Genomic DNA, 57,671 nt, shown 5'->3' with positions numbered 1-57,671 from the left:
TTCAAATGTCTTCTCCAATATCTAAATATTAGCACGACTTTAAACAAATAACAAGAGTTTTTTGAAATTTTCAATTAATTTAATCATTGGACTGTTTTTCTTTGATATTTGCAGTATACCCGCACTGTTCATTGGCACAGAGAAGCTTGCTCCCCTTCTCTACCATATAGCTGCCGCATTTCGGACAACGCTCTGCAGATGGCTTCTGCCAGGACATGAAGTCGCATTCCGGATTGTTTTCGCAGCCGTAATAACGTCTTCCCTTCTTGGTCTTCTTGATGACAATGTCTTTTCCGCACTGCGGGCAGGCCACGCCGGTCTTTTCCAGATACGGCTTGGTATTTTTGCAGTCCGGAAAGCCCGGACAGGCTAAGAATTTTCCATGCGGGCCATACTTTACTACCATGTTCCGTCCGCAGACATCGCAGATCACATCGGACACTTCATCGGCGATCTTGACGGACTCCAGTGTTTTTTCTGCTGTGGTAACTGCCTGGTCCAGATCCGGGTAGAAGTTTTCCACGATGGTCTTCCATTTTACGGTTCCATCTGCCACTTTATCGAGAAGCAGCTCCATATTTGCGGTAAAGCTCAGATCCACAATACTTGGGAAGCATTTCTTCATGATGCCGTTTACAGCCTCGCCAAGCTCTGTCACGTAAAGGTTCTTGTTTTCCTTTGTCACGTAGCGTCTTGCCAGGATCGTGGTAATGGTCGGCGCGTAGGTACTCGGGCGGCCGATGCCCTGCTCCTCCATGGCCTTAACCAGGGAAGCCTCTGTATAATGGGCAGGAGGCTGGGTGAAATGCTGGCTCGGCTTTAACTCTGCCAGGTTCAGGATATCTCCGGTCTCCAGCTTGCCAAGGAGTGCATTGCCTGCTTCTTTGTCATCCTCCTGCACATAAACAGACATAAAACCATCAAACGACAATTTGGATGCCGCCAGGGTAAAGAGATAATCGCCTGCTGCCACCTTCACGGATGTGGTGGTGTAAACAGCCGGCTGCATACGGCTTGCGGTGAAACGCTTCCAGATCAGCTGGTACAGACGGAACTGGTCGCGCTGCAAAGACTCCTTCACAATGGTCGGTGTCAGGGTGATATCGGTCGGACGGATGGCCTCGTGCGCATCCTGGATCTTACCAGTGGTTTTCTTTGCCTGATCCTGTTTTAACACATAGTCACCGCCAAAGGTGTGCTCTACATAAGTGCGTGCTGCTGCATCTGCCTCCTCCGCGATTCGGGTAGAATCGGTACGCAGGTAGGTGATCAAGCCAATGGTGCCGTGTCCCTTCACATCTACGCCTTCATAAAGCTGCTGTGCGATCCGCATCGTTTTCTGGGTAGAGAAATTTAACACCTTGGATGCTTCCTGCTGCAGGGTACTGGTGGTAAACGGGATCGGTGGCTTTTTGCTGCGCTCGCCGTATTTCACGTCCTCCACAACATACTCTTTTCCTTCCAGGGCTTTTAAGATCTGGTCCAGCTCTCCTTTTTTGTGAATGGCAATCTTCTCATCCCGTGTGCCATAAAATTTGGCATTTAAAGTTTTTTTGCTGCCCTTCTGGGAAAATTCTGCCTCCAGGTTCCAGTATTCCTCCGGGATAAAGGCTTCAATCTCCTCTTCCCGGTCGCAGATCATGCGCAGAGCCACGGACTGTACGCGTCCGGCGCTCAAGCCACGTTTGACCTTTGCCCATAAAAGCGGGCTGATGCGGTAACCTACCATACGGTCCAGCATACGTCTGGTCTGCTGGGCGTCGACCAGGTTCATATCGATCGATCGCGGAGCCTTCAAAGATGCTTTTACCGCGTTCTTGGTGATCTCGTTAAAGCTGATCCGGTAAACCTTTTTGTCCTTTGCCTCATCCAGCTTTAAAGCCTTCATAAGATGCCAGGAAATGGCTTCTCCCTCGCGGTCCGGGTCCGTTGCAAGATAAATCTTATCTGCTTTCTTCACTTCTTTGCGAAGCTTTGCCAGAATATCGCCTTTTCCGCGAATCGTAATATATTTCGGTTCGTAATCATGTTCAGCGTCAAATCCGAGGCTGCTCTTTGGTAAATCTCTCACATGTCCGTTGGAAGCATCCACCTCGTAGGTGGAACCAAGGAATTTTTTGATGGTCTTCACCTTTGCAGGAGACTCCACAATCACTAAATTATTTGCCATAGCTACTCCTAATACCGGATCTTAGAAAACCGGCATGCGGCTTTCAGATCTTTTTTCCATAATAATGATTCGCCGCGCGAAACACGTATCCCTGCAATTCCAGCTCCAGCAAGATCCCCATACACTCGCTGATGCTCATGCCACACTTCCATGAAATTTCTTCCAGATGTTTCGCCTTGAAATCTAGGCAAGCATACACCATTTTTTCAGGCTTTGCAAGTGCATTTACATTTTTTTCATGAATAATTAACCTTTTTCGGCACTTTACACCGAGGTATTCCAGGATATCATTTGGTGAAATTGCCATATGCGCCCCCTGCTGGATCAGGCGGTTACAGCCTCCGCTTAAATGATCGGTGATACGACCCGGAATGGCAAAGATCTCTTTTCCCTGATCCAGCCCAAATTCTGCAGTGATCAAAGAACCACTCTTTTCTTTTGCTTCGACCACCAGAATGGCATCCGCAAGCCCGCTGATGATCCGGTTGCGCATCGGAAAATGCATCCGGTCCGGCCTGGTATCCAAAGGAAACTCAGAAATAATCCCGCCGTGTTCGATCATCTGTCCGTATAGCTTATAATGTGCAGACGGATAACAGATATTCACACCACAGCCCATCACTCCATAGGTGTCTGCTCCCGCCTTTAAAGCCCCCCGGTGTGCCGCCCCGTCGATTCCAAGGGCCAGACCACTGATGATCTGCGTTCCTTCTTCTGACAGCATCTGGGCAAACATCGCTGCCAGACTCTGTCCATACTCTGAGCAGCCCCTGGCTCCGACAATCGCCACCACCGGCTTCTCCGGTGCCGGAAGCTTGCCCCGGACATACAGTCCCATGGGATAGTCGTAAATCTGCAAAAGCTGGCACGGATACTCTTTGTCCAGTGGTGTGACAAAGCGGATTTCTCTTTCTGCCAGCTTTCCATACTGCTCCATGATGCTTTCTCTCTGCTCTACGGCTTTTAAAAATGCCAGAATCTGTTTTTCCCGTAGAATTCCCGACTCCCGCAAATCTGTTTCTTCTATATTATATAGGCAGGAAAAGCTGCCAAAATATTCTCCCAGCTTTCGGATAGAAACCGCACCCACGTCCGGAATCTGGGTCAGGTAAAACAGCGCCTGCCGTTCCTGTTCCAGTTTTTCTGTTTCTGCCAAATTTTCGCTCCAAAAGGGCTGCTGGCAAATTCTTTCATCTTTTCCAGAATGTTCTCCCAAGATTTCTTCTGGTCTTTCTGCTCCTCCTTCGCTTTCTCTCCTTTTCTCCATCGTTCTCATGCCTCTCCTTCTTTCCCCCAGTAACGCTCCTGCAGATCCCGGTAACCTGCCGCCTCTCTAAGATGTGCCCGCTCGATCTGCTCTTTTCCATCCAGGTCCGCCAAAGTCCGAGCCACCTTCAATATCTTATGACACCCTCTGGCACTTAATCCCAGTCTCGAAAAGATCTGCTGCAGAAAAGCCTCGTCCTCTTCCTTCAAATTACAAAATTTACGGATCTGCCGGATTCCCATCTCACTGTTGGTATAAATGCCGCTCCCGGCATAGCGCTCTGACTGGATCTTTCTGGCAGCTTCAATACGTATGCGGATTTCCTCCGATGATTCATTTACCTGCTCCGTGCGGATATCCCGGTAGGTAACCGGAGCCGCCTCGACACAGATATCGATGCGGTCTAACAATGGCCTGGAGATCTTTCCCAGATACCGCCGCACCTGATGTTCTGTACAGCTGCATTTGGAACGATCTGGATAATAACCGCAAGGACACGGATTTAATGCCGCCGCCAGCATGAAATGCGCCGGAAACGAAAAGCTGCCATTGACGCGGGATACCGTAACCTGATGTTCTTCCAATGGCTGACGCAATATTTCCAGGGTTCGCTTCTCAAACTCTGCCAGTTCATCCAAAAACAGTACACCACGGGAAGCCAGCGATATTTCGCCTGGTTTTGGCCATAACCCTCCACCAGTCAGGGCCTGGGCGCTGATCGTATGGTGCGGTGCCCGATACGGTCTTGTCCCGATCAGAGCATGATCTTTTGGCAGCATCCCACAAATGCTGTAAACCTTAGAAACCTCCAGCTGTTCTTCCCTGGAAAGTGCCGGCATAATGGTCGGGATCCGTCTGGCCATCATACTTTTTCCGCTTCCGGGCGGACCGATATAAAGAAGATTATGTCCTCCTGCCACCGCCACCTCTGTTGCACGCCGCATCAGGCGTTGTCCATTTACCTCGCTAAAATCTACCGAATAGTTTGTATCTGCCGCACAGAAACCCTGGTCTTTTTCGACCCGGAGTTTCCACGTTCCATTTAATAATTCGATAATTTCCTGAAGACTCCGGATACGGACAATGTCCAGACAGTCTGCTGCGACCCCCTCTGCAACATTTTCTTCTGCCAGGAAACAGCGTTTGATCCCGCTTTCTGCCATGGCAAGTACCATGGAAAGCACGCCGCGCACCGGCTTGATGCTTCCATCCAGACCAAGTTCTCCCAAAAAGCCTGTTTCTTTCAAAGAAGAAGGTTCTAAAATTCCATAAGCTGCCAGCACTGCCACCGCCACCGGAAGGTCACACGCCGTTCCCTCCTTGCGCACGTTAGCCGGAGACAGATTCACCGTAATCTTCTTCGACGAAAGGCGGAACCCTGCATTGCGCAGGGCTGTCCGCACGCGCTCCTCCGCTTCCTTCACCTCAGAAGCCAGTGACCCCACCATATAAAAACCAGGCAGGCCGTCACTGACGTCTGCCTCTACCTGGACCACATAGCCGTCAATGCCACGCAATCCTCCGCTGTATACTTTGCTGAACAAAAATAGTCTCCTTTCGTTTTTTGACTCGAATATACCGGGAGATACCACAAAGCGCCACTATTTTCTATCGCAAAATTCGACTTTCATCTTGCAAAGCCTTTTTGCTTCAGAGGTGTAATTTCCTGTAAAATTACCAGACACCTCCCAGCGGAGCGCTTTTTGTTTCATAGGACACCATTTTCTCTGAAATCAGCGGACGCGCCACTGGCGCCTCCTCGATATGCCAGGCAACAAAAAAGACCTGCGCGGCAATGCGCATGCACTACCTGCAGATCTTTTTCTCTGGCACATCATGGAGAGGTCAAAACCACGTCCGCTGATTGCTCTTTTCGATATGAAATTATAACGGAAGGATTCCCAGTACGACTGCAAACAGCATGCAGAGAATGGAGAAGATCCATACATAGCCAAAGGATGCTTTGATATGATCCTTGATATCTACATCTGCCAAGCCAATACCAAGCAGAGTTGCCGGTACCATCGGGCTGATGAAGGTTGCACAGTTACGGCATACAACCATGGCAACTGCGATCGGGAATGCCTCGACTCCGAAGGAAGCGCCAATTGCGATCATAACCGGAAGCATTCCGTAGAAGTAAGAGTCGGTATCGAAGCAAAGTGCTAACGGTACAGACAGGATACCGATTACAAGCGGCAGATGCTGTCCCAGGGATGCAGGGAGGATCATGGAGATAATTCCAGCCATATTGGATACAACCGAAGTTTTCATCATCTCAACACCAGGTTTTGCGATCACTGCTGCGCCATCTGCGTTGAAACCGTAAACCAGAATACCCATTAAAACTGCTGCACCCATCAGGGTAGAGCACATCATCAGGCCGGGCCTGCATGACGGTTGATCATCTTCTTCTGAAGTTTGATCGGGGTGTAGTTAACAAGCAGAGCTGCTGCCACACCAAGCATGAACGGGAAGTAGCTCGGGAACTGATCCCATACTAACATTGCGATAACAGCGATGGTTAAGCAGATGTTGAATGCAAACAGCTTCGGTCTTGCATACTCGTTTTCGTCTGCAGCGTGCTGAGCCTCTTCTGCTGCCTCTTCAGCGCTGGACTCCTGTGCCAGCTTACCATTTAAGCCTGCGCCTCTCTTCTTCTCCTGGATACCTGCAAATACTGCATGTGCCAGGCAGAGAATGATACCAAAGATCTGGATCGGGATCAGTCTGCCCCAGAGCTGTCCAGCCTCCATACCAAGTACGGATGCTGCTCTCATGGTCGGACCTGCCCACGGCATCAGGTTTAATACGCCCATTGCCAGGACTGCTACACGAAGCAGGGTGCTCGGTCTCATGTGCATTTTCTTGTAAACCGGAAGCATTGCCGGAACGACGATCAGGAAAGTGGAAGCGCCGCCGCCGTCTAAGTGACCAATCAATGCGATCAGTGCAGTCATTACAGTTACACCGATAACGTTATCTCCTACATGCTTCATCAGCTTGTTGATGATCACATCAAACATGCCTGCATCGGTCATGATACCGAAGAACAGGACTGAGAATACAAACAGTGCTGCGGTTGGGCCGGTACTCTTGAAACCGCCCTTGATCAGTTCACCGATCTGCTCAATGGAATAGTATCCGCCGATTACCAGGATCAGACCCAGAATAGACGGAAAAATGATGAATGCCATACTCGGCATGGTTTTGCTCTTAAATAAGGTTACAACTAGAGCAACGATACACGCAAAGCCTAAAATACCTACTACTAATTCTGACATATATTCTTTCCCCTATGTAATGTGTATGTGTCATTGTTACTGGGCACGCACGCGTGAACAGTACATGTGTCATTTTAGTTGCCGGACTGACTGGGGATTCCCGGCCTCAGCCAGTCCAAATTATATTTATATCATCAATCAATCCTGGAACTCATACTCTTTGATCTCACGTACTACATCAAGTACAGTGCCGTCACGGCTCTCGATGATACCAACTACACGGTCACCAAACTGTACCGGATCCGGCTCGCCTACGATCGCATATGCCTTATCACGCAGTTCCTCAATGGTGCAGAACGGAAGCTTGACATCCTTCATGCACTCGATCAGGTCCTGTCTGCGCGGGTTGATGGCAATACCGTAATCCGTGATGACAACATCTACGGTCTCACCCGGAGTTGTTACGGTAGTAACGTTGGTGCAGATTGCCGGGATTCTACCCTGCAGGAGCGGTGCGATGACAATGGTGCACTTTGCGCCTGCTGCAGTATCCGGATGTCCGCCCTGGGCACCGGTGATCATACCGTCGGAACCTACGACTACGTTACAGTTGAAGTTTACATCGACCTCCAGGGAAGCCAGGATAACAAAGTCAAGTTTGTTGACGTAAGCGCCCTTATTGAACGGATCTGCATACTCGGATGCAGAGATCTCGATGTGGTTCGGGTTGGTCTTGATGGACTCAATTGCGCCCATATCGAAATCCTGAGTATCTACGATCTTGTCGATCAGGCCCTTTGCAAGCAGGTTGCACATCGGGGTGGTGATACCGCCAAGGCCAAGGCCCATCTTAATGCCACGCTCTTCCATGATCTTTCCAAGGGAGATCGTGGATGCGATGGATGCGCCGCCAACACCGGTCTGGTAAGAGAAGCCATCCTTGAAGTACGGAGTGTTGATCACGAACTGGGTGCAGTAATCTGCCATCATGATCTTACGGACATCGGTGGTCGGTTTTGCTGCACCGGTTGCGATCTTAGCCGGGTTACCGATTTCGTCTACCACGCAGACAAAGTCTACCTGGGTCATGGAGATGCTTGCCGGAATGTTCGGGAACGGAACGAGGCAGTCGGTGATTGCTACCACACGGTCTGCATACTGTGCGTCTACCATTGCGTAAGATAAAACGCCGCAGTCACTCTTTCCGCCATTTGCTCTCATGTTGCCGTATTCGTCACAGGTCGGAGCACCGATGAATGCGATGTCGATATGAACTTCGCCGGACTCAATAGCTCTGACACGTCCACCATGGGAACGCATGATTGCGATATCTCTTAATTTACCGGTGGAGATAGCCTCACCAATCTTACCGCGCACACCAGAAGACTGGATGCCAACAATGGTGCCATCTTCAATGTAAGGAACGATTGCATCGTTTGCCTTACCTAAAGAACTTGCGCAGATGGTGATTCCCTTAATGCCCATGTTGTGGATCTCTTCCATTACCATGTTTACCACATAGTCACCCTCACGGAAGTGATGGTGGAAGGAAATGGTCATGCCGTCTTTGATCTCACATTTTACCAGTGCATCGTGAATGTTCTCTACGATCTTGCTTCTCTTCGGGTCCATCATGGTGTGTGCCTTCGGAGCTGCTTTCTTATACTCGTAATTGTCGTAAGCGTAAGCACCCTTGAATGCTTCCTTACCGGTTGCTTTTAATACCTCTTCCGGGATTTCTCGTCCTACTGCATTGATCATCTTATAAATCCCCCTCATATACACCTGATGCTTTTGCCAGGGCAATTGTTCTCTTTGCGCCGTCGTAGAATGCGATATCGATCATCTTACCGTCTACGGTAAATACGCCGATACCCTGTGCCTTCTTCTCATCAATTTCTTTGACAACCTTCTCTGCGAAGATGATTTCCTTCTGGGTTGGAGTGAAGACTCTATGTACCACATCGATCTGACGCGGGTTTACCAGAGATTTTCCGTCAAAGCCCATCATCTTGATCATTCTTACTTCTTCCTCAAACACATCCATCGCATCGAGGTTAGTGAATACGGTATCCCAGCACTGTACACCAGCTGCTCTTGCAGCGATGATCATCTGCTGTCTTGCACCCTGCAGCTCTACACCGGTTCCGGTGATCACGGTCTGCAGATCTTTGGTGTAGTCACCACCTGAAAGTGCGATACCGATCAGACGGTCAGAAGACTTACAAACCTCAAGTGCATTTAAGACGCCTTTGCAGGACTCCAAAGCTGCCATTAACAGGTAGAACCTTCCGGTCTTCCGAACTCTCTCTCGGCTGCCAGTACATGCTCCTCTACGGTGTGAACATCCTGCGCGGTCTCAGTCTTTGCGATACGGATGGTATCAGCGCCGCCTGCTACGCAGACACGGATATCTTCCTTCCAGTGCGGGGTGTCCAGTCCATTGATGCGGACAACACGCTCAACTCCGCGGTAGTCGATCTCCTGCAGTGCATGATACAGAGAGTATCTTGCAGCATCTTTCTGGTTCTCTGCTACTGCATCCTCCAGATCCAGCATAATAGAATCCGGTTTGTAGATGTATGGATCCTTAATGAGACCCGGCTTCTGGCAGTTTAAGAACATCATGGAACGTCTCAGTCTTTTCTTATTCGGATGGCTCATTATTTAATTACACCTCCCCATGGAAGATTTTCAGTGATATCGTTGGAACGGTATACTGCACACTCAACACGTGCCTTTAAGGTGCAGTCCAAAGCACCCTTGTCCACAACGGTTATCTTTGCGTTTGTTACGTCCAGACGGTTTAAGGTCTCAAGGACGGTTGCTTTGATCTGCTTTCCAAACTGATGGATCACACTGCTCTCGATGGAAAGCTCAACAGTACCATTTCCCGGCTCTACGGTAACCTGGGCATCGCTGGATTCCAGGGTACCTGCCATGGCAGCTTTCTTTACTTCCATTTTTTTCCTCCTTTTGTCCGAAGACAATCAATACTTGATTCGCCGTATGTTTTTGCTATCACACACCGGTTTTTTGTTCTCCCACAGTGTATCACTTGAAGTACAATCTTTCAAATACTTAAATTATTATAGTGGATATAATTTTCGCTCTATGGCTTTTTTGTTTTTGATAATTTTTAACCTATAGCGCACTAATAAAAAAGTTATATCAATTCAAACAAGGTCACGCAATTGAATCAAAGCCCTTTTTATGCTATGATAGATAGAAATATTACCACTCCTGTCGCTCACGATCTTATGTGCAGACAGGCACAGAAACGGAGTCTTTCCTATGAATATCAAGCACGCCCAGTATATGCTGACGGTCATGCAGGAAGGCAGCATCACCGCAGCAGCCAAAAAACTTTATATTTCACAGCCATCTTTAAGCCAGATGATCAAGCTTGTGGAGACCAACCTTGGAACCGCGATCTTTAACCGTTCCACTGATTCCATTACCCTGACCTATGCCGGTGAGAAATATATCGAAGCAGCTAAGCAGATCCTTACTATCAACAACAACCTGCAAAAAGAGATCGATGAAATCAATCACGAAGATCATGGTTCCTTAAAGCTTGGAATTCCGGTGCAGCGTGCCATGCAGGTACTTCCTTATGTATTGCCCCGCTTCATGAAACGGTACCCTTATGTGGACATCGATCTGCACGAACACGGCTCTTCCATCACAGAATCCATGCTTCTGGAAGGCGCTATTGATCTTGCCTGCATTACTACTTATCCCAAACATGAAGAATTGAATTATATCCTGATCGAGGATGAAGACCTGGTTCTTCTGACCAGCCGTAATACCAACCTAGCTAAGCGAATTCCCTCCGGAACTCCGATTGAGATCAGCGAAGCAAAAAATGAGAATTTTATCTCCAGCAAGGAAGGACATAATGTCAGCACAGTCCAAAAGCAACTTTTCGCCACCTACGACATACAGCCCAAAATCCTCTTAAAAACTACAAGCATTGAAGTCGGTAAACGTACCGCCATCGCCTGTGACGCTGTGATGATCTGTCCGATCAACTACATCAAAATGTCCCCGGAGCTGTATCCGTACTGTGCCGTTTACCCGATCAAGGGCATTGAGAACCAGCGGAGCTTTTACCTTTGCCACCGGAAAGACTTATATCTCACAAAATATATGCGCGATTTCATCCATATTCTGACCGAAGTAGAAAAACCATTCCTGCATGGAACTGTGTTTTCTGATACCAAGTGAATTTTGTAAATCAAAAAAAGAATTCTTCCCACTATATCCTGCCATTGGGAAGAATTCTTTTTATTTTAATCCAGGAAGGACCGGATGGTCTTCGGTGTACGGTAGTTCCAGGTGGAAATCTTGATTCCGCTCCGGCGGCTTGCCGCATGAACGATCTGGCCGTTTCCGATATACATGGCTACATGATTGACGGTTCCTTTGCTGTTGGTATAGAAGATCAGGTCTCCCGGGCGCATCTCGCTGGACTTAACGGAGCGGCCTGTCTTTGCCTGCTCCCTGGAGGTCCGCGGAAGGCCCACGCCTGCCACATGGCTCAGCACATACTTCACAAATCCAGAACAGTCTGCACCGGTATGCGGGTCATTGCCGCCCCAGACGTACCGTCCGCCCACAAACTGCAGTGCATAGTTGACTACCTGGCTGCGCAGGGATGCAGACTGGTTTGCTTTTTCCTCAAGCGGTGAGAATTTGATCGCTTCGTTTAAGGCATAACGCACCTCGACGTTATTATCGCGTGTGGAAATATACGCATTATCGGCTGACTCGCCGCTATCACCGTCGCCGGTGTCCAGCTCGATTTCGACCCAGCCGTCCAGCTGGGAAACTACATTGTAGCGCTCTTCCTTGGAAATCTGGGTCCAGATCTTCGCATCGGTGTTCGGCTCTGCCCGGACATTTAAGCGGTCAGTGGTTACGATCGCCATTAAGGAAGCTGCCCCGACTGCCAGGTCCTTTGCCTCCTGCCCTACTGCTACATACTGCGGATCTGCCGTGATATAGCCAGTAATGGAGCCGGACTTGATCTTGTACCAGCCATCCAGCGTCTCCAGGATTTCACCTGCTGCCTGCCCCGGGAATTTACCGATAATGTTTGCAGAGGAATCGGTACTCGGTTCCTTGCGGATGTTTAAGTAGTTATTGACCTTAGAAATGACCAGATTGTCGTACTGGTTCAGTGCCATTGTCTTTAAGTCCAGCTTGCGGGCTTCATTTAAGGCATATTCCACGGTGACATAATCTGCGGAAATATAGCCTTCCTCAATTTTCACCCAGCCATCCTGCTCGTCTTCAACCGGATAGCGTTCATCCACAAGTGCCTGTCCTACTACATTAGCCGGATCTAACACTGGCTCCTGGCGGATATTCAGCTTATCGGTCTGGATGATGGCCATTTTCGTAACGTAATCCAGTGCCTTCGTGCGGGCTTCCTCCCCGCTGATCACATACTGGTTATGAATATAACCCTCAATGCCGCCGGATGTGATATGGTCCCAGTCACCTTCCGTACCTAAGATCTCGCAGGCACTGTTCTGCTCCAGTTTTCCAATGATATTGCCATCGGAGCCCGGCGTTTCACGGACATTTAAATAGCCAGAAACCTGCACCAGCCCAAGATTCTGGTAGGAATCCACAACTGCCTGCTTCTGGGCCAGCTCTTCACTGGCCGCCTGTGCTTCTGCGTCAATGGACAGCGCCTCTTCCCCACCGGCATCCGCCTGCCTTGCATTAGATGCAGTGGCATCCGCTGCCGCATCACCGGAATTTCCGGCCGGAACCGGAAAGCCCCCTTTCTTTGCGAAGATTACGATACACAAAGCCAGAAGGAGCAGGAGAACCCCGATGCCTGCATAATGCAGGTACTTCGCTCTCTTTCTGCGCATTCTGGCTCTTTTTAAGATCTGGTTATAGTCTTTCTTTTCTTCAGACATGGTATTTCTCCTCATTTAAACTGTATTTCAGTATAACATACCTTGCCTGATATTTTAAGTGATAGATGTGAAAAAAGTATTAATTTTCTATCACAGTTGTTACCATATCTGTTACAGCTTTAGGAATCAGCCTCGTTCTGTGCTGCTTTCGCCTTCGCAAATGTGATGATCATGTCAGCTGTAGCGTCTGGTCCAAGTACGGAACTGTTGATGCACATATCGTAGCTTCTGGAATCGCCCCATTTTTTACTGGAATAGTAATTGTAATAGCTGGAACGCTTTTTATCGGTCTTCACCATGATGTCCTTTGCCTTTGCATCGTCCACGTTGTACAGCTCCTTGATGCTCTTTAATTTGTCCTCATCGTTTCCGGTGATAAAAACAGATACGGTGTTCGGATCGTCTGCCAATGCATAATCGGCACACCGGCCTACAATAACACAGGATTCTTCCTTCGCCAGCTTCTTGATCGTTTCAAACTGCGCCAGAAAGATTTTGTGATTGATCGGCATATCCATATACGATGAAGTCGTATACCCGAGAGAGTATGTATCCATGACCAGGGAATATAAAAAGCTGCTGGTCGGTTTTTCGTCATGTGTCTCGAACAGTTCCTCACATAAACCGCTTTCTTTTGCCGCTCTGGTTAGAAGTTCTTTATCGTAGCACTTTACACCAAGCTTCTCGGCAATTTTCTGACCGATCATTTTACCGCCGCTTCCACACTGTCTTCCGATTGTAATAACAAGATTTCCCTTCATACGATCTTCTCCTTTCAGCATCCACATGATGTAATTCTTTTTATTAATTAGATTATAGCACAAAAAGCGTAAATAGTATAGGAACATTTTGAGGCTTTTTGTCTATTTTCAGAATATTTTTTAATCATTTTCCAGCTTCCGCAAAAGCTTTTCAAAGTATTCCGGAAGCGGTGCCTGAAATTCCATGTATTCTCCTGTGGACGGATGAATGATTCCAAGCACTCCTGCATGCAGTGTCTGGCCCTGAAGTCCGGAAAATGGTACCTTCGCCGGTCCATACACCTGATCGCCAAGAAGCGGATGCCCGATACTCGCCATGTGTACCCGGATCTGATGCGTCCGTCCCGTCTCCAGCTGGCATTCCACAAACGTAAAACGCCGGAAACGCTTCAGCACATGGTAGTGCGTGACTGCCTCTTTTCCGTTTTTCTGGTTAATGCTCATCTTCTTGCGGTCCACTGGGTGACGTCCGATCGGGGCATTGACCGTACCCTCGTCCTCTTTGATCACACCATGAACGATCGCATAATATTTGCGGGTAATGGAGTGTACCTTCAGCTGTTCGGCGATCGCATTGTGCGCTTTGTCATTTTTGCAGACGATCAGGACGCCGGTGGTGTCCATATCGATGCGGTGAACAATTCCCGGACGCATCACGCCGTTGATCCCGGAAAGCTCATCTTTGCAGTGATACATCAACCCATTTACCAAAGTTCCGGTATAGTGGCCGGCTGCCGGGTGCACTACCATCCCTTTTGGCTTATTGACCAGAATAATGTCTTTATCCTCGTACAGGATATCCAGATCCATAGGCTCTGCCTCGATCTCTGGCTCTACTGCGTCCGGAAGCTCCAGGAAAATCTGGTCATTTTCAGAAAGCTTATAGTTACTCTTGACTGTTTTTCCATTCACCGTAACGCCGCCATCTTTTAAAAGCTTCTGGAGATAGGAACGAGTCAGGTCTGCAAGCTGTTCACTTAAATATTTATCGATCCGCTGTCCTGCACCGGACTGCACTGTCAGTTCGTAGGTCACCGGCGTTCCCCTTTCTTCCACTCAAAGATTGCCAGATCCTCCTCTTTATAATAGAAGCAAAGGAAAACCAGCAAAGCTGCGGTTGCTGTGGTCACATAGATATCTGCCACATTAAAGATCGGGAAATCGATCAGCTTAAAATACAAAAAGTCCACGACATACCCCTGGCTTGTGCGGTCTACCATGTTTCCCAGTGCCCCTGCTGTGATCAGGATCGTACAGATCCTAAGAGCAGTATAGCGCAGATTACTCCAGCCCGGCATGCGCCACATCACATAAATAGCGGCAGCCAGCACAACTGCCCCGATCAGGAAGAAGAAGCCCTGCTTTCCCTGCAGCATGCCGAACGCAGCGCCGCGGTTTTCCGAATACAAAAGCTCGAAGACTCCGTCCAGGATCACGAAAGGAGTCTTGCCTTTTAAGTGAGCCACCGCCAGAAGCTTGGTATACTGGTCTAAAAGCACCAGTGCCAGGCTTAGTGCTGCCCAGGAAAGCAAGTTAAATCCCTTTGTCTTCATAAAGCTCCTCCCATCAGAAGATCCAGACTCTGTTCCATCTGCTCATCGGTTACCGTGCGGTCAATGAACGCTTCACCGATCCGGTGGAGCAGGATAAACTTGATTTTTCCGGAATCCATCTTTTTATCGTTCTTTGTTGCAGCGATCACCGCCTCTTTTGCAAGTCCGAAATCCTTGATAGAAACCGGAAGCCCGAATTCTTCAAATACATTCCGGATCTGTACTGCCTCATCCATGGTGATCTCTCCACGCCCGGCAGAAAGATACGCTGCAGCTATACTGCCAAGAGCTACACATTGTCCATGAAGCAGTTTAAAATCCATCAGCTTTTCGATGGCATGTCCCAGCGTATGCCCAAAGTTTAAGATTCCGCGGATTCCCTGCTCGGTCGGATCCTGCTCAACCACATCGCGCTTGATCCGGCAGCTGATGAGGATCATCTGCTCGCAGATCGACAGGTCTCTTGCAAGAATTTCTTCCCGGTGCTCCTGCAGCCATTCGTAGTAACCGGCATCCATGATCAGACCGTGCTTGATGACCTCGCCCATACCGCAGGCAAACTGCTCCTCTGTCAGCGTCAAAAGACTGGCTGCCGCCGTGTATACAAGCTGCGGCATATGGAAGGCCCCTACCATATTTTTGTAGGCATCAAAATCTACCCCTGTTTTTCCGCCAATGCTGGAATCCACCTGGGAGAGCAGCGTGGTCGGCACCTGGATAAAGCGGATTCCTCTTAAATAAGTGGCAGCCGTAAAGCCGCAGAGGTCTCCTACCACACCACCGCCGAGTGCCACCAGCATATCATTCCGGTCATAATGATTCTGGATCAGGAACTCATACAGCTTGCGCACGGTATCCAGGTTCTTGTTCTTTTCCCCGGCCTCAAACACAAAGAGATGCACCTCCTTGCAGACCGGCTCCAGCTGGCGGATCACCGTCTCACTGTAAAGCTCTGCCACAGTGCTGTCTGTCACCACACAGAGTCTTCTCTCCTGCACGGAAAGAGCTGCAACCTCCTTCCCCAGCTTGTCATAATTTTCCTCCATTACAATATCATAAATGGGCTTTCCATCCCGGTGTACTGTCATACGATCGCTCATGGTGTCTGTACTCCTCTTCACATTGTTGAATCTGTAATATAGAATTTATATAAAGAAATACAGACAATTCTTCCTCAGTCCGTCGGAAAATTGTCTGTACCCCTGTTCCTTCTTCTCAAAAGGTATGTAACCTGCTCTTGTCTGCTTATTATAAACGGATATTCAGTCCTGATATATCCAGCGCGCCGTTTCCGATTATTTCCTGGAAATCGCCGGAAAGCTCTACGGATTCCGGTGTAGCAATAAAGATATAGCTGGAAATCTTCTGGAGGTTTCCGTTCATAGAGTAAGTTGCACCGGACGTAAAATCGATGATACGCTGTGCAACCTCTGTGTGGATTCCTTCCATATTCAGAACTACTGCCTTGCCGGCCAGCAGATAATCACAAATTTCTCTTGCGTCCTCAATGGAGGTAGGCTTTACCATGGATACTTCCATGCCGCGCTTCATTGGAACTACTTTAGAAGAACGAGAGAAAAATCTAGGTTTTTCATCGCCCCCGTCATCGTAACCTTCTGAATCATCACGTGCCGGGAAACGTCCCCTTTTGGCAGGCTTTTCTGCCTCATAATCGTCATCCGGACCAAAGTATTCTTCGTCCTCTTCCGGACTAAAGCGCATGGTATCCATCAGTTTGCTCAAAATGCTCATAACCTATTCTCTCTCCAATCTTATCTGGCACCAAATATTCCGGTGCCGACTCTTATCATGGTTGCCCCTTCCTCCACGGCTACCTGATAATCTCCGGTCATACCCATAGAAAGGACACTCATGCTAACATTATCAATGTTTTTCTTTTTGATGTCAACAGATAATTGATATAATTTTTGAAAAACCGGACGATTTTTTTCAGGATCATCCACGAAAGGAGCAATCGTCATGAGACCTTTGATCCTAAGATGGGAAAATGCCGCAATTTGCTCTACCATTTCCGGCACCTTCTCCGGCATCATCCCGAACTTGCTTTCCTCTTTTGCCACGTTCACCTCCAGCAGGATATCTGCCGTGATCCCAAGCTTTTGTGCATCCTGGTCGATCTGCTCTGCCAGGCGGAGGGAATCCACCGAATGGATCAGCACTGCATGTGGAAGCACCTGCCTCACCTTATTGCGCTGCAGGTGGCCGATCATATGAAAACGCGCATCCTCCGGCATCTTTGGGCATTTTTCAAGGATTTCCTGAACCTTGTTCTCGCCAAAGTCGCGGGCACCCGCCTCGTATGCCTCCTCCAGCATAAACAGCGGCTTTGTTTTGCTGACTGCGATCAGGGTAACATCTTTTTGGGAACGGCCTGCTTTTTCGCAGGCTTTCCGGATATTTTCCCTTACCTCTTCTAAATTTTCCTGTATGATATTCATAGCTTGCGCCTCCTGTTCTTAAGAATCCAGATAACTGCTTTCGTCGCCTTCCAGCTGTGGATCGGGGTTACTGGTAGATCAGCTGTCCTTCATAGACCGTATTGGCATCCAGCACAATGTGGTCATACACAGACAGTCCATAATTCGTACCCTTTTTGATCGAATAGTATTCATCGTTTGATTTTATGATCTCAATCTGCTTAAAGACAGCATAGCCTTTATTGATATTATATACACCCTGTAAGGATGCAGTCTGTCCGATCTGGTAGCGGTCCTGGGAATCCGGCTTCACCACATAGTCTCCCGCCTTCAAAGGCGCATCGTCTCCTGTTTCAATATAGTAGTATTCCTCATTCGCGTAATAGATCGTAACCGGGACGAATTCCGCCGAAGTGCCGTTTTCCGAATAAACCTCTTTCATAAACCCGGTGTCACTGCTGTCCCCACCCTGAGCCATATACTCTAATGGGATCAGGTAGAAGTTCTTTTCCGTTACCGCCGTAACCGGGATCTTCAGGCCGTCCGCCTTCTCACTGTCTACCTCGAAGGTGATATAACGGTCCGAAGCGAACTGTACCATATACTGGTTAAAGTCCAGCTTTCCATAGGTGGCCCCGTCTGCCCCGGTAATTTCTGAAAAGTTACCGGTCGCATCCAGGTCGTTGGCCGAAAATGTAACATGAAGCTGTGTCTGGTCCTTGTATTCCTCCTTTTCCTCATCCCCAAGCGGAAATACAATGCTCCAGTTATCGGAGGTGATCAGCTTATAGACCGGAGCAGACTGCTCGATCAGCTGTCCGGCCTTTGTGATTGCCTTGGAATAGCCCGAACGGTCAAAGGTGCCTTCCGTCACCTGGTCTGCCGTCAGGCCCTCAAAGCCGTCGACCGCGTAGGACACAACCCCGGATACCGGGGCGGTTACCTGAACAAAGGAAGCTCCTGCCTGCTGCATGATGCTGTCCAGGTTTCCGAGCGCATTAAAATTCGCATACTCCAGCACAGCCGCCTCCAGCGAATACTGCAGGTCATAGGTGTTCTCAAATTTCTGGTCCCGGTAGCTCATGGAAAAGGAAGAAAGCTGGCGTTTTACATCGCTTAAGTTTGCGTCCGTCAGCCCGACATTTGCATCGGGATTTTCCTGCATCAGCTCTGCCATATTGCCGGTCTCGTCGATCGAATAAATGCGGGTGCCGATTGCTGCGCGTTTTCCCTCACGGATATAATAGTTGATATAACCGGCCCGGTCTGTATTTTCCACCCGCTCATCCCGCAGGATGATTCCTGTATACTGGCGGTCATTTACGATATTTCCTTCTACAACCTCGTAAAACTGCACCTTATCCTTCTTCAAATAAGTATAAACACTGAACGCCAGATAAAGGAAGATGACCGCAAAAACGATCATGCCTACATTGATATGATATAATCTTGGGAATCTTATAATCTTCTTTGATTTTTTCTTTTTTGCCAATGCCTTTATTCCTCCTGGCAGTGTTTGTTATCATGTCACACAAACAGCCGGGGAGAACCTGCCGCCCCGGCTGTAAAGATGTTTTTGATTATGTATTACAGGGAAACCACTACGTCCTTCTGTGCATTCTCCGGCATTTCTGCTGCATCCATGGAAATGCTTAATACAAAGTTCACATTGTATTTTTCGCTAATGCCCTCTAATGTGGTGATTGTTTCGCTGATGTCTTCTCCCTCTAAACCTGCAAGCTTCAAAAAGCTGTCTAAAAACATTGTCTCAATGTCGTGATCCTGGGAAATGATACCGCAGATAAAGCCGATGAAGCCCTGGCTGCTTGCAACCGGGTATTCGTTTACGTTGATGAGACGGATCCGGTTATTGAGCTCATACATGTGTTTGGAACTCTTGTCGAGATAGACGATGGAACCGGTAGCTGCCTTAATACCGTTGTTTGCCATATCCAACAGATGTTTTGTTTTTCCTTTGCCTTTTCTGCCTGCAATGATCTGAACCATAGTCGTGTCCTCCTTGGGTTTATTGAATCTGTATAAAAATTCTTTTATTATTAAAGTAATTATAGTACAAATATATGGAATGTGCAATCACTAATTGACAATTTTACCAACAATATTTGTCATATTCTCGTAGAGGACATCCCGGCTTTGCGCTTTCAGTACTACGGATACATATTCGTTGCTGTTTTCATCCTCACACCCCAGGATCAGGCAGGATCCTGCCGCCCTGGTAGTGCCGGTCTTTCCGCCCAGAACCGTAATCCCGTCCGGGGCCTTGCTCTTGCCGTTTAAATACTGGTTGCTGTTTTTCCATTCCTGGGTTTTTGTCTGGCCGGCTGCATCGGTATACTCTGCCCGATAGGATACCGTTCCAACGATTTTCCGGAACTCCTCGTATTTCATGGCCTCCTGAAAGATCAGGTAAAGATCGTAGGCTGTCGTATAATGGTTTTCATCACTCAGGCCATGCGGATTTACAAAATGCGTGTCAGTTGCCCCGAGGGCATGCGCAGTCTCATTCATTTTTTCCGCAAAGGCCTCCGTGCTTCCTGCCATGTGGACTGCAATGGCTGCTCCCGCATCGTTTCCAGAGGGAAGCATAAGGCCATATAAAAGCTGCTCCATCGTGAGGGTGTCACCGGGATTTATATGGGCCAGAGAAGCACCCGTCTCCGTGATGACTGCCTCCGGTCCTACCGTGACTGTATCGTTTAAATCGCCATCCCTGATCGCAATGAGGCTGTCATGATCTTAGTGATACTGGCCGGATAGAGACGTTCAAACGGGTTTTTCTGGAAGACCACGTCTTTTGTATCCACGCCAAAAACAGCCGCTGCTTCCGCCGTAACAGAAGCATCCGCCTCGTTTTCGGTTCCCGTTACCACACACAGGTTCTTTGCGAAAGAATCTGCCTGTGCGTGCTCTGAAAGATCTGCTGTCATGCTTTCCAGACGGGAGCCATCGTATGTGATCTGTGTCTGTCCGCCGCAGCCCGTAAGGATCAGGCCGGTAAGCAGACAGACTGCTGCTAAGCTTTTTATCCTTCTCAAACCATGCACCTCTAGCGATATACCTCGCGCCACTCCAGGTCGCCACGGTCTAATGCCTTGATCAGAAGCTCTGCCGTTGCCAGATTGGTCGCGAACGGAATATTATAGATATCACAGAGGCGGACTACATCGTTTACATCCGGCTCATGCTTTTTCGGATGCAGGGGATCACGCAGATAGATCACCATATCCATATCGTTGTGTTCGATCTGGGATGCCAGCTGCTGCTGTCCCCCAAGATGGCCAGCCAGGTATTTGTGTACATTTAAATTCGTCACCTCTTCAATGAGCGTCCGGTAGTGCCGGTTGCATACAGCTCATGTTTATTCAAAATCCCTCTGTATGCAATGCAGAAATTCTGCATCAGCTTCTTTTTGGAATCATGTGCGATTAAACCGATGTTCATAACAGAACCCTCCTTTATTAGTTACTTACTTTTCTCTGAAGTCCTACATTCATCACTACGCCGACTCCCAGATAAACACTCAGCAGCGAGCTTACGCCGTAGCTGATGAAGGGAAGCGGCAGGCCTGTATTCGGCAGGATTCCTGTAGCAACAGCTATATTAGCAAAACTCTGGAATGCCAGAAGGGATGCCAGCCCCACACAGAGCAGGCTTCCCATCAGATCCTTTGCCCGCGCTGCCATGATCAGACACTCATAGACAGTCAGAGCGATCAGAAAGATCACGGCCATGCAGCCAATAAAGCCAAGCTCCTCCCCGATAACAGCGAAGATAAAATCCGTCTGCTCCTCGGACAGGAAATTTCCGTTCTTCACGGATGCCAGAGTATTGTTATTGAGTCCTTTTCCCTGCAGCATGCCAGAGCCGATTGCCATAATGGAGTTATTCTGCTGGAGGTTGGCTTCTGCATAGTTCGCAGGATCGATGAATGCCATGATACGGCGCACCTGATAATCCTGCAGAAACGGTACCATGTTATACTGGAGCAGATAAATAAACAATGCCCCGCACGGAACCACAACTGCAAGCGCCCCTAGGATCCAGCGGTAGCTTAACCCGGCTGCAAACAGCATACAGAGAAAGATTACCATGGTGACCAGACTGGTGGACAGGTTCGGCTGTAAAAAGATAAGGCCAAAGGCTGCCAGAAATAAAAGTCCTGCAAAAAACAGGATTCTAAACTGGTTCACCCGCTCCTGGTACTTGGATAAATACCAGGCAAAAAATACAATGAGGCCGATCTTTACAAACTCGGATGGCTGGATCTGTCCGATCACCGGAAGCACCAGCCAGCGCCGTGCCACACCTCTGCTTACGCCAAATACCAGCACAGCCAGAAGGAAGGCCAGGCTGGCACCATAGATAAACGGTGCAAAGGAAACCACTTTGTGGTAATCTACAAGAGACAGGATAATAACTGCTGTCAGTCCGGCCAGGATTCCCACGATCTGCTTTACGACCATGGAGATATCCTGGTTTGAGGCGCTCCGTATGATCAGGACGCCGGTAATATTTAATAGCAACACATAAAGGAATAAACGGTAATTGTAATTTCTGAAGTTATAATCTAGAAGCATTCTTCATTCCTCATCATGAAACGGTTTTACTGCTACTGTTCACACATTGTGTAAACAGTAACGCTTTATTCTTTGCGGTAATAGCATTCCGGATTGGAAATGCCGCTGTGATCCAGGCTGTCTGCAGGCTTTCCGCATCCGGCCGGACCAGCTTTACTTCCACAGATCCTGCATCGATCTGGACATATCTGGATAAGATACTGGCCAGGTCATCGCGGATCATTCCGATGGTCCCAGGCTTATGCCAGACTGGTCCGAAACAAGAAGCAGCTTTAACCTGCTCCTTGCGATCTTCCCGGAATTGCTCCTTGTGGATCTTCCCGGTATTCTCATCCGATCACCTCCTATGCCCTCTTTAAAAAGCCGGAAATACGGACCAGAATTCCCTTGTGCGGGTCCAGATCCATAAACGGAACAGATTCCCCGGAAATCCTCCTGCAGATATTCAAGTATGCTTCTCCCGCCAGAGAGCTGGTGTCCACCAGCGGTTCTCCCTGGTTTGCGGATACAACAATATCTTCATCGTCCGGGACTACACCGATCACGGGAACAGCCAGGATATCTGCCACATCGTCCACGGACATCATGTCACCCCGGCGTACCATATCCATGCGGATACGGTTCACGATCAGATGAATGTCCTCCATGCGGGCCGCCTCTAACAGACCAATGATGCGGTCGGCATCCCGGATGGCAGATACCTCCGGTGTGGTGACCACAAGTGCCCGGTCAGCACCCGCAATGGCGTTCTGAAAGCCCTGCTCAATCCCCGCAGGACAGTCTAGCAGGATATAGTCAAACTCTCCTCGCAGCTCATCCACCAGCTTTACCATCTGGCCGGGATTCACAGAGGACTTGTCCCGGGTCTGGGCTGATGGGAGCAGGTAAAGGTTTGGGTATCTTTTGTCTCTTATCAGGGCCTGCTTCATACGGCAATTGCCTTCCACCACGTCAACCAGATTATAAATGATCCGGTTTTCCAGTCCCATCACAACATCTAAGTTCCGCAGGCCGATGTCTGTATCGATCAGCACAACGCTGTAACCTAACAGTGCCAGACCTGTTCCGATGTTTGCGGTGGTAGTGGTTTTGCCGACCCCGCCTTTTCCAGAAGTAATTACCATGACCTCGCTCATAGAAACGCCTCCTGAAAAATTTTACAAATTCTATTTTAACCTATATTCTTAAATATTTCCAGTATTAATTGAAATTTAACATATTTAAGAAGGATTTTTTTATTACTTTCGTACAAATACTACAATTTTCTACAGTAGCAAGCATGGGACCCTTGCCAAGCTTCCGCCCTTTATCCCCATAATGGCAGGAAACATCCGCAATACGGATCTGAAGCGGGGCCATTTCCATGGCAGCTACCACTGCTTCCTGGTTTCCGGCTGCCCCGGCATGCACCGACCCGCGCAGCTCCCCAAGCACAATGATATTGCCCTTTGCCGTTACCCGGGCCCCATGGCGCACATCCCCGATGATGACGATGCTGGCTTCCGACTCTATGGACTCCCCGCGGTGCAGATCCCCACGGTAAAACTGGCCGGTCCGTTCGGAAAGCTCCATCAGCTTCTGGTTGAGTGCCTTCTCGCACCGCTCCACGCGGTCTAAATCCTGGTCCAGAAGGCAGAGCACTTCGATCCCGGAATTTTCCGTAATGGTATTGACGATCTGCATTTCCTGTGCCGCTGTCAGTTCACGGCCCTGCAGAAGCAGGGCCATCTGGGCATTTCCCCAGAACCTGGCTGAATCCTTAAATTTTGCAGCAAGCTCCCCGATCAGGTCTTCAAAGCTGCACTCCGGATCCAGGATCACCGTCATGCCAGCCTTGCTGCTTTTGATCACAATCCTGTTTTTCATAGCTTTCATCCGCTCCCTTTTTTATCAGTCTCCGACCCGTACATTGGAAACTTCCAGTGCTCCATTGCCGAGAATGGAATCCAGATCGGTATATCCGTAGTAAAAGCGGTAAATATTTTTTGCAACTGCTGCTGCGTTGGAGGAAGAATATCCGTACGGGATATTGACGGTCACGCAGATCTCCGGGTTGGTATACGGTCCGTAGGAAATAAAGAATGCATGGTTACCACGGCTTTTTGACTCCTGTGCGGTACCGGTTTTTCCGGCGATCTCTACCTCAAGGTCCCTGAAAATAGCCTTTACCGAACCATCGGTGACCACGGCACGCATGCCCTGGTGCACTGCATCCCAGGTAGAATCTGCAATGTCTACATGTCCGGTTACCTTCGGCGTATAATCCTCGATCAGATTTCCTTCCGAATCCGTCATCTTATCCAGAAGACTTAAATCGAACACGGTTCCGCTGTTTGCGATCGCCGCAACGTAGCGGGAAAGCTGCACATTGGAGTAGGAATTGGTTCCCTGTCCCATGGCAGAACGCTCCGGGTCCTCTGTGGTAAGCTCTGGTGTTGTCTCCGGGATCTCAATCCCAGATGGGCGGTTCAAGCCAAACATACTTGCGTAGCGGCGGATCGTTTCGACTCCCATGTCGGTAGAATAAACCAGCGTGTCACGGTTCGTGGACAGGCGGTGCGCTACCTCTGCAAAGAAATAGTTACAGGAGTTCTGGATTCCTCCCACTACATTTAATGGTCCGTGGTGTCCCGGATAGATCCAGCATTTGATGGACGGGTCTACCTCCTTGTACTCACCGGTACAGTCGATCGTCTCATAAAGACCGATCACCTTCTCCTCCAGGCCGGCAATCGCCGTGATCGGCTTAAAGGTGGAGCCCGGTGCTTTTTTCGCCTGTGTGGCATTGTTATAAAGCGGCAGGGAAAGATCCTCCTGAAGCTGTCTCATGTATGCCGGATCCGCGCTGCCCGACAGGCGGTTGTTATCATAGCTCGGGTACGTAACCAGCGCCCGCACCTCGCCCGTATTGACGTCCGTGATCACGGCACCTCCCGTGCAGGGATCGAGGGCCAGCTGGGCTGGTGTCAGCTCAATATTCTGGATCTTGCGGCGGATAAACTGGAATGCATATTCCTCACCATTTGCCGTCAGAAGCTGGACCTCGTTAGCATCGTAGGGAAGGACTCCCTGTGCATAGAGAGCAAGGCAAAGCTGGCGGCCGGTGATCACCTGGTCGTTGATCAGGTAACGGTAAATACGCTTGGTAAATTTCGCATCGTCCTTTAGCTGGTCTAAGACATAATCCACCAGAACCTGGTAAATATCATCTGCGCTGGAGTATTTGCTGGTCACATCCAGCTTTGTCGTGTCGATCCAGTTTTCGGAGATTCCGGCGTAAATATAATCGCGCAGGCTGATCTCATCGTTTTTCCAGGCCTGGTAGCTCTCACCGTTCTGGTCGATTCGGTCCTTCTGTACAATGCCAACAGTCGCATCGGACAACCAGTTGTAAATATAAGCCATGTACGCCATCATATCCTGCGGCAGGTCCTTCATGACCGTGGCATGGTCACTCATCAGCTCATAACGCAGGCGCTCTAAGATCTGCTCCCTGGAGGAGGTGTAGACAGACTGGATCTGGCGTTCAATATCCGTGGCATCCTCCGATGCCATATGGCTTAAGGAAAGTACATTGTTGTTGACCAGCTGGTAATAGGCATCCTTTACCGGAATGCTGATCTTAGAAGAATCCGTGATCGTGGAGGTATCTACGTCCTGGTTTACCAGCGCCTTGGCTACGATACCTGCCAGCTGCTGCTCGATCAGATGGTAAATACCGATCTGCAGGTCCCGGTCAATGGTTAAGTAAATGTCGTTTCCGGTGGATGCCTGTGTTTCCGATACCACCTGCATGACATTTCCCACATTGTTCACCACCAGATTCTTATACCCCTTGTGACCCTGAAGCTCCAGCTCCATGGATGCCTCAATACCGGTACGCCCGACAATGTCACTGAGCTCATACTCCGGATTTGTCTTTTTTAATTCCTCGAGCTGGTCCTCCTGCACTTTTCCGGTATAACCGATGATCGGTGCAAAATACTCGGCATCGTTATAGCGCCGGATGGTAGTCTCTGCCACCTCCACGCCCTTTAGCTCTGCCGTATGCTCCATCAGGTCTGCCACAGTCTCATCGTCCACGCGGTCGCAGATGGTTGTTGCCTCATATTTTTTATATGCAACAAGAGACATCGTATACCGGATATTAACAAGCTGTACCAGCTCTGCATCGGAAAGGATCAGTGGATTGCCCTTTTCATCCTTCATTTTGTCCAGACCATAGGAGGATTTTTTCTTTTCAATCAGCTCCCTGGCTGTGACGGCTGTCGGGTATTTTCCCTTTTCATCGTCCAGCTCATCCACAGACTTGCGTCCGTAAAAGTCGCGCAGGAAACGTTTTCTCGCTGCCTCCGAGGACGAGGTGTAGATCATCTCGCCGTCGTCGTTTAGCGCGATCTCCAGCTTTCCCTGTGCCTCATACCCGTGCTTATTTAAAATGCGGACCAGCCGCAGCAACATGTCGTTCATGCCGGCACTTCTCGGGTAATCGCCGGTATCCTGCACAGTCACTGCGTAAGCCAGCTCATTGTAAGCCAGAAGATTTCCGTTTCTGTCATAAATATTGCCGCGGGTACCCGGTGTTGTCACCGTCTTCTCGATCATCTGGACATAATCCTCAAGATAAGCTTCCCCGTTTACGATCTGAAGTTCAAACAGTTTCGCAGCAAGTACAAGAAACATTCCGGTAAACACCAGCGCCAGTGCAAAGATGCGGGAGCTTAAGACCCGCTTAAAAAAGTCGTATATTTTATGGAAGTAATCGTTCAGCACGCGTTTTATCACTCCTATTACGTCATGGTATTACGTTTTAGCGTTCCCGGTCCCGCCGGTTATCCAGCTCATCCAGCCTGCGGTTTGCCGACAGGAAGAAGCGATAGATCAAAAGTGTCGTCACCACGGTAAAGATCAGCTCCGGGATGATGATCTCCTTTGCATAATAAAGGAAGTCCAGACGGTTGCGGATCAGAAAGCGGAAAACGTAAATATACAGGTTATAGACCAGCTCATTGACCAGGCTCATCAACAGCGGCAGGTTGATGTAATCCTCATAATAATACTGGGTACAGATTCCATTGAAATAGCCGATATTGATAAACAGCAGGGTATAAAAGCCAAATGGCCCGCTATAAAAAAGATCCAGCAGGATACCAGCAAACAGGCCGTACAAAAGCCCCGCCCCTTTTCCATAAATAAAGCCAAAGGAAAAGGTCAGGATTAAAAGCAGGTTTGGCGTTGCGGTAAGAAACGGGATCAGCGGAAATACACAGTTCTGGACCGTAAAGGCCAGCATCATCAGTACGACATTCAGTAAGATCCTTTTCATGCGCCTGTCTGTGCCCCCTCTGTTTCTTCTGTACTTTCCTGCTGTGCTTCGTCCTTCAGGGAAGTTATGACCAGGACCTCCTGAAGGCTGTCAAACTGGGCTGCCGGGATCAGATACCCGGATTTCGTCAGCCGGGTCTCATCTGTGGTGATATCCGCAGCATAACCGATCAGGATTCCCGGAAGGAATTTGGAACTGATGTTCGAAGTCACGATCCGGTCTCCGTCTTTGAAATCTGCGTTCTGGGCAACATTGCTGATCCGCAGGCGTCCTTCCCCAAACAGGGTCAGGTCACCGGAGACGATGCAGGTATCGCCGGACTGCTGCGCCATGCCGCTGACACGGCTCACATCGTCTATGATGGAACGGACTGTGGCATAATGCGCTCCCACATCGGTAACAATGCCGACCAGACCGCCCCCGGCAATGACGTTGGCATCTACCTGCACGCCATCTGCGGAGCCCTTGTTGATCCGGAATACCTGGAACCAGTCACCGGAATCTTTTGCAATGACTCTGGCGCCGATCTTCTCATACTGCATATAGTCCTGGTCCAGCTGGTACAGCTCACGCAGTCTCTGCAGTTCAAACTGCTCTGACTGCAGGCGGCTGTTCTCCTCCACCAGGCATCGATGCGGTCCTGCAGGGCCTGCTTTTCTGCCATAGCGCTGTGTAGAGTACTGTAATTGCTAATTCCGTTATACAAAGAGGTTCCCACCCGGTTTACCCCGGACTGGATCGGGCTTAACACATACCCGACTCCGCTTCTGAGCGGGTTCAAGAACCCGTCCTTAAAGGAAGTAATGCCGATCAGCAGAATGCAGAAAACCGACAATCCGATCAGAATGTATTTGCTGCGTTTTGATTCCATTTGTTATAATCCCCGTTCTTTTATGCTGGCATAAGTGCCGTCACCTATGATGATATGATCTAACACCGCGATCCCGATCACCTTTCCGGCTTCCTCCACCCGTCTGGTAAGCAGGATATCCTCCCTGCTTGGTTCCGGGTCGCCGCTCGGGTGATTGTGCACCAGGATCAGGCTGACTGCCTGAAACCGGAGTGCCTGGATAAAGATTTCCCTCGGTGTGGCAAGAGACGCATTCACCGTCCCTTTCGACAGTGCTACGTCTCCGATCATGTTCTGTTTGGTATTAAAAAGCATCATGTGGAACTCTTCCTGTTCCTTATGACGCAAATCTTCCTGATAGTATTCTGCCACCTGCGCCGGCTCGTTATAACGGACCGGGCTTTTCATGGCTTTGCGTTTCCAGATGCGTCTGGAAAGTTCTCCGATGCACTGCAGTTGGATGGCCTTTACCTGCCCGATGCCCTTGATGCCCATCAGCTCCGGAAGGGACAAATGCAAAAGTCCCAGAATTCCTTCTCCGGGACCTCCAAGCTCCAGGATCCGGGTTGCCAGCTCCAGTACGCTCTCCTGCGCACTACCGGTCCGGAGGATCACAGCAAGAAGCTGTGCATCGCTTAAATGCTCCGGGCCGGATTTTACGCAGCGTTCATATGGCCGCTCCTCACAGGGCAGTTCTTTCATCTTAGTGTGTATCATATTGTTCACCCTCCATTCTCTCTCCAAGTACGAAGCAGAAGGTGATACCGCCGCATTTTAGTTTACCACAAATCAATTTTCGTGTATACAAAAAATGGAAAACTTTAGAAATGGTTAAGATTTTCGGCTATAAAAATCCAAGTATTCCTTCGGTATTACAGGGTTACGATCCCTGCCTCAACCAGTTTCTGCAGGGACATCAAAATACCAAGTTTTGCATGGTACCAGGTCAGTCCGCCCTGGAAATACACGGCATACGGCGGCTTGATCGGGCCATCTGCGCTCAGTTCGATCGAAGAGCCCTGGACGAAAGCGCCTGCTGCCATGATGACCGGCGCATCGTAGCCCGGCATATCCCACGGTTCCGGGGAGACGAAGCTGTCTACCGGTGCCGCCGCCTGAATGCCCTGGCAGAATGCGATCATGCCCTCTGCCGTGCCAAAGGTAACTGCCTGGATGATGTCGTGGCGGGATTCGGTGCTGTTCGGAACGACTGCAAAGCCAAGCTTCTCATAAACATTTGCTGCAAAGATCGCACCCTTTAATGCGCCAGCAACGACTGTCGGGGATAAAAACAATCCCTGGAAGAAGGACTGGTTTAAGCCCAGGCTTGCGCCGACCTCTTTGCCAAGTCCCGGTGCGCTTAAACGGTAGGAAGCCTGCTCAATGCAGGATTTCTTTCCGACGATATAGCCGCCGATCGGTGCCAGGCCGCCGCCCGGGTTCTTGATCAGGGAGCCGACGATCATGTCCGCGCCTACATCCGTCGGCTCGATCCGCTCTACGAACTCACCGTAGCAGTTGTCTACCATGCAGATCACATCCGGCTTCACGCTCTTGCAGAATGCGATCAGCTCACCGATCTGGCTCACGGAAAAGGTCGGGCGTGTCGCATAGCCCTTGGAACGCTGGATCGTGATCAGTTTTGTTTTCTCATTGATGGCCTTGCGGATATTTTCATAATCGAAAGTTCCGTCCTCTAACAGGTCCACCTGACGGTATACCACACCATATTCCTTTAAAGAGCCGGCAGATTCGCGGATGCCGATCACTTCCTCTAAGGTATCATACGGTTTTCCAACCGGGGAAAGGAGCTCATCTCCCGGGCGCAGGTTACTGGATAATGCCACGTGCAGCGCATGGGTACCAGAGATCAGCTGCGGACGTACCAGGGCATCCTCGCCGTGGAACGCTTTCGCGTATACCTCTTCCAGGGTATCACGGCCCAGATCGTTGTAACCGTACCCGGTCGTTGCAGCGAAATGGATATCGCTGACTCTGGACTCCTGCATCGCCTTTAACACCTTCATCTGGTTGTATTCTGCAGTCTGGTCAATACCTGCAAAGCGTTCCTTTAAACTTTTTTCAATCTCTTCTCCAAATTCCAGAACCTTCTGGCTGATGCCCAGTTCCTTGTACATTTCATTCAGTTCCATGTTCGTTTCTTCCTCCAAAGTAATCGTTGCAGATCCAGTTTAAGATTTTTTTCTGATCTGCCCCAAACTGTTCAATTTCAATAAAGCGGACTTCTTTTTCCCGCTTAAACCAAGTCAGCTGGCGTTTTGCAAAATGCCTGGTATCACGCTTGATGATGTAGACCGCCTCTTCCAGGCTGATCTTCCCATCCAGGTAATCCAGCATTTCTTTATAACCAAGCCCCTGCATGGCTACCATGTCCCGGGTGCAGCCCATGGCTTTTAAGCGGTTCACCTCATCCGGCAGTCCCTGCTCCATCATGATATCCACACGCTGGTCAATCCGCTCATAAAGCGTCTTGCGGTCACGGTTTAACACATAATAATACAGATCATACGGGGATTGCTTTTCGCGCTCCCGCTTGTTATGCTCGGAAATCTTTTCACCGGTAAGGCGGTAATACTCGATCGCGCGGATCACCCGCTTTGCATTGTTTGCATGGATCGCCTCTGCAGACTCCGGGTCAATTTCTGCTAACATCTGGTGCAGGAAAGCTTCGCCCTTTTCCTCTGCCAGCTGCTCCAGTTCTGCCCGGAGCCCGCTATGGTCTTCATTTTCCGTAAAATCAATATCGTAAGCCAGTGCCTGGATGTAAAACCCGGTACCGCCCGTCACGATCGGAACGTGTCCGCGGCTGTAGATCCTTTCATGGCTTCCTTCGCCATCGACTGAAACCGGGTCACATTGAATTCTTCCCACGGCTCCAGCACATCGATCAGGTGATGCGGGACACCATCCATCTCTTTCTTTGTGATCTTGGCTGACCCAATATCCATGTGCCGGTACACCTGCATGGAATCTGCGCTGATGATCTCTCCGTTCAGCGCCTTTGCAAGCTCGATCGACAGCGCGGTTTTTCCCACCGCGGTCGGACCGGTAAGCACGATCAGTGGCTGTTTCATAGCTTCTCCCCTCATCATACAATTCGTTTAAACTTCTTCTCCAGCTCATATTTGCTCATGGAAATGATGGTTGGTCTTCCATGCGGGCAGGCATACGGGTTTTCCAGACCCAAAAGCTGGTCGATCAGTGCATCCGCTTCCGCGGCACTTAAGACATCATGGCCTTTTACCGCAGCCTTACAGGACATGGAAGCAACTTTTTCATAGATCAGGTCTGCCCCGCGTGCCTGCGTATCCTCGGAAAGCGTATCCAGCATTTCCATCAAAAGATCTTTCTTTGCGATGGAAAACAGGTTATCCGGCACTCCGCGCACCGCATATTCCTTTCCGCCAAACGGTTCGATCTCAAAACCGATATCGGTAAAGATCTGCATATTTTTCTCCAGCATCAGTGCCTCGCGGCTTCCCAGAGTTAAAATGATCGGCGGATGGATCTGCTGGCAGGTGTATTCCCTGGTTTTTAAGGAATTCATGGTTTTCTCATACAACACTTTCTCATGCGCCGCATGCTGGTCGATGATGTAAAGCTGGTCATTGAACTCCACCAGCCAGTATGTGGCAAAAAGCTGGCCGATCAGCTTGTGGCGGCTGCGGGACTGAGGTTCTAACAGTTTTTCCTCGAAGAGGTCCATCTGCACGGCGGTTGCGGTCTTTCCATGGCAGTCCCAGACGCATTCGGGACTGCTTCCGATTGCTCCGTGTTTCGCTGCACATTTGTTTCCTGCTGCGCTGCAGATGCTTCCGCAGTCAGGTCCGGCATATGCTTGTTGCTTCTATATTCGTTGTTGCTTCTGTGTACTTTGCTTCTTCCGCTTTCCCTGCTTCTTCGATTTTTTCCAGTTCATCCGCAGGTGTTGTCCCCGGTGCCCGCATGAGAAGCTCCGTCAAAGCCTGGTTGACCTGGAAATGCTGTTCGGATGCCGCTGCTGACTGGCTAAACACGGTTGTCGCTGGCTGCCCGGCTGTTGCTGCACCCATCTGGTCGGATGCTTTCGCTGCCTGTTGCCCGGATTCGTCCAGACATTTTCCAGCCCTGTCTATGGTCTGGCGCAATGTTCCTGTCCCGATGCTTTGTCCAGTTCTCGCCCCTGTCTGCTGTCCTTCCGTCTCCCGCTTAAGCGCTTCCACTCGCTGCTGCGTGGAAAGCAGTTCTTCCCGTTCTTTACGGATCTGGGAGGTATTCTTTAAGGCCGGACGCTCTCCCGGGCGGTTTTTTAACCGGTATTCCTCCGGCGTCTCCCGCAGCACAAAATTTCCGTCATTTCCCTGCGCAGCGGATTTTGTGTCAAAAAGTCCCGCCCGTTCCTGCATCATGCGCTTCTGCTCGAAAGGCTCCGGGATCGGGATCTTCTTTTCCAGAACCGGTTTTCGCTCCCGTTCTTCCTCCAACGCCACCTTTGGGATCAGCTCCTTGTGGCGCAGTGCCTCTGCCACGGTATCCCGTACCATACGGAATACCTGCTCGCCGTTCTGGAAACGCAGTTCCATCTTAGTCGGGTGGACATTGACATCCAGAAATTCCGGTTCGATTTTAAAATGCAGCATGGTGAACGGATATTTGTGCTGCATCATAAACGGCTTATAAGCCTCCTCGATGGCCTTATTGATGATATTGCTTTTGATGTATCTTCCATTAATATAGTAGTTTTCAAAATTCCGGTTGCTTCGGGCGATCGTCGGCTTCCCAATAAAGCCTTCTACGCTGAACGCTTCCCCAGCCACGGAAACCGGGAGCAGATTTGCTGTGATCTCCCTGCCATACACCGTGTAGATGATGTCCTTTAAATTATGGTTTCCGGATGTGTGCAGCTTATTCTGGTTGTTCTGAATAAACCGGATTGAAATCTCCGGATGAGACAGGGCGATTTTTTCGACCAGGTCCGCCACATGAGCACCCTCAGTCATCGGCGTTTTCAAAAATTTCCGGCGGACCGGTGTGTTGTAAAAGAGATTGCGCACGATAAACGTGGTTCCGTCCGGCGCTCCGATCTCTTCCATGCCGCGCTCCACACCGCCCTCGATCTGATAACGATTTCCGGTTAAGGAACGACCGGTCTTGGTGATCAGCTCCACCTGCCCGACCGCCGCGATACTGGAAAGCGCCTCCCCGCGAAAGCCCAGGGAAGACACCGTAAACAGATCCTCCACGGACTGGATCTTGCTGGTGGAATGGCGCAGAAAAGCAAGCGGGATCTCGTCCTTTTCGATTCCGCAGCCATTGTCCGTCACCCGGATAAACGAGATTCCGCCCTCGCGGATCTCTACAGTGACCGCAGTTGCCTTTGCGTCGATGGCATTCTCCAAAAGTTCCTTCACCACCGATGCCGGCCGCTCGATCACCTCACCGGCCGCGATCTTGTTGATCGTATTCTGATCCAGTACATGAATGTTTGGCATGTTTTATTTTTCCTCCCCGCTCCAGCGGTTCTTTAACTTTGTCTGCATCCGGTACAGGGTATTTAAGGCGTCGATTGGCGTCATATTTCCCAGCTCCAGATTCTTTAATTCTTCGATGATATCATCCTCGCGGACCGTATCAAATAAAGTTAACTGGCTCATTTCCACATCGTCCGGCTTCGGGACCGGCTTGTGACCTGCCGGTGCGCTTCCCTCCGCGATCTCGCGGGTTCTGGCTGCCAGGTCAGAATCCACCAGCTGCTCCACCAGCTCTTTTGCACGGTTGATGACGGAATCCGGCACTCCGGCCAGCTTTGCCACCTGAATGCCGTAACTCTTGTCGGCTCCGCCCTTTACGATCTTTCTAAGGAACACGATGTCATCGCCCTGCTCTTTTACGGCGATGCAGTAATTCGTGACACCGCTCATCAGGCCCTCCAGCTCTGTCAGCTCATGGTAATGGGTCGCAAACAGAGTCTTCGCACCAAGCAGACGGGTATTGCTGATATGTTCTACCACCGCCCAGGCGATGCTCAGTCCGTCAAAGGTGCTGGTGCCGCGGCCGATCTCATCTAAGATCAGCAGGCTGTTTCTGGTGGCATTTCTGAGGATATTGGCTACCTCTGTCATCTCCACCATAAAGGTACTCTGACCGCTTGCGAGGTCATCGGATGCGCCCACACGGGTAAAGATCCGGTCGCAGATACCGATGTTTGCCTGGTCTGCCGGGACAAAGCTTCCGATCTGTGCCATCAAAACAATCAGCGCGGTCTGGCGCATATAGGTGGACTTTCCGGCCATGTTCGGTCCGGTAATAATGGAAATGCGGTTTTTGGAATTATCCAGCGTCGTATCGTTTGCCACGAACATGTCATCCCGCATCATCTTCTCGACAACCGGATGGCGGCCGCCCTTGATCTGGATATTTCCCTTCTCATTGATCTGCGGCTTCACATAGTTGTTTCTGGTCGCTACCGTAGACAGGGATACAAATACATCCACAGCTGCGATCGCGCGGGCGGTCTTCTGGATGCGCACCACCTCAGCCGCGATCGCATCGCGCACTTCACAGAATAAGTCGTATTCCAGGGAGAAAAGCTTGTCCTCTGCCCCCATGATCACATCTTCCAGGTTTTTCAGTTCGTCAGTCGTGTAGCGTTCGGCGTTTGTCAGCGTCTGTTTGCGGATGAAATATTCCGGAACCAGATCCTTAAAGGAATTGGTTACCTCAAAATAATAGCCAAACACCTTGTTGTATTTGACTTTTAAATTCTTGATCCCGGTGCTGTCGCGCTCTCTCGCCTCCAGCTCTGCCAGCCAGGTCTTGCCCTCGGTCTTGGCATGGCGCAGGCGGTCTGCCTCTTCGTTGTAGCCGTCTTTGATCATGCCGCCCTCACGCACGGTGATCGGCGGTTCTTCCACGATCGCACGGCTGATCAGGTCATTTAAGTCCTCCAGCGGATCCAGTTCCTCCGTCAGTTCTTTTAACGCGTCCGAGGTAAACTCGCCAAGCAGCTGCTTGATGTGCGGCACCATGGCAATGGAATTGCGGAATGCCAGAAGATCTCTCGGGTTTGCGGTCTTGTAGCTGATGCGGCCGATCAGGCGCTCCAGGTCATAGACCGGGTTTAAATACTCCCCGAGTTCTTCCCGGCTGATATAGTTTAAATTCAGTTCTTCAATGGCGTTCTGGCGCTTTAAGATTTCTTCTTTGCGAATCAGCGGCTGCTCGATCCAGGTACGCAAGAGTCTGGCACCCATGGCCGTTCTGGTCTTGTCAAGCACCCACAGAAGGCTTCCGCGCTTCTGCTTCTCGCGCATGGTTTCCAAAAGCTCCAAATTTCTTCTGGTAGAAGAATCCAGCACCATATAGTTTCCGGTCGCATAAGGCACAATGGTCGTCAGATGATCCAGTGTGCTCTTCTGGGTCTCGTAAAGATACTGCAGCACGGCCCCTGCCGCGATCACGCCGCAGTCATAATCTCCCAGTCCTAAGCCCTCCAGGCTTCCTACCTTGAAATGCTCCCGAAGAAGCTTTCTGCAGCTCTCATCCTGGAAGAAATGGGAATCCAGCGTAGAAACGGTAAAGTGATACCGGTCCTTTAAATCCTCCAGGCTGATCCCGGACATGGAAAAGGCATCGTTGCAGATGACCTCCGCCGGGGAAAATTTATTGATCTCATCGAACAGGGCACGGTCGGTGGAACCTCGGTTACCAGAAAGTCTCCGGTGGTATTGTCTACAACGGAAACACCCATTTTATCTGCCAGGTACACAATGCCCATCAGGTAATTGTTCTTTGTCTCATCCAAAGCCTGGGCGCTGGTAATCGTACCAGGTGTTACCACGCGGATGACCTCACGCTTTACCAGTCCCTTGGCAAGCTTCGGGTCCTCCATCTGCTCCGCGATCGCTACTTTATAACCTTTCTGCACCAGGCGGCTTAAATAGCTGTCTACAGCATGATAAGGAACGCCACACATCGGTGCGCGTTCCTCCAGTCCGCATTCCTTTCCGGTCAGGGTGATCTCTAATTCCTTGGATGCCGTCAGCGCATCATCGAAAAACATCTCATAAAAGTCACCCAGACGATAGAATAAAATACAGTCATGATATTGTTTTTTGGTCTCCATGTATTGGGCCATCATTGGTGATAATCCAGCCACGTCTTACTTCTCCTGTCCTTCCACTTGCTTTCCCATGTAATAAAATCCCTTGGACTCCTCCAGCCATACATCCACGATCTTTCCGATGAGGCTTTCATCTCCCGGAAAATGCACCACGGTATTGTTGCTTAAACGGCCGGTCACATAGCCTTCCTTGTGGTCATTGAGGGTTTCCACCAGAACCTTCTGGGTCGTATGCAGGTCACGTCCGCAAACCTCAGAGGAAATCTTCTGGACCTCTTTTAACAGGCGGTCGAAGCGCTCCTTCACAACGTCCTCCGGAACCTGCTCCATCGCTGCTGCCGGGGTACCGGTACGCTTGGAATAGATAAAGGTAAACGCACTGTCATAGCGGACACGGCGCACCACATCCATGGTTTCCTCAAAGTCCTCTTCTGTCTCTCCCGGGAATCCGACGATAATATCGGTCGTCAGGGCGATATCCGGGATTGCTGCGCGGATCTTATCCACCAGCTTTAAATAGCCCTCTTTGTCATAATGACGGTTCATCAGCTTTAAGATACGGCTGCTGCCGGACTGTAACGGAAGGTGCAGATGTGCGCAGACCTTCTCACAGTCACGCATCGCCTCGATCAGGTCATCGGACAGATCCTTCGGGTGGGATGTCATGAAACGGATGCGCTCCAGTCCCTCAATCTTATTAACCTCACGGAGAAGCTTGGCAAATGTCATCGGCTCCTCCAGGTTCTTTCCGTAGGAGTTGACGTTCTGTCCCAGCAGCATGACCTCCACAACGCCGTCTGCTACCAGTCTCTTAATCTCATTTACGATATCTTCCGGTTTTCTGCTGCGCTCCCGTCCGCGCACGTACGGCACGATGCAGTAGCTGCAGAAGTTGTTGCAGCCAAACATAATATTGACACCGGACTTAAAGGAATATTTGCGGTCTACCGGAAGCTCCTCCACGATCTTGTCGGTATCCTTCCAGATATCCACGACCATGCGGTTTTTGCTCATCATGCGGCAGCACAGCAGCTCCGCCAGCTTGAAAATATTGTGGGTACCAAAGATCAGATCGACATAAGAGTAGCTCTTCTGGATCTTCTCAATGACAGACGGCTCCTGCATCATGCAGCCACAAAGAGAGATCATCATACCCGGACGTTTCTTTTTTAAGGTCTGCAGATAGCCAAGACGGCCGTAAACCTTCTGGTTTGCGTTATCGCGCACGGTACAGGTATTGTAAAGGACGATGTCCGCATTCTCAGACTCGACCTCTTTTAAACCAACCTGCTCCAGAATGCCGCAGAGCTTCTCGGAGTCCCTGGCGTTCATCTGGCAGCCAAAGGTTGCAATATGAAAGGTTCCGTATTTGTTTTCTGCCTGAAGTTCAGAGAGCATTGCTTCGCCGTAACGCTCCTTTGCCTCCCCACTGTCTTCCAGACGTTCAAACTGCTGTTTCCACAGTTTTTTCGCCTGCTCTATAAAATAGTACTGGCGTGCGCCCTCTTCTTCCGGCGCCGCAGCACGGATCATTTCAAAATCTGGTGTTTCGTTCTGTGTGTATGTTTTCATGTTTGTATTCATTCTTACCTCGTTATCTGCGTTTGATGTTACAAATAAAAAATTATAACATAAAAAGGCCGGGATGCAAAGAGCAAAACACTCCGATTTCCAGCCTTTTTGTCAATTTTGTTACGGTTCACGCAAACGCGTCTGGCACTTTCAGCCCAACCTTTTTTATCAATTTTATTACAGTTTGTGCCTGCATATCGTCAATGTGAATTGATCTTTTTCCCGGTGCGGAATCCACACACTCTGACACGTCATAGTAGATCCGGTCAGCTGCCTCGAGCACTGCCTTTCCGCCTGTCACGGAAACAATATTTACCGCACAGTTTGGCGGCACGCATCCATGCCAGAAATCGGTTTTATCTTCATAAACATTGTGAAGGATTCCACGGCACGCGCAGCCATGACTGGCGATAAGAATGGTTTTCTCCTGCCAGTCAGGATTCCCTACCAGGTCCTCCCAGAAAGCTTTTGTGCGGGCGCAGAGCTGCTCAATGGTCTCTCCGTCTGCTGCTGTCTGGAAATGGAACGGGTCTTTGTAAAAGTCCTGGAAGTGCTCCGAAGGGATCTCAAAGTTTGCCTTGCGGCAGCCGAGTCCCTCCCAGGAACCAAACCCCAGCTCCTCGATCCGCGCATCTTCCAAGATCGGGATATCACGCCCTGCAAGCACCAGCTCTGCCGTCTGTCTGGCACGTTTTAAGGGACTGGATATGGCAAAGTCAAATGGAACGTCCTTTAAAGCCTCCCCAGTAATCTTCGCAAGCCGGATGCCATTTTCATTTAACGGGATATCGGTCTGCCCCTGCAGACGTCCCTCTGCATTCCACGGTGTCTCCCCGTGGCGGATGATATAAAGCTGCATTATGGTCTCACCTGCCCGTTTCCGTAAATAATGTATTTCGTCGTTGTCAAGGCCTTTAACCCCATCGGCCCCCTTGCATGAAGCTTCTGGGTGCTGATGCCGATCTCTGCGCCAAAACCGAATTCACCGCCGTCTGTAAAGCGGTAGATGCGTTGACATAGACTGCCGCTGCATCAATGCGGTTTAAAAACTCCTGCGCATGGTTATAATCCTGCGTGATAATGGCCTCGGAATGCCCGGTATTGTAGCGGTTGATATGGCGGATTGCCTCGTCCAAAGAGTCCACCAGCTTTAAGGAGAGGATGTAATCCAGATACTCGGTTCCCCAGTCCTCCTCGGAGGCTTCCGAAAACTCCGGCACGATCTGCTTCGCTGCCTCATCGGCACGCACCTCCACAGACTTTTCTGCCAGGCGCGCAGCCAGAAGCGGCAGGAACTCCCCTGCAATGCTTCTATGTACTACCAGGGATTCACAGGCATTACAGACTCCGATCCGCTGGGTTTTGGCATTCATGATGATATCTAACGCCATGTCAAAATCCGCGGTCTCATCCACATAGATATGGCAGTTTCCGGTTCCGGTCTCAATGACCGGCACGGTGCTGTTTTGTACCACACTGCGGATCAGCCCTGCGCCGCCGCGCGGGATCAGTACATCCACAAACTCATTTAGCCGCATCAGCTCCTGCGTCACCGCCCGGTCTGTATTCGTGATAAGCTGCAGGGAAGACTCCGGGAGTCCTGCGCGGGAAAGCCCTGTTTGCAGCCACTTTACGATCTCCTTGTTGGATTCAATGGCATCGCTGCCGCCCTTTAAGATCACTGCATTTCCCGTCTTAAAGCACAGACCGAAGGCATCGGAGGTAACATTGGGGCGTGCCTCATAGATCATACCAACCACGCCCAGCGGCACCCGCTTTTCCCCGATGAGAAGCCCGTTTGGCCTTGGCTTCATGGAAAGTACTTCGCCGACCGGGTCTGGAGCTCTGCAATTTTTAACAGACCATCTGCCATCGCTTCCAGCCGGTCCGGGGTCAATTCCAGCCGGTCGATCAGCGCCGGGCTCATGCCGTTTTGTGCTGCCCGGATCACATCCTCCTGATTGGCCGTCAGGATATCTTCCTCTCCGTCGATCAGCGCCTTAGCTGCCTGGCGCAGTCCCTCATTTTTTTCGTTGACACCAAGATTGTTTAAATAGGATGCCGCTTCCTTTGCGCGGGCACCGATCACTCTTAAATCCATGCCGTGTCCTCCTGTCGTGTGGCCTGGTGGTTCTCCTGAATTCTGCCAGTCACACCTGCATGTCTGGCCGGAATCGCACCTTAGCCTTCTCCTGTTATGATATCATCCATCTGTCTGTCATGTTCCTCGGTGGGAAGCTCTGAAAAAATCTGGAATGGGTAACAGACCGCAACTTTTCTGTGTTCCGGCTCTTCCGAAAAGAACCGGTCGTAAAAGCCGCCGCCATACCCCATCCGGTCTCCGGCTCTGGTAAATGCCGTCCCCGGCGTGATCACCACAGCGCTGGGACAATGCACTGTCTTACAATGTTCTGCCGGTTCCGGGATATTCCGAAAGCCCGACACCAGGTCGTTTCTTCCCTCTACCAGGTAAAAATCCATGCGGTTCCCAGTCACCCGCGGCAGTGCCAACGAAAAGCCCTGCTGCCATAAGGCATCCATCAGCCCAAATGTGTCCACCTCACCGCCAAATGAAGCATAGCAGTACACCGTCTGCGGGATGCTTTCTTCTGCCTTCAGCGTATGTAACAGTTGCAGTACCGCTTCCCGAATTCTCTCATCCATTGCCGCTTTCTCCGCGGCATGCTCCGGTTTTACAAGTTCTGCCCGCAGCGCCCGGATCTGACTGCGGATTTCTTTTTTTGAACCGAGTGTCTGATGAACCGGTTCCTCATGACTGAGTTCCTTGCAACAAAGTCCCTTATGACTGAGTGTCTTTGATTCCGCCATATTTTTTGCCAAGATCGGTAATGCTGCCGTCTTTTTCCTTGATTGAAATATTGTTTAAGTGTGCCCGCATGTTGTTTTTGATCGCAGCCACATATTCCTTGCGCAGTCTTGCCTGCTCCTCTTTCTCTTCTTCTGTCAATCCCACAGACTGGGATTTATGATACAGGGTGTTGATTCTGTCGATACTGCTCTGGTCCATAAAAATTCTCCTTTGCTCTTGTTATCCTGTTTCTATCCATTTTTGTTTCTATCTGTTTTGTATCCGTTTCTTGTTTTCCTGCTGGCTTTCGCACCAGCGATGTTATCTTTTCTTTATACGTCCCCGTATTTTGTGTTGATGTAATCCATCAGATCAAAATCCCGGTTCGGATGTGCCAGGAACAAGGTTCCTTTTTCTTCTCCGTTCACCAGATCGTGGATCACATTCACATCGTCCGCGTTGGCAATGATCATGTCCGATCCGCTGTCTGTCGCGATGCGTGCTGCTGCCAGCTTTGCTGCCATGCCGCCAGTGCCGACATCACTTCTCGAACCACCGCCCATACCGATCAGCTCCGGCGTGATTTCCTCTACCAGACTAATAAAACGTGCATCCGGATTTTTATGTGGGTCCTCTGAATACAGTCCGTCAATATCAGACATTAAGATCAGAAGATCCGCACCGATCAGCGCTGCTACGATTGCAGACAGGCGGTCGTTATCACCAAACTGGATCTCATGGGTGGACACTGTGTCATTTTCATTGACAACCGGCACTGCGCCTAAACGCAGCAGCTCCTCAAACGTGTTCTGTGCATTGACCCTGGAGGTCTCATTGGTCATGGTATCCTTGGTTAAAAGCACCTGTGCCGCGATGTGGTTATACTCGGAAAACATGCGCTGATACACCATCATCAGCCGTGCCTGGCCCACAGCCGCATATGCCTGTTTTTCTGAAATGGTCTGCGGACGCTTCTGACCGCCAAGTGCCTGTCTTCCCGCTGCGATCGCGCCGGAAGAAACCAGGACCACATCCTTTCCCTCTCCCTTCAGGTCACAGATCACGCGGATGAGCTTTTCAATCTTATATAAATTCAGCTCCCCTGTCTTTTCATGAGTCAGGGAAGACGAACCGATCTTGATGACGATCCGCTTTTTCTCTTTCAGTTTTTCCCTGAAGCTATTCATCCTTCTTAGCCTCCTTATCTGAATGCCGCTACGGCAAACCTGTTTCCGATACAGTCTGCCCGGACAAGCTCAAAAGCGATTTCCTATTTATTCCTGATCTGCCGGACATGGTGCATAACGCTTTGCAATGGCTTCTGCCACCTTTATGCCATCCATGGCCGCAGAGGTAATTCCACCTGCATAACCGGCACCTTCCCCACAAGGGTACAGCCCCCGCACTTCACTCTCAAACTGCTCATCGCGCCAGATGCGCACCGGCGAAGAGGTACGGCTTTCGATTCCGGCAAGCAATGCATCCGGGCGGTCGAAGGCGTGGATCATATGTCCAAAGCCCTCCATGGCCTCGATCAGGGCCTGGTTTAACGGCTCCGGCATAATGGAACGGACATCTCCAAATGCCCATTCTCCGCGCATCTGCGGATTTACGCCGCCAAGCTGGCTGCTGATCTTGTTCTGGCAGAAATCCCCGTAAAGCTGTACCGGGATCTTTCCTCCTGCAGCCTGGTATGCAGCCTCCTCCAGCTTTCTCTGGAATGCCACACCGCCCAGTGCCCCGCGTTCCGGGAAATCCTCCGGTGTGACGGTGACGATCAGGCACTGTTTGCGTTTTCTCCCGCCCGGTCATGATAGCTCATGCCGTTGACTGCCAGTCTTCCTGCTTCGGAAGAAGCATTGACCACATAGCCGCCCGGACACATACAGAAGGTGTACACGCCACGACCGCTCTTCGTCTGCCTGGTAAGCTTATAATTAGCTGCACCAAGCGCCCCGGCATCTTCTCTGCCATACTGGGACAGATTGATCATATTCTGCGGATGCTGGATGCGCAGTCCAACCGCAAATGCCTTTTCTTCCATCGGAACCTGACGCGCAAGCAGCATCGAAAAGGTATCCCGCGCGCTGTGTCCGATCGCCAGGACAACAATGCTGCTCTTTATGGTTTCTTCTGTTTGTACCCCGGTCTTTAAATCCGCAAACGAAACCTTCACACCGCTTACATTTTGCTGCTCCACCAGAAGATCCGTCACCTGGGTATCAAAACGGACAGTACCGCCCAGACGTATGATTTCCTGGCGCATAGCTTTTACCACCTCTGCGAGCACATCCGTGCCGATATGCGGCTTGTGGTCGTAAAGGATCGACGGATCTGCACCAAATTCCGTGAAAAGTTCCAGCACCAGCTGTCCACGCTTTAACGGATCTTTCACCAGTGTATTCAGCTTTCCGTCGGAAAATGTTCCTGCTCCGCCTTCTCCAAACTGTACATTCGTCTGGAGATCCAGGGTTCCGCCCTGCCAGAAGGCATTCACCTTTTTCTGGCGCTCTTCGACTGAGCTGCCCCGTTCCAGAAGAATCGGACGATAGCCATGGCGAGCCAGCATCAGACCACAGAAGAGTCCCGCCGGACCGGTTCCGATGATGAGTGGCCGCTCCCTTAAGCGCTCCTCTCCTGCCTCCGGGAAGTGGTAATGCTCTTCTTTGCAGAGGCTGATCTGTGGATTTTTTCCTTTATGTAACAGTTCCTTTTCCCTGCTGGCGGAAACATCCACGGTGTAACTGTAAAAAAGCTCTGGCTTTTTGCGCGCGTCCAGGGAACGTTTCCGGATATGAAGCTTTAGGATCTCCTCCGGCGCTATCCGCAAAAGCTTTGCTATTTTTTTCTTCAATGCCTCCGGTGTATGGTCTGCCGGAAGCTTGATCTGTGTTAATCGTATCATAATCTATATTCTCCCTGCTGTTGTTCCGGCCACTGCCCCGGTGCTCCAGGCCCACTGCAGGTTATACCCGCCGCAGATGCCATCCACATCGGTCAGCTCTCCCACCAGAAACAGGTGCTTCACCAGCTTCGATTCCATGGTGTCCGGGCGAAGTTCCCTGGTATCGACACCACCGCAGCAGACCTGTGCCTGCTCAAAGCTGTTGGTCGCGGTGACCGGAACTTCAAATTTCTTGATCTGCATCGTCAGTGACTCCAGCTGGCTGTCCTTGATCTGGGCACAGGAACGGTCCGGCTGGATTCCTGCCTGTTTTAACAGCACTGCTGCTAATTTTTTATTCAAAACGCCATTTAAGAACTCGCCGGAAGGACGGTAACCAAGCATCGATTTTCTCTGTTTTAACATTGCCCTGGTATCTTCCATGCTCTTAGACGGGAAGAAGTCCAGCACCGCGTTTACACGCCTGCCTGCGTCCAGTGCCTGGGAAGCATACCGGCTTACCTGAAAGGTCGGGATACCAGAGATACCATAATCCGTCAGCTGGACCTCGCCCTCATCTGCTGCCAGTGTTTTTCCGTCGCTCACAAGCCGTACCACAGCCTCACAGCGGACTCCTGCCAGCTGTTTGAAAAACGTTCCCTTGCATCTTAGCTGCACCAGCGCCGGAAGCGGTTTGATGATCGTGTGACCGAACGCCTTTGCAAGCTCATAGCCGCTGCCGTCCGAACCGGACACCGAAGCCGCCTTGGAACCGGTCGCCAGGATCAGGCAGTCACCCTGATAAGTTCCCTGGTCACTCTCCACAAGAAAGCTCCATTTTTTGTCTTCTTCGCGGAACGGATCTGACAGGACAAAACCGTTTTGATACCCAGATGCTCCGTCTCAAAGCGCAGCGCATCCAACACCGATGCCGCCTGGTCCGAGTTTGGATAAATGTAACCATTCCGGTTTCTGGTGATGATCCCGATCCCGTCAAAAAAGCTTAACGTATCCCAGACAGAAAAGCGGTCCAGCACCTTCATGGGAAACAGCTTCTGGCTGCTCCGGTAATGCTCCGGCTTCAGAGACAGGTTCGTCAGGTTGCAGCGCCCGTTTCCTGTAGATAATATCTTTTTCCCCACCCGGTCCATATGCTCCAGAATGGTTACCTCTGCGCCTTCCCGGGCTGCCATAATGGCCGCCATCAGGCCGGAAGCCCCGCCTCCGATGATCAGTACTTTTCTCTTCACGTTTTCCACGTTGTTCCTCCGCTGTTTCTCAAGATCATTTTAGGAACGGTTCACAAAATACCTGTATCTGCCCAGTTCCCATTTCGGATTACTGCTTACGCGTATGCAGTAACCATTTGCGTTCTATTGTATCCAGTTTGCACGCTCTTTTCAAGCAGATTTTATAACATATCAGCTAGTATACGATTCCAGATAATGAAACACTTCTGCCATAGACGAAAACCAGATCCCTTCCCGCAGCTTTGTCCGCTCCTTTGGTGGAAAATCCATGAGCGGCATATGTGTATAAAGACAGATTGTTTTCTGATCCTTTAAAAAGATCAGAAGCATCCCATCCTCCGCCACCAGATAATACTCTTCCTGGACAGGATGCGCCTGTACCCGCTCCTGGTTTGCCACCATCTGATCCTCTACGACCGTTTCCTGTGTCTCTTCTGTTTCCAGCTGTTCGATTCCGGTCTCGTTTCTATTTTCCAGACTTGCACCTTCCTGACTGCGCCGGACAAAAAACGCGATCAGAATGCAGATCACACTCACTCCCAAAAACAAAAATAAACAGATCCTATACTTTTTCATGGAAAATCCCTCCATGGTATAGTATCTGCTTATTTTTCTTTTTTATCCACCTCCGGTGCCTACGCCTGCGTAAACCAGTCGATTTTATCCGTAAACTGGAACTGAGATTTCACCTGTATCCCTTGTCTGCTTAAGACCGGATGGAAGTCTTGAACTGCCAGGTACATTAGGGAGTTGTTATATTGATTTCCGAATCCAATCATCAAGGAACTCCATCTGCTTATCTGTATGAAACCAGTGTTCTCCATCATTCATTACTGTAAGAGTTGCTCCGGTTTGTTCTGCAAATGCATACATGGTTTCTCCTGAAGTCAGATTATCCTTTGCACCATATAAAATGCAAGTTGGAGTGTTCCACTTAATCGGGTACTTCCGTACATAGCACAGATATTCCCAAGATAACTTGAAGTTACTAATTCCATACCATTACAAATTCTTTTTCTCCTGTGTTGTCATCTATATTTTCGGATCTGATGTTAAATTTCTCCCGTAGATAAAATTTAATCGCTTTCTCATTTTTCTGATAGACGTTTAATTTTAATGTAGGCTTGACTTTCTTTACATGATTTAGCAGTTGTTTCCCAATCCCTTTTGATTGCATTGTTTCTTTTACAAAAATACCTTCAATATAATCATCATTCAATCCAATGAATCCATCTATCTGCTTTGCACATTCATCTTCATGCACATATATTTCTGCATGAGAAAGCAGTTCTCTCACCATGTCGCAGTTGGTACGCCAGTAATCGGACGGTATGAAATGATGTGCTCGAATATTCGTATCAAGCCAGATCTGCATCACTGCGTCTATATCACCATTGCTGTATTGTCTTACCAATTTTCTATCTCCTAATCTACCTATTCTTTCGTTTCAAAAACTGGAATCGATCGTGCTCTGTCTTTCGCTAATGCAACTCCATTTTACTGTGCAAACATAAGTTATGCCCGTCTCAAGATTCGCTTTATATCATCCAGATTTTCAACAAAAAAGATTCCCTCCTGTCGCTCGTTAGAAGATAATCCTTTTTCAATCATATGATTTAGAAGTGCTTTCAAATCATCGTAGTAACCGTTCAGGTTGTAGAGAATGCAGGGTGCCTCCAGATGTTTCAAAGACACATTCGACATTACCTCTGCAATTTCCTCCAATGTTCCCGTGCCGCCCGGGAAAGCAATAAAGGCTTCTCCTAACTCAATCATTTTGTTTTTTCTCTCAGACATATCCTTAGTCACAATCAGTTTTGTCAGTCCATCATGTTGAAACTCATTTTCAATAAAAAAATTCGGCTCAACACCCGTAACATCACCGCCTGCCTTCAATACACTGTCTGCCAATGCTCCCATTAAACCACCTTTAGAACCACCGTAAACAAGTGCATTTCCACTGTTTCCAATCCATGCCCCCAATTCCTCAACTGCTTTTCGTAAGCATGGGTCATTTCCTTCGTTTGCCCCAAGATAAACTGTTATATTCATTAAAAATTTTCTCCTACAACTTCCGATTGTTCGAACTTTTCAAATACTAACGTACTTAATTCTGTTCAATAAGTGATTTATAGTAGTTACCAAAGTCAGCAAGTGAATTAACAATTGGAAGCATTTTTGTTCCGAGTTCCGTTAATCCGTATTCGACTCTCGGTGGCTGCTCATGGTAATCGTGGCGATATGCCAGTCCATCACTCATCATTTGTCTTAAACTATCTGTCAAAACCTTTTGTGAAATACCATCTATACTTCGTTGTAGCTCATTGAATCTCCATGGGCGCTCTTTCAAGTTACGCAAAATCAGCAGTTTCCATTTTCCTCCGATGAGAGATACCGCTGTTGCAACTGGGCATTCCGGTAATTCTTCTTTTGCTCGCATAATTCTCACCTCCGAGTCTATTGTAACACATTCAATTTTGAGTGTACAGTTACAAAAAGGTGCGTACTTGTTTTTGTATGTATCTCACTCTATACTAATACCAAGCAGCCAGAAACTACAAATCAACTATGGAGGTATTATTATGACAAATTACACAAAAACAACTATTGGAAAGGAAAACCGAATTGAACTGCATGAAAAGTTGTCTTTAACAGGTGCAGAAATCAGTTTAAACGAACTACCTGCAGGAGCAAATGTCCCATTTGTTCATTCTCATAAAGAAAATGAGGAAATCTATGGAATTCTTTCAGGTAACGGCAAAGCCATAATTGATGGAGAAGAAATCAGCCTTTCAACTGGAGACTGGCTAAAAATCGCACCTGCTGCAAAGCGTCAGTTTTTTGCATCCGATATTTCCGGAATTACTTATATCTGCATACAGGTAAAAGAAAATTCTCTGGAACATTTTACAGCAGAGGACGCCGTAATCGGCTAATTAAAAGTATTTATTTACAAAAATGCACAGTTCCCGATAAGCTAAGAACTGTGCATTTCTTTTTTCTTTAATTTTACAATTTCTCTATTTTTCAAACAAGAACTTCTCGATTTCAAATGGCGATAAATAAATCTCTCCACCATCATCAGTTTAATTTTCGTTTAGATTAACGATTTCTTTTTCCTGTATTCTCTGTCCCTCGGATTTCCTCATGATAGAAATAATCTACGATCACCGGATGTCCCTGCGGGACTCTGCCATAAGGCATTTCATTATCCACAAAGGGACAATCATACTTCTTAGCCATTTCCTCAGCTTTTACTTCAAGTGCTTCAAAGTAGCTGCGGTTATGCTTGTTATAGATCTCGTCGTAAAGTGGTACAAGATCAGGATATTTTCCGGCGATATAATCCATAATTGTCTTTTTGAAACCGCCTCGAAGATTGAGATTTTCGAGCCAGAACAGATCGCACTGATCCTTTACCCGCGCAAAGATTGCTTCAAAATCCGTGATACCGGGGAATACCGGAGATACGAAACAGACTGTACGGATACCTGCTTCATATACCTGCTTCATAGCAGCGATACGGCGCTCAATGCTAGAAGCAGAGTCCATATCGTTCTTGAAATTTTCATCTAGTGTGTTGATCGACCATGAAACGGTTACTCGTCCAAGCTTCTTTAGCAGATCAATATCTCGTACCACAAGATCCGACTTTGTGCAGATCAGAATATCTGCGTCACTGCCGACCAGCTGCTCCAGTAGTTTTCTGGTATTCCCGAATTGCTCCTCCTGTGGATTGTAGCCATCTGTCACAGAACCGATGACCACCCGCTGTCCGGCATATTTCTTCGGATTCTTAATTTCCGGCCAATGCTTCACATCAAGGAAAGTGCCCCATTCCTCCTTGTGTCCGGTAAAGCGCTTCATAAAAGAAGCATAGCAATACTTGCAGGCGTGTGTACAGCCTACATATGGATTGACCGAGTAACCGCCTACAGGCAGACTGGACTTGGTCATGATGTTCTTTGTTTCCGCCTCATTAATGAGGATTCCATTTATTACTTCTGCCATGATCTCTGTACCTCCAACACTTTATTGAATTCATCCGGCATTTCCTGAATCATATTTTCAGTCCCTATGATAGGGACAAGATCTTCCTTCATAAATACCGGAATGTCAAGCACATGCGCCTGATCTGTCAGAGACCATGCCCACTCCGGCTCCGTATGAACCTTCCTGCTCTGAACTCCAGTCATGGTGCCGACAACGATCCAGTTGATCCCGGAAAGATCAACTGAACCTGGATTGTCGAATATCGGCTCAAAGGTAACATGATAGTGTTTTGCTCTGACATTTTCCCGTAGTGCGTCAATACGCCACAGTTCTGCTTTTCTCGTCACCGTAACACCAAACCATGCGTTTTCCAAATCTGTATCAAAATCCAGCAGATCTGGTCGCTTTGTAAGGAACAGGAACTGATGCTGTGGATTTTCACGGATTTTTTCAAATACCTCGTCTCTCCATTCTGACTTCCAGCCGGAAAGATCGCTCATGCCGGTAAGAAGAAAGTTCTGCGGACGTTTCTTTTCCATCATCTTGAGCTTACCCGGAAAGAATTCAGGGTCAGCAAAGTCATCAATCATATGCCAGCGTTTCACATTATTGCGGGCATAGCAATATGCACACCCCACTGTACATCCGATGACGATATTCATGTTTTGAATCTGATCTTTGATACAAATACTCATGATTTCTGCCACTCCTCAAGATTCTTTCTGATACGGTCAAGGCATTCCTCAAACTGGGTAATTTCTTCCTCCGAAAAACCTTTGTAGTAAATACTGCCCATTTTATCAGATACAGAATCGTATTCGTCCTTTAAGGCTTGTGCTTTTTCAGTCAGAAACAGGAGTGTTTTCCTTTTGTCCGTTTCAGACTGAACGCGTCTTATCAGCCCTTGATTTTCCATTCTTTCCAGCATCGTAGTAAGAGAAGTTATCGCTAATCCACATTTAATCGAGAGTGACCTGATTGAGATTCCATCTTCCTGCCACAGTACATAAAGAATACGCCCTTGGGCTCCGTTAAACGCATCAATATTCTTTTCGCTGAGAATCTTCTCAAAGATTCGATCTCCAAGTTGTTTTATTTTGGTAACAAGAAATCCGCCATTCATTTTCACGCAAAAACTCCTATATAGTATTTTATCAAATAATACTATATAGGAGTTTTACTGTCAACAGTTTGTATGTCTAAGTAGAAGTGAATTCCGATTTCTCAGTTTCAAAAACTTGAAGTTGTCACCATGTTCATCACTTATTTATACACGTTTGTAAATAATGGGATCATCGTATCCAAAAGTCCGCTTTCCGTTAACTTCTATAATTTCAGATACTTCCAAACAACTATCAGAAAACTTTTCCCAAAGCTTAAATGTCATTACTGGTGAAAACTGACTTGTGCTGCCTCCCTCCCAGATGCCATCATTTTCATGATAAAGTGCCGGAGTAAACTTTTTAGATTTTTTCAGTTCACTATAATCAACATTTTTCATAGAATCATATGAGAATGTATTTTTGTCTTCTCCTTCCGGAATCTCATAGGAGGAAAGTAAAATTCCATCTTCATTTTCTGTAATAAGGAAAAGGTGCGGTGATGCATGACGGTTACCATTGGTCTCATAGTAACTTTCTTCAACAACAAATTTTCCATTGAAATCTTGAGGAATATTATTTATTTTGTCATTGCAGACTGTATTTACATGCTTAGCATAAGGATATATTTTTCCTGTTGCCTGCATCATATTAAACTGCTCTTTGTTATCAAAATGTCCCGTCATCATACCAATAAAATTATCAAGTTTCATCATTTTATTTTACCTCCATAAATTCCGATTGAGATTTCACCAGTTCTAAGAAATTTAATAACTGTTATATTTTGTTATTAAATTCTCTGTAAACCCTTAAAAACACTGGATTTGTCACAGGTGAGCTTTCCCTTATTGTTTCCCTTGTGTTATATCATCCTACCAGTGCTTACGAACTCTGATAAGGGAAAATACAAGGGCAAAAAAATTATATAAAACAGTATAACACAAAATAAAACTGACATGGTGAACTGATTGAAATGCTTCTTAATTTTTACAATTAATGATTGATTGAATAATAAGGAGATGGGATACGATGAGAACAATATTTGCAGAATACAATCCACAATGCAACAGCATTGATGTTTATACCAGTGCGGGATATATGCTCCGCCTTATTTAGCGGAATATCCACATTAATATGTTTCAGATTATGAACATGTGCATTTCGAATTTTAATCACATTCGGATGATTCTGTTCCTTCATTTTCTTATCCTTTCCGTATAACAATTTTCTTATTCTATTATACAGCAAAAGCGTATTGCCGGTCGTATAAACCACAATACGCTTTTGCCTTTATGAAGCTACTTTGTTACACAATACTCATAAACCATTCCACCGTTTCAGGTGAATAATGGGAAAAGAACAAACTCTTTCCAGTATCAAGCACTTCAATCTGCTTCATTTCCTCATCTGTCAGTACAAAATCAAATACATTGAAATTCTCCTGCATTCGTTCTTCGTGCGTTGATTTTGGAATCACAACAATGCCATTCTGAAGCAAGAAACGAAGTGCCACCTGAGCTACACTCTTTCCATATTTTGCTCCGATCTCTTTCAGTACCGGAGTATTGAAGAAATCATTTTTTCCTTCTGCAAACGGTCCCCAACTCATAATCTGTGTATTATGTTTTGCAAGATATTCACGAGCCACTTTCTGCTGCTGGAACACATGTGTTTCCACCTGATTTACCGCAGGAACAACTTCTGCGAAATGTGCAATGTCGATATAACGATCCGGATAGAAGTTTGAAACGCCGATTGCACGTGCCTTGCCTGCTTTAAAAGGAGTATCTAAATGTTAGATTTATCCGATCTTTACCAGTTTGTAACCTACGCAGACTGTGGTACCTTATCTGCTGCTGCAGATAAACTTCATATTTCCCAGCCGACACTTACCAGAACCATGCATGATGTGGAAGATGCTTTTGGGGTTCCACTCTTTCATCGTGGTAAAAACCGTATCGAATTAACTGCCACCGGTAAAGTTGCGGTAGAGCAGGCCAGGTCTCTGCTTTCCGAGTCTGAAAAAGCAGTTCAGACCGTACAGACATTTGAACGCAATCAGCATACGATTACCATTCATTCCTGCGCTCCCGTACCTCTATGGTCATTATTGCCTGAACTGTCACGCAGATTTCCTGATAATATTATTTCCTCAAAACTGACAAATATGGATGAAATCCTTCAAAATGCCAGTTCCGGCAATGCTGATATCGGTATTCTGCCACAGGCCTGTTCAGATAAAAATCTTCTCTGCATCCCTTATCTTAAGGAGCAGCTCTATGTCTGTATCCCGAAAGAACACAAACTGGCAGAACATTCACAGCTGAGTCTTTCACAGCTTAACGGTTTTAACTGCCTTCTTCGTGATGAAATCGGTTTCTGGACAAATCTGGTAAAAAGCCAAATGCCAGCATCCCACTTTCTGATACAGACAGATGAATTTGAGTTTGAAGAATTGGTCAGGACTTCCACATTATTATGTTTTTCCAGCAGTAAAGCACCCGGCTCAGAGCAGACTCTGAAAGGACGGAAACGGATTCCCTTAACTGATCCTGAAGTAAATGTTACCTATCACCTGATTAGTTCTGCTAAGAGTACTATTTTACAATCTGTTTCGCCCACTTTTGAATTTCGTTATCAGAAGTAATCTGTTTTTCTTCATTAAAGCGTACATTGAGTCCCGCATGAACCGTTTTTTTTAGACATAAACCAATAAAATATAACACAAAATGCTAAAGCAAACACAACACCAAAAACATTTTGAATCACTCTAAGACTAACCGCTCCTTGTAGTCCATAAGTCTCTGCAGCAATGGCTAAAGCACCAAATGTGTTAAATACTGCCTGCCAGCCATATTGTGCTGAAAATCCTACACCGATTCCACCAAGAATTCCTATATATGCATAGATTGACGAAGGAAGCAGAAAATATAATACGGTAAAACATATAACACCTGCAATATTTCCGACAATCCTTTTACGGACTCTGTAGTGCATATCTTCCATAAACGGCAAAATCGTGGACATGGCCGCAATACCAGCCCACATTGCACGTGGCATATTACAAAGTTCTGCAATGCAAAGGACAATCGGTACGCATAAAATCTGACATATCTGCCATTTTGTTCTGGAAGAAGTGATATCAAATTCTTGTATCAGATCTTTCAGATTTCTTTTATAGGTTCTGTTTTTATGATTTCGATAAAATACGAAGCAGGTAAGTGCTGCACCTAAAGCCATTCCGACTAATCGCATCTGATAGCTTTTTCCCGTAACATCATAACCATATAGCAGTAGATACCCAAGAACCAATGTAGATTGATTAAACATGAATGGATTATGGCATCCGAACAGAATCAACACAGCCAGTGCCGCAATATTTAACAGCATTCCCAATACCGGTGAAAACTGATTTGCTAAATGCGGACATACAGTCATAATTACAAAGAACAAAGCCAAAAGCATCGTAGATTGTCCGGTGTGGATCCCCAGATCCGCATTTCTAAACACCATGAGACATAATAAGACTACTACACCTACAATGCTGTTCTCATTTCCAAATAGGATACTGAAAATACTAACAAAGAAAAAACAAAATGCCATTGTAGCAGCTATCTTCACCAGATATACCCACATATGATATAATTTTTCTTTTAGTGTTTCACTCCTTTTCAACAGGTTTTTAGAACCTACCTGATTTAACTGCAACTCCTGATAAAATGTCATGTAATTCCTCCTCTATCTGTTTTTCTTAAACTTATATGGCCTCATCTTTCTGTATTGGAAGCTCTACAACAAATCTGCATCCACCATATTCACGGTTTTCTGCTTTGATTGTTCCTCCGGCACTATCTACAATTCGTTTTACAAGTGCAAGACCTAGGCCATTTCCTTCTGCTTTATGAGATCCATCTACCTGATAGAACTTGTCAAATATTCTGGATTTTACATCATCCTCTATTCCTGGTCCTTCATCTTCCAGAATGAACTTAACAGAATCCTGTTCTTGTTTCAGAAACATCGTAATTGTCCCCTTTGAAGGACTGAACTTAATCGCATTATCCAAAAGATTCATCCAGATATGCATAAAAAGTCCTTCATTCCCAGTATATTTAACTTCCTCCAGCTCTACCTGGAAACCAATTTCTTTTTCTGTCCATTTTGTCTCCAGGGAAAGAAATGCCTGACGGATCTGTTCATCCAAACGATATTCTGTTTTTTTCATTGGTATGTTCTGATTCTCTAACTTGGATAACAGCAAAATATTTCCAACCAATCCGGAAAGCCTTTGGGTATTAAACAGGATTTTTTCTACATATTCCTCTTGCTCCTGAGACAGTTCTTCTCCCTGAAGAAGCATTGTATACCTTCAATGGCATTGATCGGGGTCTTAAACTCATGAGAAACATTGGAGACAAAATCCATCTGCAGTACTTCTGTTGCACGAAGCTCTTTTGTCATCACATTAAAACTCTGGTAAGATTCTCCAACTTCTGCGATACGGCTGTTCGTTTCCAAGTGCTGTTCAAAATCTCCCTGCGAAACTTCCTTCATTGCTTTACTGAGTCTGGTAATTGGTTCCAGCAACCTTGCATTGATAAAGGAAGTAATCAGCCCTGCAATCAATGTATTAAAAATCAAAAGCCAGCCAAGCACAGGTATGCTACCAGGCAGATTAAAAAAATGATTCAAAAAAGCAAATAATAACGCAGATATGACTGTTGAAAATACAAGTGCCAGCCAGATTGCACCAGTCAGACAGGATCGAATCCGCAATCCTTTTTCTTTCTTTTGTTCCATTATTTTTTCACCACCTTGTATCCAATTCCACGCATTGTTACGATTTCAAAATCAGGGTTATCTTTCAAACGCTCCCTGATTCTTCCTATATGTACCTCTATCGTATGTGGGTCTGCCTCCGTCTCGTATCCCCATACTTCATCCATCAACTGTTGTTTTGTAAATGTTCTGCCTGGCGATGCTGCAAGCTTATATAAAAGCAGGAATTCTTTTTTAGGCAAAACAAGACTTTCCTTATCAGTTGTAACCGTCATTGCATCATAATCAAACTCTGTTGAACCGATCACAATTTTGTGTTCATTCAGTATCTGTGCACGGCGAAGCAGTGCTCCGACTCTTAAAACCATTTCATTCACATTTACCGGTTTTACCATATAATCGTCACTTCCCGAAAGAAATCCCTGGCGCATATCATCAAAGGAACCTTTCGCAGTGATCATAAGTACCGGTATCTGATATCCTGCTGAACGGAGTTCCGACACCAGTTCATAACCATCCATAACCGGCATCATAATATCGGAAATGATCAGATCAATATACTCTTTATCCAATATTTCTAATGCCAGTGCTCCATCCGATGCACTTTTGACCTGATATCCATTCTTCTCAAGCACTTTTTGGAATAGCTGGCTTAATTCTTTATCATCTTCTACAATCAATATTTGAAACACGTTTTCCTTCCTCCTTATTAAAACAGATACCTTGCCCATCCAAGCAGATGCTGTACCAAAAGTACGTTTCTCTGACGCTTCTTTGTCAATTCAATTGGCTCTACATGATACGGATCACGATAGGTTCCATCTTCCAATACCTGTCGGGACACTCTTTCATATTCCATCATGCCTTCTTCCAACTGTTTATTAATCTCTTTGCTACGTATTACAAGCATCAGTTCCGTATCCAGATACGTGCTTCTCATTTTTTGTTTCTTTTTGGGTTGTATTGGACACTTCCGGCTGCTTTTTATATGCAACGCAGATTCCGAGCAATTCATAAAAAGCCACACATAAAAAAATTGCCAGTATAACAAGAAGGATTTTACATATTTTATACTTTTTCATTGTACATCACCTGATTCCTTTTTATTTCATACTTATACAATACAAAGTCAATCTCAATTTAACCTCAACAAGGTTTGTTTTTTCATCAATGCAAAATCTTCTTTGTACAACAGACTGTTAGATATAGCAAAAACGGCCTTTCAAAAACAGTTAACTTCTAAATCAACTGTTTTTTGAAAGGTCGTTTCATCAGATTCTTATAGCAATCCAGCAAATAATCTCATAAATAATTGTCCCAGTCGCAAATATGCACTTCGTCCGGTTTGATATTGGTCTGTCACATCACGACATTCTCCCATCGTTCTTATCAGATCATTTTTTATTTCCACAACTGCCTGACAATCTGCCATAAAACAGCCGTTTCAAAATGGTGATATAAACTTCGATAATCCAGATTAATTGTTCCACAAGTTGCCATACAGTCATCTGCCACACTCATTTTTGCATGACAGAAACCAGGAGTCCACTCATAAACACGAACACCATGTTTAACCAATCCATGATAAAAAGAACGAGTTATATTATAAATGAATTTTTTATCAGGGATACCAGGTGTGATAATTCTTACGTCTACCCCTCGCTTAGCAGCCAGACATAACGCATGCGTCATTTCATCTGTTATGATTAGATATGGAGTCATAAACCAACAATATTTTTCAGCTTTATTTATCATACTGATATAAACTTCTTCTCCTACTTGCTCATTATCCATAGGCTGTCTGCATAAGGTTGAACAAACCCAGTTTGCTGTGCCGCATAATCATAGTGGAAAAGGTATTTACTAAAATCAGAATCATTAGCATTCTTATCACTTACTGCATTCCACATTTCCAAAAATGTCACCGTAAGCGACTGAACAGCATCTCCTTCTAAACGAATACCTGTATCTTTCCACTGTCCATACGGGTGTGTGTAATTAAAATATTCATTTGCTAGATTATATCCACCTGTAAATCCGACTTTTCCATCAATAACTGTTATTTTTCTATGATCACGATTGTTCAAAAACAGATTTAAACCTGGCACAAACGGATTGAATACACGGCAATGAATTCCTATTGCCTCCATCTTTTTCACAAAATCTGTGTTAATAAAGCCTATAGAACCCATATCATCGTAGAATACTCTAACTTCCACACCTGCTTTTACTCGCTCTTCCAGAACAGCTTGAATCTTATGCCATGCTTCAGCGTCTTCTATCGCATGATATTCCATAAAGATAAACTTCTGTGCTTTCTCCAAATCCTTAAGCTGTGCCTCTAATCCTTTCACTGCCTCATCAAAATACACAATATCCGTATTCTGATAGATTGGATACTGCGAATTTCTTTGTATGTAACTTGCTATATTTCCTGCTTTCGGAATTGTTTCTTTTATTCTGCTCAAACACTCCTGATTGTCCGGAAGCATTGGTAACAATTTGCTATCAATTTCTGCATATCGCTCACGCATTTTATGTGTGCCACCATTCAAACCAATCAACAAATACAGGCCTACACCCATAATTGGGAAAATTAGAATTAAGATAACCCAAGGCATTTTCATAGAGGATGTCTTATTTGATGCGTACAATCCCAAAACCAAGATCCCACTCAAAATCTTTGTAAATAAATTTATGATTTCTGCATATTCATTCAAGCGTGTTACGATAGTAATAATAAAAATCACTTCCAGAAGAATGCAGATCATGGAAAAACACAGCCGTTTTACCCCGTTTTTTGTTTTTGCTTTACCCTCTAAAGTATCTTGTTTCATATATATTCCACCTTCCTACTTGCTCAGTTTTCTCCGTGAACTACATCGGCAATTGAATTACCAAGCATCTGATTACGAAGCATAGCTCCGTAGTTTCAGGGGTGCGTCCATGACACCCTTACTGCTACCCAGGTGGGTTACACAGCTACTTTTATTGTTTTTGTACTGCTCAGCCCGGTTACGGGCATATCAATTTCTT

52 protein-coding genes and 12 pseudogenes are annotated in these 57,671 nt (G+C 47.7%); 5 read left to right on the top strand and 59 right to left on the bottom strand.

From position 1 onward, the window contains the following. Positions 1-79 precede the first annotated feature (79 nt). The 10 genes and pseudogenes from topA to citD form a co-directional block, all read right to left on the bottom strand. Positions 80-2,170: a type I DNA topoisomerase gene (gene topA, locus DXA97_RS13445; RefSeq protein WP_118720662.1), complete on the bottom strand. Its 2,091-nt coding sequence runs from the start codon at positions 2,168-2,170 to the stop codon at positions 80-82. A gap of 43 nt (positions 2,171-2,213) precedes the next feature. Then, entirely contained in the window at positions 2,214-3,326 is a 1,113-nt protein-coding gene (dprA, locus tag DXA97_RS13440) for a DNA-processing protein DprA (protein ID WP_243107661.1), read from the bottom strand. A gap of 116 nt (positions 3,327-3,442) precedes the next feature. Next, positions 3,443-4,981, bottom strand: coding sequence for a YifB family Mg chelatase-like AAA ATPase (locus tag DXA97_RS13435; protein ID WP_118720660.1), 1,539 nt, complete (start codon positions 4,979-4,981; stop codon positions 3,443-3,445). A gap of 130 nt (positions 4,982-5,111) precedes the next feature. Further along, positions 5,112-5,240, bottom strand: a complete 129-nt coding sequence (locus DXA97_RS21620) for a hypothetical protein (RefSeq protein ID WP_279221176.1) — start codon at positions 5,238-5,240, stop codon at positions 5,112-5,114. A gap of 81 nt (positions 5,241-5,321) precedes the next feature. Next, positions 5,322-5,816 carry a citrate transporter gene (locus DXA97_RS21000; protein WP_243107660.1) on the bottom strand — a complete coding sequence of 165 codons (495 nt, stop codon included), beginning with the start codon at positions 5,814-5,816 and terminating at the stop codon, positions 5,322-5,324. Beyond that, a complete protein-coding gene (locus DXA97_RS20995) occupies positions 5,816-6,721 on the bottom strand; it encodes an SLC13 family permease (RefSeq protein ID WP_243107659.1) in 906 nt (301 codons plus the stop codon). The genes DXA97_RS21000 and DXA97_RS20995 overlap by 1 nt, the downstream gene beginning before the upstream one ends. Before the next feature lie 138 nt (positions 6,722-6,859). Then, positions 6,860-8,422: a citrate lyase subunit alpha gene (gene citF / locus DXA97_RS13425; protein WP_118720658.1), complete on the bottom strand. Its 1,563-nt coding sequence runs from the start codon at positions 8,420-8,422 to the stop codon at positions 6,860-6,862. 1 nt (position 8,423) lies between these two features. Next, positions 8,424-8,669 carry a hypothetical protein gene (locus DXA97_RS20990; protein ID WP_243107662.1) on the bottom strand — a complete coding sequence of 82 codons (246 nt, stop codon included), beginning with the start codon at positions 8,667-8,669 and terminating at the stop codon, positions 8,424-8,426. Between the two features lie 27 nt (positions 8,670-8,696). After that, a pseudogene (locus DXA97_RS13420) lies at positions 8,697-9,286 on the bottom strand (aldolase/citrate lyase family protein); the annotation flags it as partial. A 38-nt stretch (positions 9,287-9,324) separates the two neighbouring features. Beyond that, entirely contained in the window at positions 9,325-9,624 is a 300-nt protein-coding gene (gene citD, locus DXA97_RS13415) for a citrate lyase acyl carrier protein (protein ID WP_118720656.1), read from the bottom strand. A gap of 331 nt (positions 9,625-9,955) precedes the next feature. Between citD and DXA97_RS13410 the strand changes: the two genes are divergently transcribed. Beyond that, a complete protein-coding gene (locus DXA97_RS13410) occupies positions 9,956-10,891 on the top strand; it encodes a LysR family transcriptional regulator (protein WP_118720654.1) in 936 nt (311 codons plus the stop codon). Positions 10,892-10,956: 65 nt separating this feature from the next. Here the strand turns inward: DXA97_RS13410 and DXA97_RS13405 are convergent, their stop codons facing one another. The 19 genes and pseudogenes from DXA97_RS13405 to mreC form a co-directional block, all read right to left on the bottom strand. Next, positions 10,957-12,600 carry a C40 family peptidase gene (locus DXA97_RS13405; RefSeq protein ID WP_182436898.1) on the bottom strand — a complete coding sequence of 548 codons (1,644 nt, stop codon included), beginning with the start codon at positions 12,598-12,600 and terminating at the stop codon, positions 10,957-10,959. Between the two features lie 119 nt (positions 12,601-12,719). Next, positions 12,720-13,382, bottom strand: a complete 663-nt coding sequence (locus DXA97_RS13400; RefSeq protein ID WP_347561622.1) for a cytidylate kinase-like family protein — start codon at positions 13,380-13,382, stop codon at positions 12,720-12,722. A 99-nt stretch (positions 13,383-13,481) separates the two neighbouring features. Next, positions 13,482-14,396: an RluA family pseudouridine synthase gene (locus tag DXA97_RS13395; RefSeq protein WP_118720680.1), complete on the bottom strand. Its 915-nt coding sequence runs from the start codon at positions 14,394-14,396 to the stop codon at positions 13,482-13,484. Then, entirely contained in the window at positions 14,393-14,914 is a 522-nt protein-coding gene (gene lspA, locus DXA97_RS13390) for a signal peptidase II (protein WP_118720648.1), read from the bottom strand. Before lspA ends, DXA97_RS13395 begins: the two co-directional genes overlap by 4 nt. Then, a complete protein-coding gene (gene aroB / locus DXA97_RS13385) occupies positions 14,911-16,014 on the bottom strand; it encodes a 3-dehydroquinate synthase (protein WP_118720646.1) in 1,104 nt (367 codons plus the stop codon). Before aroB ends, lspA begins: the two co-directional genes overlap by 4 nt. A 148-nt stretch (positions 16,015-16,162) precedes the next feature. Further along, the gene (sepF, locus tag DXA97_RS13380; RefSeq protein WP_118720644.1) at positions 16,163-16,666 is read right to left on the bottom strand and encodes a cell division protein SepF; all 504 of its coding nucleotides are present in this window, start codon (positions 16,664-16,666) and stop codon (positions 16,163-16,165) included. Between the two features lie 20 nt (positions 16,667-16,686). Then, positions 16,687-17,367, bottom strand: coding sequence for a YggS family pyridoxal phosphate-dependent enzyme (locus DXA97_RS13375; RefSeq protein WP_118720678.1), 681 nt, complete (start codon positions 17,365-17,367; stop codon positions 16,687-16,689). A gap of 73 nt (positions 17,368-17,440) precedes the next feature. Continuing rightward, entirely contained in the window at positions 17,441-18,844 is a 1,404-nt protein-coding gene (locus DXA97_RS13370) for an HlyD family efflux transporter periplasmic adaptor subunit (RefSeq protein ID WP_279221175.1), read from the bottom strand. A gap of 95 nt (positions 18,845-18,939) precedes the next feature. Further along, positions 18,940-19,359, bottom strand: a complete 420-nt coding sequence (locus DXA97_RS13365) for a twitching motility protein PilT (RefSeq protein ID WP_118720640.1) — start codon at positions 19,357-19,359, stop codon at positions 18,940-18,942. 90 nt (positions 19,360-19,449) lie between these two features. After that, entirely contained in the window at positions 19,450-20,016 is a 567-nt protein-coding gene (locus DXA97_RS13360) for a hypothetical protein (RefSeq protein WP_347561621.1), read from the bottom strand. A 53-nt stretch (positions 20,017-20,069) separates the two neighbouring features. Then, positions 20,070-20,408, bottom strand: a complete 339-nt coding sequence (locus DXA97_RS22295; RefSeq protein ID WP_347561619.1) for a hypothetical protein — start codon at positions 20,406-20,408, stop codon at positions 20,070-20,072. 11 nt (positions 20,409-20,419) lie between these two features. Continuing rightward, positions 20,420-20,814: pseudogene (gene mgsA, locus DXA97_RS13355) on the bottom strand (methylglyoxal synthase). A gap of 17 nt (positions 20,815-20,831) precedes the next feature. Next, entirely contained in the window at positions 20,832-21,950 is a 1,119-nt protein-coding gene (locus DXA97_RS13350) for an FtsW/RodA/SpoVE family cell cycle protein (protein ID WP_118720638.1), read from the bottom strand. 13 nt (positions 21,951-21,963) lie between these two features. Beyond that, positions 21,964-22,173 (bottom strand): hypothetical protein, encoded by a 210-nt coding sequence (locus DXA97_RS13345; RefSeq protein ID WP_118720636.1) that lies wholly within the window; start codon positions 22,171-22,173, stop codon positions 21,964-21,966. Positions 22,174-22,294: 121 nt separating this feature from the next. Next, the gene (gene minD, locus DXA97_RS13340) at positions 22,295-23,086 is read right to left on the bottom strand and encodes a septum site-determining protein MinD (RefSeq protein ID WP_118720634.1); all 792 of its coding nucleotides are present in this window, start codon (positions 23,084-23,086) and stop codon (positions 22,295-22,297) included. Between the two features lie 64 nt (positions 23,087-23,150). Then, a complete protein-coding gene (locus DXA97_RS13335) occupies positions 23,151-23,816 on the bottom strand; it encodes a septum site-determining protein MinC (RefSeq protein WP_118720676.1) in 666 nt (221 codons plus the stop codon). Positions 23,817-23,840: 24 nt separating this feature from the next. Beyond that, a complete protein-coding gene (locus tag DXA97_RS13330) occupies positions 23,841-26,723 on the bottom strand; it encodes a penicillin-binding transpeptidase domain-containing protein (protein WP_243032232.1) in 2,883 nt (960 codons plus the stop codon). A 37-nt stretch (positions 26,724-26,760) separates the two neighbouring features. Next, a complete protein-coding gene (gene mreD / locus DXA97_RS13325) occupies positions 26,761-27,276 on the bottom strand; it encodes a rod shape-determining protein MreD (protein ID WP_118720632.1) in 516 nt (171 codons plus the stop codon). Then, positions 27,273-27,899, bottom strand: a complete 627-nt coding sequence (gene mreC, locus DXA97_RS13320) for a rod shape-determining protein MreC (protein ID WP_347561618.1) — start codon at positions 27,897-27,899, stop codon at positions 27,273-27,275. The genes mreD and mreC overlap by 4 nt, the downstream gene beginning before the upstream one ends. Positions 27,900-27,962: 63 nt before the next feature. Here mreC and DXA97_RS22290 point away from each other — a divergent pair, with 63 nt between their 5' ends. Further along, the gene (locus tag DXA97_RS22290; protein WP_347561617.1) at positions 27,963-28,181 is read left to right on the top strand and encodes a hypothetical protein; all 219 of its coding nucleotides are present in this window, start codon (positions 27,963-27,965) and stop codon (positions 28,179-28,181) included. On the opposite strand, the gene radC is transcribed toward DXA97_RS22290, so the two are convergent. The 20 genes and pseudogenes from radC to DXA97_RS13230 form a co-directional block, all read right to left on the bottom strand. Further along, a complete protein-coding gene (gene radC / locus DXA97_RS13315) occupies positions 28,151-28,843 on the bottom strand; it encodes a DNA repair protein RadC (protein ID WP_118720630.1) in 693 nt (230 codons plus the stop codon). The genes DXA97_RS22290 and radC overlap by 31 nt on opposite strands. A gap of 155 nt (positions 28,844-28,998) precedes the next feature. Further along, positions 28,999-30,279: a methionine gamma-lyase family protein gene (locus DXA97_RS13310; RefSeq protein ID WP_118544202.1), complete on the bottom strand. Its 1,281-nt coding sequence runs from the start codon at positions 30,277-30,279 to the stop codon at positions 28,999-29,001. After that, positions 30,266-31,221 (bottom strand): annotated as a pseudogene (gene miaA / locus DXA97_RS13305) (tRNA (adenosine(37)-N6)-dimethylallyltransferase MiaA). Before miaA ends, DXA97_RS13310 begins: the two are co-directional and overlap by 14 nt. 14 nt (positions 31,222-31,235) lie before the next feature. Further along, positions 31,236-31,853: a hypothetical protein gene (locus DXA97_RS13300; RefSeq protein ID WP_118720672.1), complete on the bottom strand. Its 618-nt coding sequence runs from the start codon at positions 31,851-31,853 to the stop codon at positions 31,236-31,238. A 115-nt stretch (positions 31,854-31,968) separates the two neighbouring features. Next, the gene (mutL, locus tag DXA97_RS13295) at positions 31,969-33,618 is read right to left on the bottom strand and encodes a DNA mismatch repair endonuclease MutL (RefSeq protein WP_118720628.1); all 1,650 of its coding nucleotides are present in this window, start codon (positions 33,616-33,618) and stop codon (positions 31,969-31,971) included. A 3-nt stretch (positions 33,619-33,621) separates the two neighbouring features. Beyond that, positions 33,622-36,266 (bottom strand): annotated as a pseudogene (gene mutS, locus DXA97_RS13290) (DNA mismatch repair protein MutS). A 21-nt stretch (positions 36,267-36,287) separates the two neighbouring features. Then, positions 36,288-37,781, bottom strand: a complete 1,494-nt coding sequence (gene miaB / locus DXA97_RS13285) for a tRNA (N6-isopentenyl adenosine(37)-C2)-methylthiotransferase MiaB (RefSeq protein ID WP_118720670.1) — start codon at positions 37,779-37,781, stop codon at positions 36,288-36,290. A 166-nt stretch (positions 37,782-37,947) separates the two neighbouring features. Then, entirely contained in the window at positions 37,948-38,679 is a 732-nt protein-coding gene (locus tag DXA97_RS13280; RefSeq protein ID WP_182436897.1) for a histidine phosphatase family protein, read from the bottom strand. Continuing rightward, positions 38,679-39,921: pseudogene (locus DXA97_RS13275) on the bottom strand (glutamate-5-semialdehyde dehydrogenase). The gene DXA97_RS13280 and the pseudogene DXA97_RS13275 overlap by 1 nt, the downstream one beginning before the upstream one ends. Before the next feature lie 80 nt (positions 39,922-40,001). Beyond that, positions 40,002-40,649 (bottom strand): 5-formyltetrahydrofolate cyclo-ligase, encoded by a 648-nt coding sequence (locus DXA97_RS13270; RefSeq protein ID WP_118720624.1) that lies wholly within the window; start codon positions 40,647-40,649, stop codon positions 40,002-40,004. Beyond that, the gene (locus DXA97_RS13265) at positions 40,621-40,848 is read right to left on the bottom strand and encodes a DUF896 domain-containing protein (RefSeq protein ID WP_118544194.1); all 228 of its coding nucleotides are present in this window, start codon (positions 40,846-40,848) and stop codon (positions 40,621-40,623) included. The genes DXA97_RS13270 and DXA97_RS13265 overlap by 29 nt, the downstream gene beginning before the upstream one ends. A gap of 113 nt (positions 40,849-40,961) precedes the next feature. After that, complete coding sequence (gene proB / locus DXA97_RS13260; RefSeq protein WP_118720622.1) at positions 40,962-41,816, bottom strand: glutamate 5-kinase; 855 nt, start codon at positions 41,814-41,816, stop codon at positions 40,962-40,964. An 87-nt stretch (positions 41,817-41,903) separates the two neighbouring features. Further along, positions 41,904-43,534: pseudogene (locus DXA97_RS13255) on the bottom strand (FAD-dependent protein). Between the two features lie 3 nt (positions 43,535-43,537). Then, positions 43,538-44,338 carry an aminoacetone oxidase family FAD-binding enzyme gene (locus tag DXA97_RS13250; RefSeq protein ID WP_279221174.1) on the bottom strand — a complete coding sequence of 267 codons (801 nt, stop codon included), beginning with the start codon at positions 44,336-44,338 and terminating at the stop codon, positions 43,538-43,540. Beyond that, positions 44,299-44,772 carry an FAD-dependent oxidoreductase gene (locus DXA97_RS21615; RefSeq protein ID WP_279221173.1) on the bottom strand — a complete coding sequence of 158 codons (474 nt, stop codon included), beginning with the start codon at positions 44,770-44,772 and terminating at the stop codon, positions 44,299-44,301. Before DXA97_RS21615 ends, DXA97_RS13250 begins: the two co-directional genes overlap by 40 nt. Positions 44,773-44,934: 162 nt before the next feature. After that, entirely contained in the window at positions 44,935-45,339 is a 405-nt protein-coding gene (locus tag DXA97_RS13245) for a hypothetical protein (protein ID WP_118720668.1), read from the bottom strand. A gap of 177 nt (positions 45,340-45,516) precedes the next feature. After that, positions 45,517-45,741: pseudogene (locus DXA97_RS20985) on the bottom strand (alpha/beta hydrolase); the annotation flags it as partial. 10 nt (positions 45,742-45,751) lie between these two features. Then, complete coding sequence (locus DXA97_RS13240) at positions 45,752-46,177, bottom strand: GNAT family N-acetyltransferase (protein WP_118544191.1); 426 nt, start codon at positions 46,175-46,177, stop codon at positions 45,752-45,754. A 101-nt stretch (positions 46,178-46,278) separates the two neighbouring features. After that, positions 46,279-46,815: a TIGR00730 family Rossman fold protein gene (locus DXA97_RS13235; RefSeq protein WP_118544327.1), complete on the bottom strand. Its 537-nt coding sequence runs from the start codon at positions 46,813-46,815 to the stop codon at positions 46,279-46,281. Positions 46,816-46,870: 55 nt separating this feature from the next. Then, on the bottom strand, positions 46,871-47,203 hold the full coding sequence (locus DXA97_RS13230) for a helix-turn-helix domain-containing protein (protein ID WP_072522465.1): 333 nt from the start codon (positions 47,201-47,203) through the stop codon (positions 46,871-46,873). A gap of 142 nt (positions 47,204-47,345) precedes the next feature. Between DXA97_RS13230 and DXA97_RS13225 the strand changes: the two genes are divergently transcribed. Then, positions 47,346-47,699 carry a cupin domain-containing protein gene (locus tag DXA97_RS13225; RefSeq protein WP_117495883.1) on the top strand — a complete coding sequence of 118 codons (354 nt, stop codon included), beginning with the start codon at positions 47,346-47,348 and terminating at the stop codon, positions 47,697-47,699. Between the two features lie 166 nt (positions 47,700-47,865). Here the strand turns inward: DXA97_RS13225 and DXA97_RS13220 are convergent, their stop codons facing one another. From DXA97_RS13220 to DXA97_RS13205, 4 genes are all read right to left on the bottom strand, one after another. Continuing rightward, on the bottom strand, positions 47,866-48,774 hold the full coding sequence (locus DXA97_RS13220; protein ID WP_118720620.1) for a radical SAM mobile pair protein B: 909 nt from the start codon (positions 48,772-48,774) through the stop codon (positions 47,866-47,868). Further along, positions 48,762-49,451: a radical SAM mobile pair protein A gene (locus DXA97_RS13215; protein ID WP_118720618.1), complete on the bottom strand. Its 690-nt coding sequence runs from the start codon at positions 49,449-49,451 to the stop codon at positions 48,762-48,764. The genes DXA97_RS13220 and DXA97_RS13215 overlap by 13 nt, the downstream gene beginning before the upstream one ends. Further along, positions 49,448-49,885, bottom strand: coding sequence for a radical SAM mobile pair system MarR family transcriptional regulator (locus DXA97_RS13210; RefSeq protein ID WP_118705698.1), 438 nt, complete (start codon positions 49,883-49,885; stop codon positions 49,448-49,450). The genes DXA97_RS13215 and DXA97_RS13210 overlap by 4 nt, the downstream gene beginning before the upstream one ends. 138 nt (positions 49,886-50,023) lie before the next feature. Beyond that, a complete protein-coding gene (locus DXA97_RS13205; RefSeq protein ID WP_118544328.1) occupies positions 50,024-50,572 on the bottom strand; it encodes a hypothetical protein in 549 nt (182 codons plus the stop codon). 313 nt (positions 50,573-50,885) lie between these two features. Between DXA97_RS13205 and DXA97_RS20460 the strand changes: the two are divergent. After that, positions 50,886-50,966: pseudogene (locus DXA97_RS20460) on the top strand (toxin-antitoxin system protein); the annotation flags it as partial. A 196-nt stretch (positions 50,967-51,162) separates the two neighbouring features. Here DXA97_RS20460 and DXA97_RS13200 read toward each other — a convergent pair. Then, positions 51,163-51,624 (bottom strand): annotated as a pseudogene (locus DXA97_RS13200) (aldo/keto reductase); the annotation flags it as partial. A gap of 24 nt (positions 51,625-51,648) precedes the next feature. Here DXA97_RS13200 and DXA97_RS13195 point away from each other — a divergent pair. Further along, on the top strand, positions 51,649-52,503 hold the full coding sequence (locus DXA97_RS13195) for a LysR family transcriptional regulator (protein ID WP_118720616.1): 855 nt from the start codon (positions 51,649-51,651) through the stop codon (positions 52,501-52,503). A gap of 14 nt (positions 52,504-52,517) precedes the next feature. Here the strand turns inward: DXA97_RS13195 and DXA97_RS13190 are convergent, their stop codons facing one another. From DXA97_RS13190 to cls, 5 genes and pseudogenes are all read right to left on the bottom strand, one after another. Then, positions 52,518-53,582 (bottom strand): FUSC family protein, encoded by a 1,065-nt coding sequence (locus tag DXA97_RS13190; protein WP_118720614.1) that lies wholly within the window; start codon positions 53,580-53,582, stop codon positions 52,518-52,520. 31 nt (positions 53,583-53,613) lie between these two features. Then, positions 53,614-54,656 (bottom strand): annotated as a pseudogene (locus tag DXA97_RS13185) (HAMP domain-containing sensor histidine kinase). Then, the gene (locus DXA97_RS13180) at positions 54,656-55,366 is read right to left on the bottom strand and encodes a response regulator transcription factor (protein WP_117485576.1); all 711 of its coding nucleotides are present in this window, start codon (positions 55,364-55,366) and stop codon (positions 54,656-54,658) included. Before DXA97_RS13180 ends, DXA97_RS13185 begins: the two are co-directional and overlap by 1 nt. Then, positions 55,345-55,575: pseudogene (locus tag DXA97_RS13175) on the bottom strand (phospholipase D family protein); the annotation flags it as partial. The gene DXA97_RS13180 and the pseudogene DXA97_RS13175, both read right to left, overlap by 22 nt. Positions 55,576-55,914: 339 nt before the next feature. After that, positions 55,915-57,472 (bottom strand): annotated as a pseudogene (gene cls, locus DXA97_RS13170) (cardiolipin synthase). Between the last annotated feature and the right edge of the window lie 199 nt (positions 57,473-57,671).

This window comes from Clostridium sp. OF09-36 (genome assembly GCF_003481985.1).
Taxonomy (GTDB): Bacteria; Bacillota; Clostridia; order Lachnospirales; family Lachnospiraceae; genus Brotaphodocola.
The sequence above is the reverse complement of the archived record's forward strand: the minus strand, read 5'-3'. Positions and strand labels throughout refer to the sequence as shown.

Excerpts from the sequence above, each read along its gene's own strand:
- DXA97_RS13300 (WP_118720672.1), bottom strand. The coding sequence starts at position 31,853 with ATGGACCTCTTCGAGGAAAAACTGTTAGAACCTCAGTCCCGCAGCCGC.
- DXA97_RS13335 (WP_118720676.1), bottom strand. The coding sequence starts at position 23,816 with ATGAAAAACAGGATTGTGATCAAAAGCAGCAAGGCTGGCATGACGGTG.
- topA (WP_118720662.1), bottom strand. The coding sequence starts at position 2,170 with ATGGCAAATAATTTAGTGATTGTGGAGTCTCCTGCAAAGGTGAAGACC.
- DXA97_RS13410 (WP_118720654.1), top strand. The coding sequence starts at position 9,956 with ATGAATATCAAGCACGCCCAGTATATGCTGACGGTCATGCAGGAAGGC.
- DXA97_RS13265 (WP_118544194.1), bottom strand. The coding sequence starts at position 40,848 with ATGGACCAGAGCAGTATCGACAGAATCAACACCCTGTATCATAAATCC.
- DXA97_RS13220 (WP_118720620.1), bottom strand. The coding sequence starts at position 48,774 with ATGGCAGAAGTAATAAATGGAATCCTCATTAATGAGGCGGAAACAAAG.
- DXA97_RS13195 (WP_118720616.1), top strand. The coding sequence starts at position 51,649 with ATGTTAGATTTATCCGATCTTTACCAGTTTGTAACCTACGCAGACTGT.
- radC (WP_118720630.1), bottom strand. The coding sequence starts at position 28,843 with ATGATACACACTAAGATGAAAGAACTGCCCTGTGAGGAGCGGCCATAT.
- proB (WP_118720622.1), bottom strand. The coding sequence starts at position 41,816 with ATGAATAGCTTCAGGGAAAAACTGAAAGAGAAAAAGCGGATCGTCATC.
- DXA97_RS13405 (WP_182436898.1), bottom strand. The coding sequence starts at position 12,600 with ATGTCTGAAGAAAAGAAAGACTATAACCAGATCTTAAAAAGAGCCAGA.
- DXA97_RS13270 (WP_118720624.1), bottom strand. The coding sequence starts at position 40,649 with ATGGCGGAATCAAAGACACTCAGTCATAAGGGACTTTGTTGCAAGGAA.
- DXA97_RS13280 (WP_182436897.1), bottom strand. The coding sequence starts at position 38,679 with ATGCAGCTTTATATCATCCGCCACGGGGAGACACCGTGGAATGCAGAG.
- DXA97_RS21000 (WP_243107660.1), bottom strand. The coding sequence starts at position 5,816 with ATGATGTGCTCTACCCTGATGGGTGCAGCAGTTTTAATGGGTATTCTG.
- DXA97_RS13205 (WP_118544328.1), bottom strand. The coding sequence starts at position 50,572 with ATGATGAAACTTGATAATTTTATTGGTATGATGACGGGACATTTTGAT.
- DXA97_RS13310 (WP_118544202.1), bottom strand. The coding sequence starts at position 30,279 with ATGGAACTGAATGAAATGTACAAGGAACTGGGCATCAGCCAGAAGGTT.
- miaB (WP_118720670.1), bottom strand. The coding sequence starts at position 37,781 with ATGATCCGTGCTGCGGCGCCGGAAGAAGAGGGCGCACGCCAGTACTAT.
- minD (WP_118720634.1), bottom strand. The coding sequence starts at position 23,086 with ATGAGCGAGGTCATGGTAATTACTTCTGGAAAAGGCGGGGTCGGCAAA.
- citF (WP_118720658.1), bottom strand. The coding sequence starts at position 8,422 with ATGATCAATGCAGTAGGACGAGAAATCCCGGAAGAGGTATTAAAAGCA.
- DXA97_RS13345 (WP_118720636.1), bottom strand. The coding sequence starts at position 22,173 with ATGATCCGCGATGACCTGGCCAGTATCTTATCCAGATATGTCCAGATC.
- DXA97_RS21620 (WP_279221176.1), bottom strand. The coding sequence starts at position 5,240 with ATGCGCATTGCCGCGCAGGTCTTTTTTGTTGCCTGGCATATCGAGGAG.
- DXA97_RS13350 (WP_118720638.1), bottom strand. The coding sequence starts at position 21,950 with ATGCTTCTAGATTATAACTTCAGAAATTACAATTACCGTTTATTCCTT.
- DXA97_RS13400 (WP_347561622.1), bottom strand. The coding sequence starts at position 13,382 with ATGCTGAAAGGAGAAGATCGTATGAAGGGAAATCTTGTTATTACAATC.
- DXA97_RS13230 (WP_072522465.1), bottom strand. The coding sequence starts at position 47,203 with ATGCGAGCAAAAGAAGAATTACCGGAATGCCCAGTTGCAACAGCGGTA.
- DXA97_RS13235 (WP_118544327.1), bottom strand. The coding sequence starts at position 46,815 with ATGAATATAACAGTTTATCTTGGGGCAAACGAAGGAAATGACCCATGC.
- DXA97_RS20990 (WP_243107662.1), bottom strand. The coding sequence starts at position 8,669 with ATGGGCTTTGACGGAAAATCTCTGGTAAACCCGCGTCAGATCGATGTG.
- mreD (WP_118720632.1), bottom strand. The coding sequence starts at position 27,276 with ATGAAAAGGATCTTACTGAATGTCGTACTGATGATGCTGGCCTTTACG.
- citD (WP_118720656.1), bottom strand. The coding sequence starts at position 9,624 with ATGGAAGTAAAGAAAGCTGCCATGGCAGGTACCCTGGAATCCAGCGAT.
- DXA97_RS20995 (WP_243107659.1), bottom strand. The coding sequence starts at position 6,721 with ATGTCAGAATTAGTAGTAGGTATTTTAGGCTTTGCGTGTATCGTTGCT.
- DXA97_RS13245 (WP_118720668.1), bottom strand. The coding sequence starts at position 45,339 with ATGAAAAAGTATAGGATCTGTTTATTTTTGTTTTTGGGAGTGAGTGTG.
- DXA97_RS13365 (WP_118720640.1), bottom strand. The coding sequence starts at position 19,359 with ATGGTTCAGATCATTGCAGGCAGAAAAGGCAAAGGAAAAACAAAACAT.
- aroB (WP_118720646.1), bottom strand. The coding sequence starts at position 16,014 with ATGAGCGATCGTATGACAGTACACCGGGATGGAAAGCCCATTTATGAT.
- DXA97_RS13225 (WP_117495883.1), top strand. The coding sequence starts at position 47,346 with ATGACAAATTACACAAAAACAACTATTGGAAAGGAAAACCGAATTGAA.
- DXA97_RS13180 (WP_117485576.1), bottom strand. The coding sequence starts at position 55,366 with ATGGGCAAGGTATCTGTTTTAATAAGGAGGAAGGAAAACGTGTTTCAA.
- DXA97_RS13215 (WP_118720618.1), bottom strand. The coding sequence starts at position 49,451 with ATGAGTATTTGTATCAAAGATCAGATTCAAAACATGAATATCGTCATC.
- lspA (WP_118720648.1), bottom strand. The coding sequence starts at position 14,914 with ATGAAGACAAAGGGATTTAACTTGCTTTCCTGGGCAGCACTAAGCCTG.
- mutL (WP_118720628.1), bottom strand. The coding sequence starts at position 33,618 with ATGCCAAACATTCATGTACTGGATCAGAATACGATCAACAAGATCGCG.
- sepF (WP_118720644.1), bottom strand. The coding sequence starts at position 16,666 with ATGAGCATTTTGAGCAAACTGATGGATACCATGCGCTTTAGTCCGGAA.
- DXA97_RS13190 (WP_118720614.1), bottom strand. The coding sequence starts at position 53,582 with ATGACATTTTATCAGGAGTTGCAGTTAAATCAGGTAGGTTCTAAAAAC.